This window comes from Streptomyces sp. NPDC007346 (assembly GCF_040703535.1).
Classification (GTDB): domain Bacteria; phylum Actinomycetota; class Actinomycetes; order Streptomycetales; family Streptomycetaceae; genus Streptomyces.
In genome coordinates this window covers 1-55646 of record NZ_JBEYKR010000006.1, presented here as the reverse complement: position 1 = coordinate 55646, position 55646 = coordinate 1, and the positions used below count along the sequence as shown (strand labels likewise).

Below are 55646 nucleotides of genomic sequence, written 5' to 3'. Positions count from 1 at the left end.
CGGCAAGGGAGACCAGCCACCGGTACTGCACCCGCTCGTCCAGGACTTCCTCGACACCCTCACCAGCGGCCAGCGCGAACGCTTCACCGGCCGCTGCCCCGAAGCCATACTGCTCTCCCGGCAACTCACCGCCGCCGAGAGCGGCCGCTCCAAACGCGCCCAGCGAAAACCCCTGACCAACGGGGAGGCCCGCCGCGCGCTCAAACACTCCCGGCTCACCGCCCGCCGCATCCGCGAGGACGGCGACCCGCTCCACGGCAGCTACGCACCACCGTGCCGATCCTGCTCGGCGCTCCTCGCCCACTTCGGCGTACGCCCCGTCGACCTCACCACCACCGGCGCCGCGACCACCGCCGAGAAGGGCTGACCGCCCACCCATGCACGACCAGCTCCCGCACCTTCCGCAGCAGCACAACTCCACCCGCTTCCCCGTCGCCGTCGACGCCGCCCTCCGCGAAGCGGGGTGGCAACCCGGGCGCTGGGACATCCGGCAGGCCGAGGAATGGGCCGACGCCCTGCGCGCCCACACCTCGCCCGCCGGACACCGGCACGCGGTCTTCCCGGCCGCGGTCGAGGCCTGGGCGGAGTTCGGGACCCTCGACATCGCCGCGACCGCGCCGGGCCGGCACATCGCACCCGCCGCCGTCCGCATCGACCCGCTGCACGGCCTCCACCTCGCCCGGACCCTGGGCGACCTGGGACGGGCCCTGGAGACGGAGGTGGCCCCGCTGGGGGCGGAAGGCGAGGAGCAGGCGGTCCTCGCCATCGACACCGAGGGCCGCGTCTACAGCATCGACCACACCGGCGACTGGTTCCTCGGCCAGAACATCGACGAGGCCCTGGCAACCCTGCTCACGGGCACGCAACCGACACGCCTGACGGGGGCCTGAGCCCCGGCCCGGCCGCCTCCCTGTCCGGGCCGCCTTCCCGGCCCGGCCTGGCCCGGCCGCCTTCCCGTCCCTACCCGGCCGCCTTCCCGTCCCGGCCCGGCCGCCTTTCAGCCCGGTCCGGCGCTTGGCGACGGAAGCCCGGCCCACTTCAGCCCGTCCGGCGTTCGAGGACGGAACCCTGGCTGTGGGGAGCGGCGCCCCTCCGTGTCCGGGGACGTGATGGTGCCCGTTCGTCCCGAGCAACGGTTCCGTCCTCAAACGCCGGACGGGCTGGAATGGCCGGCCCCCGCCTCAAACGCCGGACGGACGGAGGTGGCCGGCCCCCGCCTCAAACGCCGGACGGGCTGGGGTGCTCGGCCCCCGCCTCAAACGCCGGACGGGCTAGGGTGCCTGGTCCGGGTCAGCCGGACGGGATGGAGGGGCCCGCCCCGTCCGGCAGCACCGCCGACACCCGGAACCCACCCGCGTCCGTAGGACCGGACACGAACACACCCCCCAGCCCCAACACCCGCTCCCGCATCCCCACCAGCCCGTTCCCCCCGCTCGGCAGCCCCGCATCCGCCACCGCCGCGTCCGAAGGACCGTTCTCCACCTGCATCGCGACCTCGGCCCCCCGGTGCGCCAGCCGCACCCACGTCTTCGCCCCCGCCGCATGCTTGTGCACGTTCGTCAACGCCTCCTGCACCACCCGGAACGCCGTCTGCTCGACCTCGGGCGCGTACGGACGCAACTCGCCGTCCACCGACAGCTCCACCACCATCCCCGCCTGCCGCGACTGCGCCACCAGCGCCTCCAGCTCACTCAGCCGGGGCCCGTCCTCCGACGCCGCCGCAGCGGCCGCCGCAGCCGCCTGCCCCACCGAAGCCAACGGAACCGCGCCCGCGGCAACCGGCGCGATCAACGCGTCCCCACTCCGCAGCACCCCCAGCATCTCCCGCAACTCCGTCAGCGCCTGCCGCCCCATGTCCCCCACCAGCGCCGCGTTCCGCACCGCCTTCGCCGGGTCCTTCGGCGCCACCGCCTGAAGCGCCGCCGCATGCACCACCATCAGACTCACCCGGTGGGCCACCACGTCGTGCATCTCCCGCGCGATCCGGGTCCGCTCCTCCGTACGTGCCCACTCGGCCCGCTCCTCCGCCCGGTCCGCCAGCAGCGACAACTCCCGCTCCAGCGAGTCCGCCCGCTCCCGCAGGCTCTCCATCAGGCGGCGCCGCGCCCCTATGTAGAGGCCGAACAACACGGAGGGAGCCGTCAGCCCCACCGACATGAAGATGGACACCACGGGCACATACCAGTCCCCCGGCCCGAAATCGGCCTGTTCCGCGACGCTCTGCCGCAGCCGCACGTAGGTGACGATGAACGTCCCCACCAACGACATCCCCGCCAGTACGACGGTGATCCGGCGCGGCACCTCGGACGCCGCCAGCGTGTACAGGCCCACCAGGGCCATCAGGAAGCCCATCTCGGCGGGCGTCGTCGCGATCGACACCAGCACCACCGCGATCGGCCACCGCCGCCGCACCAGCAGCACCGAGCCCGCGAGCAACCCGAACACCACGCCCACCGGCGCCGGCAATCCGGCGTCCCCGGCGAAATCGACCCCCTCCAGGCCGCACTCCAGCGCCGACACCAGCGCCAGCCCCACATCCAGGGCGACACTGCGCCGCCGCTCCCACCACCAGTAGCCGCGGGTGGTCGATCCCGCCGCCTCCCGGTCTGCCCCCGTTGCGGTCATGGCATCCAGCCTACGGGCGGTCGCATCTCATTTTCCGGGGACCGGCAACAGCACGTTCCGCGTTCGAACGTGCACGAAACACACGTCGATCGCCTGAAATAGCGAATCGACCGCGTTTTCGATCCGGGCGTCCGCATAGCGGACGACGCTTTTCCCATGACGGAGACCACGAGCAAGTACGCCGACTTCGAGGGCCTGCGCGCCCAGGCGGTGGCGCTGCGCCGGGAGGGGCTCAGCCGCCGCCAGATCCGCGACCGCCTCCACGTCGACAACAACGACATCCTCAACCGCCTCCTCCAGGGCGAGCCCGCTCCGGAGTGGACGAAACGGCCGAACGCCAAGGACGACGTACGGGCGAAGGCCAGGGAGTTGCGCCTCCAGGGCATGACGTACGACCAGATCCAGGTGGAGCTGGGGTGCTCCAAGGGGTCCATCTCCCTCTGGGTACGGGACCTGCCGAAGCCGGAGCGCAGCCGTAGCGCCATCGAACAGGCGCGCCTCGCGGGGCGCATGCGCTGGGACCACGAACTGGCGGTGCGCGACGCAGAGCGGCAGCGGACCAAGGCGGCCGCCCGGGATGAGACCGTGGCCATGTCGGACCAGGAGCTCTTCTACACCGGCGTCGCCCTGTACTGGGCGGAGGGGGGCAAGGACAAGGTCTACGACCGGCGGGAGAACGTCACCTTCATCAACAGCGACCCGGGTGTCATAGCGGTCTACCTGGCGTGGCTGGATCTGCTGGAGGTGGGGCGGGACCGCCTCTCCTACCGGGTGATGATCCACGAGACCGCCGACGTCCCGGCCGCCGAGCGCTACTGGGCCGACCTGGTCGGCATCGACGTCTCCGACCTCCGGAAGACGACCCTCAAAAAGCACAATCCGAGGACGATCCGGAAGAATGTGGGCGAGGCGTACCGGGGGTGTCTGGTCATCCGCGTCGCCAAGGGCGCCACCCTCTACCGCCGCATCGAAGGGTGGTGGTCGGGGATCGCCGAGGCGGCCACCTCCCGGCTCAAGGACGGTGATCGAACCGGTAGGGTTGAGGCGTGATCCGCCGTGGGGTAGCGGCATCCCGCAGGCCTTTGGAGCCTTGAGACGCTGGTTCGAATCCAGCCGGCGGAGCTCACGCATCGGGCCCCGACCACACCGGTCGGGGCCCGCCCCCGTATCCCGCCGAAACACCCCCGGTATCCTGCGGATGACCACCACCCGAAGCCGAAGGGCACATCCGTGAGCACAACCAGCCCGGCAGCCGTCGTCGTCCTCGCAGCGGGTGAGGGCACCCGCATGAAGTCGAAGACTCCCAAGGTCCTGCACGAGATCTCCGGGCGCTCGCTCGTCGGACATGTCGTCGCCGCCGCCCGTGAGCTGGACCCCCAGCACCTCGTCGTGGTCGTCGGTCACGCCAGTGAGCAGGTCACCGCGCACCTGAACGCCGGCGACGCCCCCGTGCGCACCGCCTTCCAGGCCGAGCAGAACGGGACCGGGCACGCCGTCCGCATGGGGCTCGAAGAGCTCGGCGGGTCCGTCGACGGCACCGTGATCGTCGTCTGCGGCGACACCCCGCTGCTCTCCGGCGAGACGCTCGGCGCGCTCGCCGCCACCCACGCCGCCGACGCCAACGCGGTCACCGTCCTGAGTGCCGAGGTCCCGGACTCCACCGGTTACGGGCGCATCGTGCGCGCCCCCGCCACCGGTGCGGTCACCGAGATCGTCGAGCACAAGGACGCCACCGAGGCGCAGCGGGCGATCTCGGAGATCAACTCCGGGGTGTTCGCGTTCGACGGGTCGCTGCTGGCCGACGCGCTGGGCAAGGTGCGTACGGACAACAGCCAGGGCGAGGAGTACCTCACCGATGTGCTCTCCATCCTGCGTGAGGCGGGGCACCGGGTCGGGGCGTCCGTGGCGGGCGACCACCGGGAGATCCTCGGCATCAACAACCGGCTCCAGCTCGCCGAGGCGCGCCGGCTGCTGAACGAGCGGCTGCTGGAGCGGGCGATGCTCGCGGGCGTGACCGTCGTGGACCCGGCGTCCACGCTGATCGACGCGACGGTGACGTACGAGCGGGATGCCGTCGTGCATCCCGGGACGCAGTTGCTCGGCAGCACCCACCTCGCGGAGGACTCCGAGGTCGGGCCCAACTCGCGCCTCAAGGACACCGTCGTGCACGCCGGGGCCCGCGTCGACAACTCCGTGACGGACTCGGCCGAGGTGGGGCCGGGGGCGTCGGTGGGGCCGTACGCGTATCTGCGGCCGGGGACGCGGCTGGGGACGAAGTCCAAGGCCGGTACGTACGTGGAGATGAAGAACGCCACGATCGGGGAAGGGACGAAGGTCCCGCACCTCAGCTACGTCGGCGACGCGACCATCGGCGATCACACCAACATCGGTGCCGCCAGCGTCTTCGTGAACTACGACGGGGTGGCCAAGCACCACACGACGATCGGCTCTCACTGCCGTACCGGTTCGGACAATATGTTTGTGGCACCGGTCACGGTCGGGGACGGGGTCTACACCGCCGCCGGGTCGGTCATCACGAAGGATGTCCCGTCCGGTTCGCTCGCCGTGGCGCGGGGCCAGCAGCGGAATATCGAGGGGTGGGTGGCCCGGAAGCGTCCGGGCAGCGCCGCCGCTCAGGCTGCTCAGGCGTCGCCGCAGGGCACTGACGGCGAAAGCTGACCGGAAACAGGCGCGCCGGTGACGGCGTACCGTGATAGATGCTCACCCATTTCGGCTGGCTCGTTGCACATCGGGACCTATGCGTGCAGCGCCAGATACACGTCTGAGGAGACTGTGCTGTGACCGGGATCAAGACGACCGGCGAGAAGAAACTGATGCTCTTCTCCGGCCGCGCCCACCCCGAGCTGGCCGAGGAGGTCGCACATCAACTGGGTGTCGGTCTCGTGCCGACGAAGGCTTTCGATTTCGCCAACGGTGAGATCTACGTGCGCTTCCAGGAGTCGGCACGTGGCGCGGACTGCTTCCTGATCCAGAGCCACACGGCTCCGATCAACAAGTGGATCATGGAGCAGCTGATCATGCTGGACGCGCTGAAGCGCGCGTCGGCCCGTTCGATCACGGTGATCGTGCCGTTCTACGGGTACGCCCGTCAGGACAAGAAGCACCGTGGCCGTGAGCCGATCTCGGCGCGCATGGTGGCGGACCTGATGGCGACGGCGGGTGCGGACCGGATTCTCACGGTGGATCTGCACACGGACCAGATCCAGGGCTTCTTCGACGGTCCGGTGGACCACCTGTTCGCGCTGCCGATCCTGGCGGACTACGTGGGCGCGAAGGTGGACCGTTCGAAGCTGACGGTCGTGTCTCCGGACGCGGGCCGGGTGCGGGTCGCGGACCGCTGGTGCGACCGGCTGGACGCGCCGCTGGCGATCGTGCACAAGCGCCGTGACAAGGACGTGCCGAACCAGGTCTCCGTCCACGAGGTCGTGGGTAACGTCGAGGGCCGGGTCTGTGTACTGGTCGACGACATGATCGACACGGGTGGCACGATCTGTGCGGCCGCGGACGCGCTGTTCGCGCACGGTGCGGAGGACGTCATCGTGACGGCGACGCACGGTGTGCTGTCGGGTCCGGCGGCGGACCGGCTGAAGAACTCGAAGGTGAGCGAGTTCGTGTTCACGGACACGCTGCCGACCCCGGGTGAGCTGGAGCTGGACAAGATCACGGTGCTGTCGATCGCGCCGACGATCGCGCGTGCGGTGCGTGAGGTGTTCGAGGACGGTTCGGTGACGAGCCTCTTCGAGGAGCAGGGCTGACAGCGGGGCCTGTGGCCCGCTGTTGATCCACTTTGGGGTGCGGCCTCCCCGCCGGGTAGACTCAGCGAGTTGCTCGGCGAGGGAGGCCGTACCTGTGTGTACGGCGGTCCGTTATCGACGCGCTCTTCGTAGCAGGCCTGTCGTGGGCCGGGTGACCGTTCGAGTTCCGTCACCCGACGGCTCTCCCCCCTGACGAGGAGTGCAACATGGCTGAGGTCAAGCTCGCCACCGAGGTCCGTACCGAGTTCGGCAAGGGCGCCGCCCGCCGTATCCGCCGTGCCAACCAGGTTCCCGGTGTCGTCTACGGCCACGGCGCCGAGCCGGTCCACGTCACGCTGCCGGGTCACGACCTGCTGCTCGCGCTGCGTACGGCCAACGTGCTGATCGGTCTGGAGATCGACGGCAAGGACGCACTGGTCATCCCGAAGGCCGTGCAGCGTCACCCCCTCAAGGGCACCATCGAGCACGTCGACCTGCTGACCGTGAAGCGCGGCGAGAAGGTCAACGTCGAGATCGCGGTGCACGCCGAGGGCGACCTGGCGCCGGGTGCCAACCTGCTCGAGTTCGTGATGAACACGCTGCTCGTCGAGGCCGAGGCCACCCACATCCCCGAGTCCGTGACGGTCTCCGTCGCGGGCCTGGACGCCGGTGCCTCGATCCTCGCGAAGGACATCCCGCTGCCGGAGGGCTCCGTGCTCGCCGATGACGCGGACGCCGTCGTGATCCAGGTCGTCGCCGCGCAGGCCGAGGAGCCGTCCGCGGACGGCGAGGGCGAGGGCGTCGAGGCCTGAGCCTCGCCGCTCCCGTTCCACCTGCTCGACTGACGGGGTGGCGGTTCCCTTCCGGGGGTGCCGCCGCCCCGTTTTGCCTGTGGCCTGTGCGCCCCGCGTGCGATCTGTGACCCGTACCCCTGTCCCGTACGGCCCGTGCCCCGTACGGTCCCTGTCCCGTACGGCCCGTGCCCCGTACGATTCCTGGCCCGTACGATCCCTGCCCTCCCCCGCCCCGCCCCGCCCCGCATACGAGGAGACCGAGCGCTGATGTCCGACGCCACCGACCCCTGGCTCATCGTGGGCCTGGGCAATCCCGGCCCCGAGTACGCGGCGAACCGGCACAACGTCGGGTTCATGGTGGCCGATCTGCTGGCCGAGCGGATCGGCGGGAAGTTCAAGCGGGCGCAGAAGGCGCAGGCGCAGGTGGTGGAGGGGCGGATCGGTCCGCCGGGTCCGGGGAGCCGGCGGGTGGTGCTGGCGAAGCCGATGTCGTACATGAATCTGTCGGGTGGTCCGGTGACGGCGTTGCGGGACTTCTACAAGGTGCCGCTGGATCATGTCGTGGCGGTCCATGACGAGCTGGACATCGACTACGGGATGCTGCGGCTGAAGCTGGGTGGCGGGGACAACGGGCACAACGGGCTGAAGTCGATGACGAAGTCGATGGGTCCGGACTATCACCGGGTGCGGTTCGGGATCGGGCGGCCGCCGGGGCGGATGCAGGTCGCGGACTTCGTGCTGAAGGATTTCGGGTCGGTGGAGCGCAAGGAGCTGGCGTTCCTGGTGGACCGGGCGGCGGATGCGGTGGAGTGTCTGCTGGCGGAGGGGCTGGAGCGGGCGCAGAGCGCGTACAACTCGTGATATTCCTGTCCCTCGTGGGGCGTTTTTCGGCCACGGGTTGACCGGGGGCTGTGCTCTGGCCAAGGATCTGCCCCCATGAAACGGAGCTCTTCCCGGCGTGCGGCGCTCGTGGGCCGGCGGACGGCCATGGGGCTGGTGGCCGTGGTGCTGCTGGTCGCGGGGGCGTGGTCGTCGTGGGGTACCGCGCACCACGTGGTCCTGGCCAAGGGGCGTGAGCACGGCACGCTGACGGTGACGGAGTGCGGTGCGGAGGAGTGCACCGGCCGGTACGAGCCGGATGCGATGTCGTCGGCGCGGGCGCGGGTGACGGTTGCGAGGTCGGTCGCGGCGGCGGAGGGCGACCGGTTCCCGGTGGTGGTGAAGCCCGGTACCGATGCGGTGGTCCGCGCGGGGGTGCCGGGCTTTCTGCATGCCTGGATGCCGTTGGGCGGGGCGCTGGTGCTGGCCGGGTTGGTGATCGGTGGCGGGTTGCGGATGCCGCGTACGGCGTGGGGGGCCGGAACGGCGGGGGCGGCCCTGCTGGTGGCGACGTTCGTCGCGCTGTAGCAGGGCCGCCCCGGTCGGCCTTCGGTGTCCGTGCCGTGCGTCAGCCGGTGTTGCGCAGGCCTGCCGCGACTCCGTTGACGGTGAGCAGCAGGGCGCGGGCGAGGAGCGGGTCGGGCTCGTCGCCGCGTGCGGCGGCCTGGCGCTGGCGGGCGAGCAGGGAGACCTGGAGGTAGGAGATCGGGTCCAGGTAGGCGTCGCGGATGGCGAAGGTCTGCTGGAGCGCCGGGCTGGTGCCGAGCAGTTGGGTGGAGCCGGTGACCTTGAGGACCTCCTGGACGGTCAGCGCGTGCTCGGCCTCGATGGCGTCGAAGACGTGCTTCAGCTCGTCGGGGACGAGCGTGTCGACGTAGTGCCGGGCGATGCGCAGGTCGGTCTTGGCGAGCGTCATCTCCACGTTGGAGAGGAAGTTCCGGAAGAAGTGCCAGTGCTCGTGCATCTCGTCGAGGACGGTGCCGAGTCCGGCTTCGCGCAGGGCCTTGAGGCCGGAGCCGACGCCGTACCAGCCGGGGACGATCTGGCGGGACTGGGTCCAGCCGAAGACCCACGGGATGGCGCGGAGCCCGTCGAGCGAGACGCCCGAGCCGGGGCGGCGGGAGGGCCGCGAGCCCAGGTGCAGGTCGGCGAGCTGGTCCACGGGGGTGGAGGCGAGGAAGTAGGCCGGGAGGTCGGGGTCCTGGACGAGCTTGCGGTAGGCGCTGTGGGCGGCGTCGGAGACGGTGTCCATGGCCGCGTCCCAGCGGGCGAGGGCCTCGTCGGACTGGCGGGGCGCGGTGTGCAGGGCGGAGGCCTGGAGGGTGGCCGCGACGGTCAGTTCCAGGTTCTCGCGGGCGAGGGCGGGGATGAGGTACTTGTCGGAGATGACCTCGCCCTGCTCGGTGACCTTGATCTCGCCTTCGAGGGTGCCCCAGGGCTGGGCGAGGATCGCGTCGTGGGAGGGGCCGCCGCCGCGGCCGACGGTGCCGCCGCGGCCGTGGAAGAGGCGCAGGCGTACGCCGTAGCGGTGGGCGACGTCGCGCAGGCGGCGCTGGGCGCGGTGGATCTCCCACTGGGAGGTGGTGATGCCGCCGAACTTGGAGGAGTCGCTGTAGCCGAGCATGACCTCCTGGACGTCGCCGCGCAGGGAGACGAGGCGGCGGTAGGAGGGGTCGGCGAGCATCGCGTCGAGGATGACGTCGGCGGCCTTGAGCTCGTCGGTGGTCTCCAGGAGCGGGACGATGCCGATCTTGGCCCAGCCGGCGTGGAGGTCGAGCAGTCCGGCCTCGCGGGCGAGGACGGCGGCGGCGAAGACGTCGTCGGCGCCCTGGCACATCGAGATGATGTAGGACTCGATGACTTCGGGGCCGAAGCGTTCGAAGGCTTCCTTGATGGTGTGGAAGACACCGAGGGTCTTCTCGCCGTCCGCGTCGAGCGGGGCGGGGGTGGGGGCGAGGGGGCGGCGGGAGCGGAGTTCCTTGGCGAGGAGCTTCTGCCGGTAGTCGCGGGGCATGTCGGCGTAGCGCCAGGATTCTTCGCCGAGGCGGTCGAAGAGCTGGCCGAGCGCGTGGTGGTGGGCGTCGGCGTGTTCGCGTACGTCCATGGTGGCGAGCTGGAGGCCGAAGGCGGCCAGGGTGCGGATGGTGCGGTCCATGCGGCCGTCGGCGAAGAGGCCGCCGCGGTGCTGGCGCAGGGAGGTCTGGATGAGGGCGAGGTCGGCGATGAGTTCGGAGGTGCCGAGGTAGTCGCAGCCGGGGCGGTGGGGGGTGCCCTTGGCGAGGCGCTCGCGGGTGTTGACGAGCTTCTGCCGGATGCAGGTGGCCTTGAGGCGGTAGGGCTCCTCGGCGTTCAGCCGCTTGTAGCGGGGGCTGATGTCGGGGAGGCGTTCCAGGTCGGCCTGGAGGGAGGTGAGGAGCTCGTCGGTGGCTCCGGTGTAGCGGATGGAGTTGGAGAGCAGGCCGCGCAGGTAGTCGATGAGTTCGAGTGCGTCGGTGATGCCGTGTTCGTGCTGGAGGATCAGGACGTCCCAGGTGACGGCGGGTGTCACGTTGGGGTTGCCGTCGCGGTCGCCGCCGATCCAGGTGCCGAAGGTGAGGGGGCGGGTGTCGGCGGGGAGTTCGACGCCGACGCGTTCCAGTTCGGCGGCGAGGTCTTCGAGGACGTCGCCGACGGCGTTGGCGTGGAGCTCGTCCAGGTAGTAGATGGCGTTGCGGGCCTCGTCGGCGGGCTCCGGGCGGACGACGCGCAGTTCGTCGGTCTGCCAGATGAGGTCGATGTTCTCGGCGAGCCGGAGGTCGTGGCGGCGGCGGTCGGCCTCGATGACCGGGGTCTCCAGGAGCTCGGCGATGCGGCGGAGCTTGTTGAGGACCGAGCGGCGGGCGGCCTCGGTGGGGTGGGCGGTGAAGACGGGCCGGACGTTGAGGTTCTTGACGGTGGCGCGCAGGTGCTCGGGGTCGGCGTCCTTGAGCCGGTCGGCGGTGCGGGCCAGGAGTCCGCCCTCGGCGGCGCGGCGGTCGCGCATCTCGTGGGCGCGGTGGACCTGCTCGGTGACGTTGGCGAGGTGGAAGTAGGTGGAGAAGGCGCGCACGAGCTGTGCGGCGGTCTCCAGGTCCGTGTCGCCGAGGAGGGTGGCCGCCGCTTCGCCGTCGGTGCGGGTCAGGGCGCGTACTCGCTCGACGAGGTCGAGGAGTTCCTGGCCTTCCTGGCGTACGAGGGTCTCGCCGAGGAGGTCGCCGAGGCGGCGGATGTCGGCGCGCAGCTCGGGGCTGGCGGCGGGGGTCTGGTCGGCACTGCTCACAGTGTGCGGCTCCTTGCAGTGAATGAGGAGGTGCGTCGCTTCGGCGTCTCCCGGTGACGTTCGGGGTGGGAGGCGCGTGGCGGGGTACGGGGCCCTGAGGCATGCAGCGGTGCTGTTGCCACGCCCCGACGAGCGGGTGCGGACCGCGCTGTCCGACCCTTCCAAGGATAGGTGTCGTCGCCTTCGGTGTGTCCGCTGCCCTGGCGGGGGCAGGAGAACACCGTCAGCATCCGGGCCCCTACCCCTCGGGCGGGCGGAGTACCGCGTACGACGGGCTGGACCGGCCTCTCGTGTTGTGGGCCCCGTCACTGCCATACTTACCAAGCCGTAGGTTACGGAACCGTAGCCACGGCCGTCCGCGTACCGCTTCCTCACCCTCCGGGGGATCCCCTGTGCCGTCCACGCGCCATGTGACCGACGAGACCGACCCATCCAGCCCCGCGTCCGCCGTCCCGGCCGACGCCTCTGCTCTTGCGCCCGCCACGCTCGGTGGGGACACGAAGAGGTCGATCGAGCAGTTCGCGCTGCTGGCGTTCATCGTGGTGCCGTTCGTGGCCCTGGTGGCGGCGGTGCCGCTGGCGTGGGGGTGGGGGGTGAGCTGGCTCGACATCGGGTTGATGGTGGCGATGTACTTCATCGGCTGCCATGGGATCACGATCGGTTTCCACCGGTACTTCACGCACGGTTCGTTCAAGGCGAGGCGTCCGTTGCGGATCGCGCTGGCCGTGATGGGTTCGCTGGCGGTGGAGGGGCCCCTGGTGCGGTGGGTGGCCGATCACCGCAAGCACCACCGGTTCTCGGACGCGGAGGGTGACCCGCATTCGCCGTGGCGGTTCGGGGAGAGTCTGCCGGCTCTGATGAAGGGGCTGTGGTGGGCGCACATCGCGTGGATGTTCGACGAGGAGCAGACTCCGCAGCAGAAGTACGCCCCCGATCTGATCAAGGACCCGGCCATCCGGGGGATCTCGCGCCACTTCCTCTCCTTCACGGTGCTCTCGCTGGCGATCCCGCCGCTGGTGGGCGGTCTGGTGACGATGTCGTGGTGGGGTGCGGCGACGGCCTTCTTCTGGGGTTCGCTGGTACGGGTCGCGCTGCTGCACCACGTGACGTGGTCGATCAACTCGATCTGCCACGCGGTCGGCAAGCGCCCCTTCAAGTCGCGTGACCGTTCGGGGAACGTGTGGTGGCTGGCGGTGCTGTCGTGCGGCGAGTCGTGGCACAACCTGCACCACGCGGACCCGACGAGCGCGCGGCACGGGGTGATGCGGGGCCAGATCGACTCCAGCGCCCGGCTGATCCGCTGGTTCGAGAAGCTGGGCTGGGCGTACGACGTGCGGTGGCCGGATGCCGCGCGTATCGATGCCCGGCGCACGCCCGTACCGGCCGACCCGGCATGATTGACGACGTGGCGACCGACTCCAGCAGCGAGAAGAGCAGACCTTCCCCGTCCCGGCGGGCCCGGCGGGTCCGGATGACCGGCAAGGAGCGCCGCGAGCAGTTGCTGGACATCGGCCGGGCCCTCTTCGCCGACAAGGGGTTCGAGGGCACGTCGGTGGAGGAGATCGCGGCCCGTGCGGGGGTCTCCAAGCCGGTGGTGTACGAGCACTTCGGCGGCAAGGAGGGCCTGTACGCGGTGGTGGTCGACCGCGAGATGCGCCAGCTGCTGGACATGGTGACGGGGGCGCTCACGGCGGGTCATCCGCGGGAGCTGCTGGAGCAGGCGGCGTTCGCGCTGCTGGACTACATCGAGTCGTACACGGACGGTTTCCGGATCCTGGTGCGGGACTCCCCGGTGGCGCAGTCGACGGGGACGTTCGCGTCGCTGATCAGCGATATCGCCACGCAGGTGGAGGACATCCTGGGCCTGGAGTTCAAGGCCCGCGGCTTCGACCCGAAGCTGGCCCCGCTGTACGCGCAGGCGCTGGTGGGGATGGTGGCGCTGACGGGCCAGTGGTGGCTGGACGTCCGCAAGCCGAAGAAGGCGGAGGTGGCGGCCCACCTGGTGAATCTGTGCTGGCACGGGCTGGAGAACCTGGAGTCGAAGCCCCGGCTGATAGGGCACCGGAAGAGCTGATCGCGGCTGATCACGTAAACCCTTCCGCAGTTCGTCACCCGTTGTGATGACGCGTGCGGATTTCCCGCCGTAGTGTGGTCGGGAGGGCAGAGGATTCGTCCATGGGAGGAACCATGACCGCCGAGCCGACCACCGCGCACAGCTCCCGCTGGCCGGTGCCCCCGCAGGACGGATACACCGTGGACGATCTGTTCACGCTGCCCGATCTCCCGCCGCACACAGAGCTGATCGACGGGAGCCTGGTTTTCGTGAGTCCGCAGCGACGCTTTCACCAAAAGACGATCGACCTGCTGGTGAATGGTCTGCGCAGCACCGTTCCGACGGACTTGAAGGTGGAACGGGAAATGACAGTGGTTCTGGACCGACGTAACGGCCCAGAACCCGACGTGTCCGTTGTCCGGGCGTCAGCCACCACCGGCCTTGAGCAGACGCATTTCAAGGCCGCCGATGTCCTCCTCGCCGTGGAAGTCGTCTCCCCCGACTCCGAGGCCCGTGACCGTGAGGCCAAGCCGCACAAGTACGCGACCGCCGGCATCCCGCACTTCTGGCTGGTGGAGATGGTCGGCACCGACCAGCACCCCGTCGTGCGGGTCTACGAGCTGGACCCGGTGACGAAGGCGTACGCCCTGACGGGCATCCATCACGACCGGCTGAAGACGGGTGTGCCGTTCCCCGTGGACATCGACACCTCGGCGGACGCGCTCAAGGAGCTGTAGGCGTCACGCCCCGGCAGGCTCCGGCTCCAGGAACTCCAGTCGGTTGCCCGCCGGGTCGTGGGCGTAGAAGCGGCGGTGGCCGGGGAGGTTGTCGTCCCATTCGGTGGTGACGCCGTGGGCCTCCAGGCGGGCCGCGTACTCCACGATCCCGGTGACGCGCAGGCCCGGGTGGGCCTTCTTCGCGGGGCGGAAGTCCTCCTCGATGCCCAGGTGGAGCTGGACGGGTCCGGCGGCGAACCAGCAGCCGCCGCGGGCGGCGAGCACCGGGGGCTTGGGGATCTCGGTCATGCCCAGGGCTCCGGCGTAGAAGGCGCGCAGGGCGTCCTCGGAGCCGGGCGGGGCGGCGAGCTGTACGTGGTCGACGGCGGCGAGACCGGCGGATACGGGCATCACTTCTCCTTGCGGGCGACGGCGAAGATACGGCGGAACGGGAAGACCGTGCCGTGCGGGCCCGGCGGGTAGGCCTCGCGCAGCAGGTCGCGGTATTCGGTGAGGAACGCGTCGCGGGCCTCGGGGTCGTCGGCGAGCGCGGTGAGGACGGGGCGCAGGGCGGTGCCCTTGACCCAGTCGAGGACCGCGTCGTCGCCGTGGAGGGTCTGGAGGTAGGTGGTCTCCCAGACGTCGGCGGTGCAGCCCAGGTCGCGCAGGCGGGTGAGGTAGTCGGTGGGGTCCAGGACGGCGGCGGTGCGGTCGCCGGTGCCGTGGAGGCGGGGGCGCCAGCGGTCGGACGCGCGGAGCTGGGCCAGGAGGGTGTGGCTGGGGGCGGTGAAGTTGCCGGGGACCTGGAAGGCGAGGGTGCCGCCGGGGGCGAGGGCGTCGAGCCAGCGGGGGAAGTGGTCTGCGTGGCCGGGGATCCACTGGAGCGCGGCGGTGGAGACGATCAGGCCGTACGTCTCGGTGGGCGCCCAGGTGGCGGCGTCGGCCTCGGCGAATTCGAGCAGGGGCGGGCGGGCGTGGGCGGCGGCTTCGGCGAGCATCTGCGGGGAGGTGTCGTAGCCGGTGATGCGCGCCTGCGGCCAGCGGTCGGCGAGGAGGGCGGTGACGTTGCCGGCGCCGCAGCCGAGGTCGGCGATGCGGGGTGCGGGGTGGCCGGGGAGGTCGCCGATGCGGGCCAGGAGGTCGTGGAAGGGGCGGGTGCGGTGGTCCGCGTGGCGCAGATACTGCTGCGGATCCCAGGTAGGTGTGGTCATGGGCGTCATGGAGAACAGGATCACGCCCGAAGTCTCTTGATGTCAAGACACTTGAATTCAAGAGACTTCACGTCGACAGACCCTCTACACTGATCCACATGGAGGACGAGGTCGACCGACTGGTCGCAGCATGGCGCCGAGAGCGCCCCGACCTCGACGTGGAACCACTCGAGGTGCTCAGCCGCGTCTCCCGCCTGGCACGCCACCTCGACCGGGCCCGCCGCATAGCGTTCGCCGAGCACAACCTGGAGCCGTGGGAGTTCGACGTACTCACCTCGCTGCGCCGGGCCGGCGCCCCGTACCAGCTCTCCCCCGGGCAGCTGCTGACCCAGACCCTGGTCACCTCGGGCACGATGACCAACCGTATCGACCGGCTCACCAAGAAGAACCTCGTCGAGCGGCTGCCGGACCCCAGCGACCGGCGCGGCGTCCTGGTCCGGCTGACCGCCGAGGGGCGCGACAAGGCCGACCAGTCACTGGCCGGGCTGCTCGACCAGGAGCGGGCCATCCTCGGTGAGCTGTCCCGCCGCCAGCGCGGCGAACTGGCCGGGCTGCTACGCCAGTTGACCGCCCCGTTCGACAACATCCCCGGCTAGCCGGGCCGTTACGGGCTCCGCCGGGCCGACCCCGGCCCGCCGGGCGAGCGCCACCGCCGCCAGCGTCGAGTGCACCCCGAGCTTGCCCAGCACGTTCTGCATGTGCGTACGGACCGTGTGCGGGGAGAGGAACAGCCGCTCCGCGACGGCCTTGCGGCCCAGCCCCGCCACCATGCAGCGCAGCACCTCGCGTTCGCGGGGCGTCAGGGACTCCACCAGTTGCTCGCTCTCGGTGCGGTGCTTGCGGGTGGCGGTCAGCTCCCGCAGGACCCCGGTCAGCAGGGCGGGCGGCAGATGCGTCTCGTCGCGCAGCACGCCCCGGACCACCGTGAGCAGCCGTTGCAGCGAGCAGTCCTTGGCCACCCAGCCCGAGGCTCCCGCCTGGAGCGCGCGGGCGGCGCAGTGCGGGTCGTCCTTCTCCGCGAGCACCACCGAGCGGACGGCGGGCCGGGCCGCGCGCACCCCGGCGACCAGCGCGATGCCGTCGACGGCCTCCGGGTCCTGCGGGCGGGGCGCGGGCAGCGCCGGGGCGCCGCCGGTGGCCAGGGCGCCGAGCTCGGCGTCGACCAGCATCACGTCGTACGGGCGCGCCTCGGCCGCCGCGCGCTCCAGTGCGCGCAGCGCGGCCGGGCCGCTGCCCGCCGCCGCCACGTCCACGTCCGGTTCGGCCGCGAGGGCCGCCGCGAGCGATTCGGCGAAGATGCGGTGGTCGTCGACCACCAGAACCCGGATCCGAGCCACAGAGAGACCCCCATCGGCGGGGGCGGACAGCTGCGGGTACGGCGCCTGGAACTTCCGGGTGGCCCGTGGCCAGCCTTCCGGGTGGCCCGTGGTGCTCCGACCGCCGTCGTATGCACCGCCTGCCACCCCGCTCCGGGCGCCGTACCCGACTCTCTCGCCCCCTGATTCGGCACCGGCCCCCACCGGTGCTGGGATCAGCGTACGGGTGGGGGCCGGAGGGGGAAGGCGAATCGCCGAACTGATGGCCCTGGGTGTTTAGGGTGTGGTTCATGTTCCGTCTTGAGACAGAAGTAGACAAAGAACGTCGCACTCTGCTGAGCGGGCGTCTGCGCGACGACAACACGGCGGCATCACCCGCCCTGCGCGCGCTGCTCTCCACCTCCGCCGAGCACGAAGTCCCGCTGGAGGTCTGGGCGTTGGACGAGCAGGGCGCGGTCGCCGGCGGGCTGACCGGGCGGACCTGGGCGTACTGGCTCCATGTCGACCTGCTCTGGGTCGACGCCCGCCACCGCGGCCGCGGCCTCGGTTCGCGGCTGCTCGCCGAGGCCGAGCGGGTGGCCCGCGCGGAGCGGGCCTGTACTCGCTCCCGGCTGGAGACCTGGGACTTCCAGGCCCCGGACTTCTACCGGAAGCAGGGGTACGAGGAGATCGGCCGGGTCGAGGACTACCCGCCCGGCGTCACCGAGTTCATCCTGGTCAAGCGGCTTTGAACCACTGGTGCGGGCACGCGAGTTCGACATCTCGCCGCTTTGAACCACCGCCCCGGGAAGAGCGCGTCCGACATCGAGCGGCCCTGAACAGGCGGCGCACGGCTGGCGGGTTCGGCGCCGGAGACTCGTAACAGTGCTCCTGGGACGGCGAGTTCAGCTCAGCCGGCGGGCCCCAGCCGAGGGGACGGCGAGTTCAGCTCAGTCAGCGAGCCCCCGCCGAGGGGTCGGCGGGTTCAGCTCAGCCGGCGCGCCCCCGCCGAGGGGACGGCGGGGAAGATCCCCGGGGCCGCGTGTCCCGCCCCGGCGAACGCCTTCGTGACGGCCTCGGCCACCGCGTCGGCCGCCGCCGCCTCCACCAGGACGATCGCGGAGCCGCCGAAGCCGCCGCCGGTCATCCGTGCTCCGAGCGCCCCGGCCTCCCGCGCCGCGGCGGCCGCCAGGTCCAACTCGGGGCAGGAGACCCGCAGATCGTCGCGGAGCGAGCGGTGGCCCTCGTCCAGGACCGGGCCCGCGGCGCGTACGTCACCCGCGTCGAGCAGGGCGATGACCTGCTCGACGCGGCGGTTGTCGCCGACGACATGGCGTACGTAGCGGATGACGGACTCGTCCGCCCCGGCGTCGGCGAGGGTGGTCAGCGCCGCGTCGAGGCCGTCGTAGGGGAGGTCGCGCAGGGTGGGTATGCCCAGCAGCCGGGCGCCCTCCTCGCAGCCGGCGCGCCGCTGCGCGTACGCCCCGTCGCCGAGCGCGTGCTTGACCCGGGTGTCGACGACCAGGAGCGTGAGGCCCTGGGCGGCCAGGTCGAAGGGGACCTGGCGCACGGTGAGGTCGCGGGTGTCCAGGTGCAGGGCGTGGCCCTCGGTGCAGCAGGCCGAGGCCATCTGGTCCATGATCCCGCAGGGCACGCCGACGAAGTCGTTCTCGGCGCGGCGGCCGATGACGGCCAGTTCGGGTCCGCTCAGGCCGAGGCGGAACAGGTCGTTGAGGGCGAGGGCGGTGACGGTCTCCAGGGCGGCGGAGGAGGAGAGCCCGGCGCCGGTGGGCACGGTGGAGGTCAGCGCGATGTCGGCGCCGGTCACCGGGTGGCCGGCCGCGCGCAGCGCCCAGACGACTCCGGCCGGGTAGGCGGCCCAGCCGTGGCCGGAGTGCGGGGCGAGCTCGTCGACGCGCAGGGAGACGACTCCGCCGGGCACGTCGGAGGAGTGCAGGCGCAGGACGCCGTCGGTGCGGGGCGAGACGGCGGCGCGGGCGGTGTGCGGCAGGGCGAGTGGCATGACGAAGCCGTCGTTGAAGTCGGTGTACTCGCCGATGAGGTTCACCCGTCCGGGTGCCGCCCAGACGCCGTGGGGTTCGCCCCCGTACAACGTGGTGAAGGTGGCGGCGGGGTCGGTACCGGTCGGTTCGACGGTTGCGGTCATGGGGTGGTGGACTCCTGTCGGCGGGCGAACTCCCAGGCGTCGGCGACGATTCCGGCCAGGTCGGCGCGGGAGGGCTGCCAGCCGAGGCGTTCGATGGCGGTGGCGGCGGAGGCGACGAGGACGGCCGGGTCGCCGCCGCGGCGCGGGGCGGGGGTCTCGGGGACCGGGTGGCCGGTGACCTTGCGGACGGTCTCGATGACCTCGCGTACCGAGAAGCCGTTGCCGTTGCCGAGGTTGCAGATGAGGTGCTCGCCGAGGGTGGCCGCGTCCAGGGCCAGCAGGTGGGCCTCGGCGAGGTCGGCGACGTGGATGTAGTCGCGGACGCAGGTGCCGTCGGGGGTGGGGTAGTCGTCGCCGTAGACGGAGATCGACTCCCGCCTGCCCAGGGCCACTTGGAGGACGAGCGGGATGAGGTGGGACTCGGGGGCGTGGCGTTCGCCACAACTGCCGTACGCCCCGGCCACGTTGAAGTAGCGCAGCGAGACGGCGGCCAGGCCGTGGGCGGTGGCCTCGCCGCTGATCATGTGGTCGACGGCGAGTTTGGTGGCCCCGTACGGGCTGGTGGGGGCGGTGGGGTCGGTCTCGGTGATGGGGCTGGAGACCGGTTCGCCGTAGGTGGCGGCGGTGGAGGAGAAGACGAGGGTGCGGACCCCGTGCTCGCGCATGGCGGCGAGGAGGGCGGTGGTGCCGCCGACGTTGTTGACCCAGTATTTCTCCGGGTCCACGACCGATTCGCCGACCTGGGAGTACGCGGCGAAGTGGAGGACGCCGTCGTAGGAGGGGTCCAGGTGGCGGGCGGCGTCCTGGATGCGGCCCTCGACGAAGGCGGCGCCGGCCGGGACGCCCGCGCGGAAGCCGGTGGAGAGGTCGTCCAGGACGGTCACCGTGTGCCCGGCCTCCAGCAGGTGCTGGGCGACGACGCTGCCGACGTATCCGGCACCGCCGGTGACCAGGTACTTCTTCCGGGGCTCGCTCACGGTCCGGGGCTCGCTCACGCTCTGGGAGTCGCTCACGCTCTGGGGGTCACTCACGTTCTGGCGGTCGCTCACTGGCTCGCTACCTCTCGCAGTCGCTGGGCCGCGGCCTCCGGCGGCACGTCGTTGATGAAGACACTCATGCCGGATTCGGATCCCGCGAGGAACTTCAGCTTGCCGGAGGTCCGGCGAATGGTGAAAAGCTCCAGGTGCAGGGCGAAGTCCTCCCGTCCGGGAACCCCGAACGGTGCCTGGTGCCAGGCGGAGATGTACGGGGTCGGCGGCTCGCCGGGTCCGAAGATCCGGTCGAAGCGCCTCAAGAGTTCCAGATAGACCTGTGGGAACTCTGTCCGCGCCCCCTCGTCGAGTGCGGGCAGGTCGGGGACGCGGCGGCGGGGGTGGAGGTGGACCTCGTAGGGCCAGTGGGCCGCGTACGGGACGTAGGCGATCCAGTGGTCGGTGGCGAGGACGACCCGGGTGCCGTCCTTCTCCTCGCGGGCGACCACGTCGTCGAAGAGGTTGCCCCCGGTCTCCTTGCGGTGGCGGGCGGCGGAGCGGAGCATCAGCTCGGTGCGCGGGGTGACGAAGGGGTAGCCGTAGATCTGGCCGTGCGGGTGGCCGAGGGTGACGCCGATCTCGGCGCCGCGGTTCTCGAAGCAGAAGACCTGGGTGACCTGGTCGAGCGCGGAGAGTTCGGCGGTGCGGTCGGTCCAGGCGGCGAGGACGAGGGCGGCCTGTTCCTCGGTGAGGGAGGCGAAGGACGCGTCGTGGTCGGAGGTGAAGCAGACGACCTCGCAGCGGCCCGAGTCCCCGGCGAGGGAGGGGAAGCGGTTCTCGAAGACGGCGACGTCGTAGTGGCTGTCGGGGATCTCGCTGAGGCGCCCGTCCCGGGTGGGGCAGAGCGGGCAGGCGTCGGCCGGCGGGTGGTAGGTGCGGGCCTGGCGGTGCGAGGCGACGGCCACCGCGTCGCCGAGCAGCGGATCGCGGCGGATCTCCGACGAGGTCGACACGGCATCCAGCGGGCGCCGGTCGACGGCGTCGCGGACGGTGTCGTCCGCGGAGTCGTAGTAGATCAGCTCACGGCCGTCGGCCAGGCGCGTAACCGTCTTCTTCACCAGGGTCCTCCACCCACTCCCCCAACCAACATAAACGCACATAACAAAGCACAAGCAAACACCCGAGTCAATGGTCGAGCCTCTCCCCGCACCCTCACCTGAGCCCCCATCCGAGCCCCCCACAGGATCCTCACTGCGCCATACCCGGACATTTCCCCGCACTCGATCACGATCGAACAAAGAACCCCAACGAGACTGTTCATTTAACGAACACAGAGGCGTAAGTTCCCTCGGGTTCAGTTCACGCAACGAAGCGGGTACCCCCCATGCAGACACTGGCCGAAGGGCTCCGTCTCCCCACGAACGGGCTCGACTACGCCATCCTGGCGATCTACTTCGTCGTCGTACTCGGCATCGGCTTCGCGGCCCGTGCGAGTGTGAAGACCAGCCTCGACTTCTTCCTCTCCGGACGGTCCCTGCCCGCCTGGGTGACCGGTCTCGCCTTCGTCGCGGCGAATCTCGGCGCCACCGAGATCCTCGGCATGGCGGCGACCGGCGCGCAGTACGGCGTGGCGGTGGTCCACTGGTACTGGATCGGCGCCATCCCGGCCATGGTCTTCCTCGGCCTGGTGATGATGCCGTTCTACTACCGGTCCAAGGTGCGCTCCGTACCGGAGTTCCTGCTCCAGCGGTTCGACAAATCCGCACATCTGCTCAGCTCGATACTCTTCGCCTTCGCGGCGATCCTTATCGCGGGCGTCAACCTCTACGCGCTGTCGATCGTCGTGGAGGCGCTGCTGGGCTGGCCGCAGTGGGTCGCGATCGTCGTCGCGGGCCTCTTCGTGCTGGCCTACATCACCATCGGCGGCCTCTCCTCGGCGATCTACAACGAGGTGCTCCAGTTCTTCGTCATCCTCGCCGCGCTGATCCCGATCACCGTGCTCGGCCTCAAGCGCGTCGGCGGCTGGGACGCCATGAGCGAGTCGCTGACCAAGCAGCACGGCGGCGACTTCATGACGGCGTGGGGCGGAACCGGCATCGGGGACGCCAACCCGCTGGGCGCCAACTGGCTGACGATCATCCTCGGCCTCGGCTTCGTGCTCTCCTTCGGCTACTGGACGACGAACTTCGCCGAGGTGCAGCGCGCCCTGTCCGCGAAGAACCTCTCCGCCGCCAAGCGCACCCCGCTGATCGCCGCCTTCCCGAAGATCTTCATCGTCTTCGCGGTGATGATCCCGGGTCTGGTCGCCGCCGTGATCGTGCCGCAGATCGGCACCCCGGACTCGGACCTCACGTACAACGACGCGATCCCCCTGCTGATGCAGGAGCTGCTGCCCAACGGGGTCCTCGGCATCGCGGTGACCGGTCTGCTCGCCGCGTTCATGGCGGGCATGGCGGCCAACGTGTCGTCGTTCAACACGGTGTTCACCACCGACATCTGGCAGCGGTACGTGGTGAAGGACAGGCCGGACACGTACTACCTGAAGTTCGGCCGCCTCATCACGGCGATCGGTGTGCTGGCCTCGATCGGCACGGCGTTCATCGCCGCGAGCTTCTCGAACATCATGAGCTACTTGCAGACGCTGTTCTCGTTCTTCAACGTGCCCATGTTCGTCGTCTTCATCATCGGCATGTTCTGGAAGCGGGCCTCCATGAAGTCCGGTGTCTGGGGGCTCGTCGCGGGCACCGGCGCCGCGATGGTCAACTACTTCTGGATCTACAAGGGCGGGGTCATCGACATCCCGACCGACCAGGGCGCCAACTTCGTCTCCGCGATCGTCGGCTTCGTCGCCGGTGCCGTCGTCATGGTCGTCGTCACGCTCTTCACCGCGCCGAAGCCCGACGCGGAGTTGGCAGGTCTGGTGTACGGGACCGAGTCCCCGGCCCCCGACGAGGCGCTGGAGGAGGCCGACCGGGCCTGGTACCGCAAGCCCGCGCTGCTCGGCTGGGGTGCGATCGTGCTCGCCGCCCTGTGCTACGTCCCCTACTCGTTCTGATCGGAGGAACCCACCATGTCCGACCTGCACAAGGAAGTCTCCGAGCTGGAGCGCAAGTCCGCGACCGCGGCCCGTCTCTTCGACATCCGGCGGATCATCGGCGGCCTGTTCGTGGTCTACGGGGTGATCGTCACCATCGCCGGGATCAGCCCGTCCGACGCCGACCTGAAGAAGGCCGAGGGCGTCCACATCAACCTGTGGACCGGCCTCGCGATGCTGGCGCTCGGCCTGTTCTTCCTGGTCTGGATGAAGCTCCGCCCGACGGAGACGCCGACCGCCCCCGAGCCGGGGCCGGGGCCGGGGCCGGGGTCCGGCGCGGGCTGACCCGCGGCCGGGCGTGTACGCCGCAGGGGTCGTACGTCATCCGCTGTGCCCGGGGACGTACGGCCCCTGCGGCGTACTGCCGTTGCTGCCGCCGCCGATGGCGCCGACGTGGCCCGCCGCCCGGTCCAGCAGCCCCGTACGGGCCGCGAGGGCGGCCGCCTCCAGCCGGGAGCCGACGCCCAGCTTCATCAGGACCCGCTGGACGTGCGTACGGGCGGTGCTCGGCGCGATCCGCATCCCGGCCGCGATCAGCCGGGTGTCCTCGCCCTCGGCGACCCGGACCAGCACCTCGGCCTCGCGCGGGGTCAGCATCCGGAGCAGGCGGCGGCCCTCGTCGTCGGGCTGGGCCGCCGGGTTGAGCAGCTCGGCGAAGGCGGCGCGCAGGAGCTGCGGGGCGATGGCGCTCTCCCCCGCCCGCGCCTTCAGCATGGCCCGCTCCACGCCCTCGATGCGCTCGTCGTGCCGGACGTACCCCGCCGCCCCGGCCGCGAAGGCGGCGGCGATCCCGCGCGGGCTCGGCACCGGCCCGAGGACCACCACCGCCACCTGCGGGCGCTCCCGGCCGATGCGCACGATCGGGTCGAAGACCCCCGGCGCGGCGGGCGACGCCGTACCGAAGAGGCAGACCTCCGGGGCCCTGCTGACCACCAGCTCCGCCGACCCGGACGTCGGGGCGGCCGCCGCGAGCACCCGGTGCCCGCGCAGCTTCAGCGCCGAGGCCAGTGCCTCGGCGAGCAGGCGGTGGTCGTCGACCACCATGAGCCGCACGCTCATCGATCAAGCTCCAAGTGCCCCTGTGCGCCCTGGATACCGGCCCCCGGGCTCCTGACCCGGCAAGCTACACGCTCGTTCGACCCCGTGTGTCCCTTACCGGGGAGAAGCCCCCCAGAATGCCGAATTCTGCTTCATTCAGGGGCACTTGAGGGCCACACGAGGGGCGAAAAACGATCAGCCCTGCCAGTGGGCGATCACGTGATCGACTGGCAGGGCTGTCGGGTCGGGTGGGCGATCAGTCGGTGCGGAAGCCCACCGCGAGGAAGAGCTTGTCGTCCCTCTCGCTGTCGAGGCGCTTGCTGATCAGCTGCCTCGAAAGGAAGAAGCGGCCCTCGCCGTAGAGGAGTTCGGAGTGGTCGGTGGTGAACCGGGTCTCCGCGTCCCGTACGGACCTGTCGCCCGGGTTCTCCATCAGCAGCGTCTGCTTGAAGGTCTCGCCGTCGATGGAGACGATCTGGCCGCCCTTGTCGAACGGGGGGTACTTGTACGCGATGACGTTGGTGCCGTCCATCCGGAGCGGGACCAGGGTGTAGCGCTCACCCGCGTCCGCCCGGCCGCCGAGCAGCTTGCCGGTGGCCAGGTCGAAGGCGACGACCTCGTTGGTCTTGCCGTAGTCGCTCGTGCCCTCGTGCTCCTCGGTCGGCAGGTAGAGCCGGTTGTTGCCGACGATCGCCGCCCGGCAGCTCTCGACGTCGGTGGAGGCGCAGCGCGCCGCGTACTTGTCGGCGTCGGCGGAGATCCGCACGATCAGCTTGCCGGTCGCCGCGTCGATCGAGAAGAAGTCGGAGATGCCGCTGCCGTCGTTGGCGGTGTCACCGACGTTGGCCGCGACCACCAGCGGCTTGGTGGAGACGATGGAGGCGTACTCGACACCGGCGGGCATCTGGAACGAGGAGAGCGGTGCGCCGGTCTCCGGGTTCAGCGCCTGGATGGTGAGCTGCGGGCTGTCGTACGAACCGCACTTGCGCACCACGGCGAGGGCCTCGCCACCGCCGTACCCCGTGTCGTAGCAGCGGTTGCCGTCGACCTTCGGCTTCCACAGCTCGGCGCCGTTCTCCAGCTTGAAGGCCGCGCCGCCCGAGGTGCCGCCCGCGGCGACGGTGGTCCCGCTGAGCGTGACCTCGTCGAACTGGACCGGCCGGTCGCCGCCGGTGGCGGAGGTGACGGACTTGCTCCACAGGAGCTTCCCGGCGGCCAGGTCGACCACGCCGACCTGGTTGCACGCGGGGTACTTCTTCTCCGCGTTCGGCTTGCCCTCCTTGAAGAGGATCGCCGTCCTGTGGTCCTTGGTCATGTGGCGGGAGGCGCCGCAGACCTCGCCGGCGAGCGGCACGGACCAGAGCTTGGTGCCCTTGTCCAGGTCGTGGGCGACGACCTCGCTGACGCCGGACTTCACGTACGCCTTGTCGGTGAGCCAGGAGCCCTTGACCGTGGTGACCTCGGTGACCTCGGGCTGCGGGAGCTGGAAGGCGACCTTGGAGCTGGTGTTGCCGGGCGCCTTCTCGCTGCCGCCGGCCAGGCCGCCGCCCTCGCCGCCCTTGCCTTCGCCGCCCTCGCCGCCTTCGCCGCCCTTGTCCTCGCCGCCGCCGGTGGATCCGGACGAGGAGGCCTGGTCGCCCTTGTCGTCGTCGCCCTTGGTGGAGGCGTAGACGACGGCCGCGCCGATGATCAGCACCACGGCGACGGCCGCGGCGACGATGATCTGCATCTGGGTGCTGAACTTCTTGCCGCCGCCGGCCGGGGCGCCGGGCTGCGGGGCTCCGGCCCCGTACATCGGCTGGGTCGGGTAGCCGTACCCCTGCTGCTGCGTGCCGGACTGGCCCGGGTAGCCGGGCTGAGCGGGCTGCCCCGGCTGGCCGGGGGCCGCCTGCGGGTAGCCGTAGCCGGGCTGCGGGCCCTGCGGGTAGCCGTACCCGTTGGGCTGCGGGGCCGGCGGGGTCGGGTAGCCGCCCTGCGGCGGGGGCGGCGGGGTGCCGTAACCGCCGGTGGGCGGACCTGCGGGCGCGGTGCCGTAGCCGCCGGTGGCCGGATCCGCGGGCGGGGTGCCGTAACCGCCGGTGGCCGGGCCCGCGGGCGGGGGCTGCTTGGCGAACGGGTCCGCGGGCGGCGGGGTCGGCTCGCCGAATCCGCCGGGCGGCGGGTCCTGCGGGGCACCGAATCCGCCGGAGGGCGGGCCCGAGGGCGGACCGGCGGGAGGGCCTGCCGGGGGCCCGGCGGGAGGGCCGGCCGGGGGCTGGTTCGGCGGCTGGTCGGCGGGCTGGTTCGGGGGCTCGTTGGGGGGCTGCTGCGGCGGCTGGGTCATCGCGTACGTACCTCGGGAGATGTGTGGGGGCAAAGTCGCGTCCGGCCGGGAGCCGGCTGCCTTCGGGTGCCGTCGTGAGCGGTCACTTGCTGAACACCAGCGCCGTCGCCTGCTCCATCTCGCCGTCGTCGCGGCCGCTGATGCGCTTGGGGAGGAGGTAGGAGCGGCCGTCCTGGTACACGGCGTTCCGGCTGCCGAAGAGGCTGTTCTCGATCCGGGTGGTCCCCTCCGGGTGCTGGAGCAGGACACTGGTGGTGCCGCCCGTCGGCGGGAGCGTGAGGACGGCGCCGGGCTTGTCGTACCGCGGCTCGGCGTAGAGCAGCACCTTGCCGCCCTCCATCCCGATCGGGCTCACGGTGCGCTCGGCCGGTGCGGGCGCCGTCCACTTGGGCTTGCCGGTGTTCAGGTCGAAGGCGACGACCTTGTTCGTCCGCTCGGAGCCGGTGGAGTCGGCCTTGGTGGCCATGTAGAAGGTGTTGGCGTCGGCCGCGACCCCGGAGCACCCTTCGAGCTTCTGGGCCAGGATGGCGAGCGTGCTGCCGCAGTTGGCGACGACCGTGTCGCCCTTGGCGGGGCTCATCTGGGAACGGAGCTTGCCGTTCTCGGTGAACGCCGCGATCGACCACTGCTTCTTCTGCCTGTTCTCGAGCGAGACCACGAGCGGGGTCGCCGAGTAGACCTTCTTGATCTCCCAGCCGCGCGGCGGCTGGTAGGTCCACTTGGCCTTGCCGGTGACCGGGTCCAGCTCCTGCAACTGGTGCTGCGGGTTGTCGAAGTCGTCGCTGCGGCAGTTGGCGGCGGCGAGCAGCTTCGGGCCGCCGGCGAAGGCGAAGGTCTTGCACTTGTCCGTCGGGGTGCCGAACAGCTCCTTGCCGTCGCTGACCCGGTAGGCGCTGGAGTAGCTGTTCCGCCCGGCGGTGACCGTGTTCCCGCTGATCGCGAGGCCGATGTCGGACATCAGGTCCCAGGCGCCGTTCTTCTTGACCTCCGACTTCCAGCCGGCCTTGCCGGTGTTGAGGTCGACCATCTGCATCACGGAGCAGGTGGACCGGTCCGTCGTACCGTTCTGGATGCCGATGACGATCTTGCCGTCGGGGCTGAGCGAGTTGGGGGTGGCGCAGATGTCGGTGGGGAACGCGACGGACCACTTCTTCTTGCCGTCGGCGACCGAGTAGCCGGAGAGCCCGCGGTACATGGCCGTGACCATCGTGTCGCCGACGAACCAGGGGCCGTATATCTCGGCGCCGTTGCGCGGCAGGTCGACGTCGTTCTTCTGGAGCCAGGCGACCTTGGCCTCGCCCGGCTTGCGCCCGGCGTTGAGGTCGTCGGTCCCCGCCTCGCGGCCGCCGCCGGTGCCGTCGCCCTCGTCGACCGTGGGGGACGCGTCGGGCGTCTCGGGTGCCTCGGGCGCCTTGGCGTCCTCACTCGGGCCCGCGATCGGCTTCTTGGGGTCGTCGCCGCTGTCGCTCACCACGTACCAGGCGCCCGCGCCGACGAGCAGGACGACGGAGACGGCCGCCGCGGCGAGGATGCCGGTCTTGCCCTTGAAGGGCCCGGAGCCTCCGGGTCCGCCGGGGGCGGGGGCGGGGGCTCCGGGGTACTGCTGCTGCGGGTAGCCGTAGCCGGGCTGGGCGGGCTGCCCGTAAGGACCGGGGGCCGGCTGGCCGTAGGGGCCGGGCTGCTGACCGTACGGGCCGGGGGGCTGCTGACCGTACGCGCCGGGGGCCTGTCCGGGGGCCTGTCCCGGTGCCTGTCCGGGGGCCGCCTGGCCCGGTGCCTGGCCCGGTGCCTGGGGGTAGCCGTAGCCCGGCTGGGCCGGGGGCGCCTGCGGGTAGCCGTACGCCGGGTCTCCCGGGGGCGGCGTCTGCGGCGGGCCGGCCGGGGGCTGCGGCGGCTGGGCGGGCGGGGCCTGCGGCGGGACCGGTGGCTGCTGAGGAGTCCCCTGCGGCGGCTCCTGCGGAGCCCCGAAGCCCCCCTGCGGCGGTTGCTGGCTGGGCGGCTGGCTCATCAGCGCGTCCCCCTTCGTGCGGGCCGGTGCCCGATCCGGTCTCCCCCGCGATTCCGAGAGGGGTTCAATTCCCCTCGGAAAGGAGCGAATCGGGCATGGCTTCCGCGGTGTTACGACAGTCGGGCGGGGCTTCTTTGTACCACCCGCCCGCCATCGGGCACCGGATCGGTCCGCCCCCTGTTCCCAAGGGAGAACCGCGCCGTGATGCCCCCGTTACGACCAGCGGGACATGACGGTCAGTCACCGGGTGCGGGCGTCGCCACGGCCGCCTTCTCCCGCTCGTCATCACCCCCGCCGACGGACGACCGCACGAGCACCGTGTGTCCGCCCCGGAGCAGGCGGTCCGCGCGGCGGTGACGTACCCCCGGGCAGGGCCTCAGGCGTCCTCGGCCAGCTCCAGCCAGCGCATCTCCAGCTCGTCGCGCTCGGTGACGAGTTCGCGGAGCTCGGCGTCGAGCTTGGCCACCTTCTCGAAGTCGGTGGCGTTGTCCGCGATCTGCTTGTGGAGCGCGGTCTCCCGGGTCGAGATCTTGTCGAGCTGCCGCTCGACCTTCTGGAGCTCCTTCTTCGCGGCGCGGGCCTCCTGCGCGGAGACGGCCGGGGCCGCCGGGGCGGCGGAGGTGCCGCGCGCGGGGGCGGGGGCGGCGGAGGGGGTGGCCTCCTCCTCCATCCGCTGCCTGCGCTCCAGGTACTCGTCGATGCCGCGCGGCAGCATCCGCAGCGCGCGGTCGCCGAGGAGGGCCATCACGCGGTCGGTGGTGCGCTCGATGAAGAACCGGTCGTGGGAGATGACGATCATCGATCCGGGCCAGCTGTCGAGGAGGTCCTCCAGCTGGGTGAGGGTCTCGATGTCCAGGTCGTTGGTGGGCTCGTCGAGGAAGAGGACGTTGGGCTCGTCCATCAGCAGCCGCAGGATCTGGAGCCGGCGGCGCTCACCGCCGGAGAGGTCGCCGACGGGCGTCCACTGCTTCTCCTTGGTGAAGCCGAACTGCTCGCAGAGCTGGCCGGCCGTCATCTCGCGGCCCTTGCCGAGGTCGACCCGGTCGCGCACCTGCTGGACGGCCTCCAGGACCCGGAGGTTCGGGTTGAGCTCGGAGACCTCCTGGGAGAGGTAGGCGAGCTTGACGGTCTTGCCGACGACGATCTTCCCGGCGGCGGGCTGGGTGTCGCCCTGCGTACGGGCGGCCTCGGCCAGGGCGCGCAGCAGCGAGGTCTTGCCCGCGCCGTTGACGCCGACCAGGCCGACGCGGTCGCCGGGGCCGAGCTGCCAGGTGAGGTGGGTGAGCAGGGTCTTGGGCCCGGCCTGGACGGTCACGTCCTCCAGGTCGAAGACGGTCTTGCCGAGGCGGGCGTTGGCGAACTTCATCAGCTCGCTGGTGTCGCGCGGGGGCGGCACGTCGGCGATGAGCTCGTTGGCGGCCTCGATGCGGTAGCGCGGCTTGGAGGTGCGGGCGGGGGCGCCGCGGCGCAGCCAGGCCAGCTCCTTGCGCATGAGGTTCTGCCGCTTGGACTCCTCGGTGGCGGCGATCCGCTCGCGCTCGGCACGGGCGAAGACGTAGTCGCTGTAGCCGCCCTCGTACTCGTGGACGGTGCCGCGCTGGACGTCCCACATGCGGGTGCAGACCTGGTCCAGGAACCACCGGTCGTGGGTGACGCAGACGAGCGCCGAGCGCCGGGTACGCAGGTGGCCCGCGAGCCAGGAGATGCCTTCGACGTCCAGGTGGTTGGTGGGCTCGTCGAGGACGATCAGGTCCTGCTCGTCGATGAGGAGCTTCGCCAGGGCGATCCGGCGGCGCTCGCCGCCGGAGAGCGGGGCGATGACGGTGTCGAGCCCGTGCTCGAAGCCGGGGAGGGCGAGGCTGCCGAAGAGGCCGGTGAGCACGTCCCGGATCTTGGCGCTGCCCGCCCACTCGTGGTCGGCGAGATCGCCGATGACCTCCTGGCGGATGGTCGCCTTCGGGTCCAGGGAGTCGTGCTGGGTGAGGACGCCGAGACGCAGCCCGCCGTTGTGGGTGACGCGGCCGGTGTCCGCCTCCTCCAGCTTGGCGAGCATCCGGATGAGGGTCGTCTTGCCGTCGCCGTTGCGGCCCACGACACCGATCCGGTCGCCCTCGGACACCCCGAGGGATACACCGTCGAGCAGGGCACGGGTGCCGTACACCTTGCTGACCTGCTCGACATTGACCAGATTGACGGCCATTTCACTCCTGCCTAGGGGGTTGATCGACCTTTCCAGGGTACGGCGCGGTGGAGGGCGGTCGGTGGCACGGACCCTGAGCGCGGTCGTGGACGACCGCGAGGAGGTCGTGGTCACGCGCGCCGGACACGAGCCCGTGGTCATCGTGGCGCTCGATGAGTACGAGTCCCTCAAGGAGACCGCGTACCTGCTCAGGAGCCCGGAGAACGCCCGCCGGCTGCCGGCTTCGATCGAACGCCTGGAGGGCGGCGGGGGCGCGGAGCAGCTCGACCGCGCCGGGCGAGGCGACGCGCAGGGGATCGACGTAGCGGTCCCGGGTGCCGGGGGTGGCCTCGGCGAGTACGCGAACTGGTGATCCCCTGCCCGTACGTTCCCGGCGGGCGGGGGTGCGGGGGGGAACGCATGGGCAGGGGTACTCGATTCGGCGCCTGAGTACGCGAGATGACGCCGGTACGCCGGTAAAGGGGGCGGAGGTCCGGGCGGCCCTTCCGCGTATCGCGGGGGAGATCCGGGCAGACCTTCTTCGTACCGTGGAGCAGATCTGGACAGGACCTGTCTTGCCGCGTGAACAACGACAAAAGCCACCCGTAGCCCTGCCGGGCCGTTCCCGAGAGACCGGAGTACCAGCATCGTGCGGACCCCTCGCCGCCTCGCCCCCTTCGCCCTCGTCGGGGTGCTCGCCCTGGCCGGATGCTCGGGTGGCACACCGACCGACGACAACACCCGGGCGACCGCGCCCGCCACCGTCGAGACAGCCACGGCCACCCCCACCGCTTCGGCCGCCCCCACAGATGCCCCGGCCCTCACCCCTCCCCCGACCCCCACGCCCGATCCGGTCGTGCCCGATCCGGTCGCGCCCGACCCGGTCATGCCCGCCCTGCACAGCAGGACCTATGAGCAGGCGCAGGCGGAGTTCACCCGCCTGGGTCTCTCCCCCGCACGCCTGACGGCCGCCGCCCAGCACAAGGACGTCGCCCTCTCCCGGGACCACGACGGCTGGTACGTCTGCGACACCAGCCCCCGGCCCGGCGCCCCGCTCACGGCCGCCACCACGGTCACCGTCAGGCTGGCGGAGGACTTCAGCGACTGCACGACCAGCTTCCACGGCTACCTGCACCAGGAGAACGACCCGGCCTTCACGCCCTGAGCGGCCGACCCGAGCCGTTTGCCGGAACGGCAAGTTCTCGTGCGGATCATGGCGGGCCTGACAACACTGGGCGGGCACCCCGACGGCGCGTGTACGCGTAGACGCGACAGCGCGCATCCCGGCAGAAGGAGCCCGCCCGATGAACACCTCCGACGCGACCGACGCCCGCGACACCTCCGACGCGACCGACGCCCGCGCCTCCTGGGACGGCGTCTACGCCGCCCGGCCCGTGGCCACCGACCCACAGCCGAACGTCCGGCTCACCGAGGTGGTCACGGACCTGCCGCCCGGCGACGCGCTGGAGCTCGGCTGCGGCGAGGGCGGCGACACGTTGTGGCTCGCGCGCCGGGGATGGCGCGTCACCGCCGTCGACGTCTCGGCCGTGGCGGTCGAGAGGCTCACCGTCCTGGCCCGCTCACTGGGCCTGGGCGACCGCGTCACCGCCGAGCGGCACGACCTGGGCGCGTCCTTCCCGGAGGGCCCCGAGCGCGGGTTCGGCCTGGTCACCGCCCACTACCTGCACACCCCGTACGGCCTGGACCGGGCGGCCGTCCTGCGCCGGGCCGCGCACGCGCTGCGGCCGGGCGGGCGGCTGCTGGTCGTCGACCACGGTTCGACCGCGCCCTGGTCGTGGAACCAGGACCCCGACGTACGCCACCCGAGCCCGCGGGAGGTCGCCGACGGCATCGCGCTCGACCCGGCGGCCTGGACGGTGGAGCGGGCCGACGCGCCCCGCCGGACCGCGACCGGCCCGGACGGCACCACCGCCGAGGTCACCGACCACGTCCTCGTCATCCGCCGCACCGCCGCCTGACCGGTGCCGGGCCACGTACGTCCCGCGAACGCGAAGGAGACCCGCCATGGCACCCCGTGACCACCGACGTGACACCCCGCCGCCCCGGACCGGCACCGGCGAGGCCGAAACCCTGCGCGGCTTCCTCGACTACCTGCGGACCTCGGTCGCCGCGAAGGTCGACGGCGCCCCGGAACCGGAGGTACGGACGGCCGCCGTGCGCTCCGGTACGAACCTGCTCGGCCTGCTCAACCACCTGACGTACGTCGAGCGCGCGATCTTCCTCGGGGACCAGGTCACCGACTGGCAGGCCACGTTCTCGGCCGCGCCGACGGACAGCGTGGCCGAGGTCGTCGCCCGCTACCGTACGGCGGTCGGGCGCGCGAACACCGTCCTCGACGGGTGCACCGACCTGGCCGCACCGGTCCCCCGGCCACGGCCGGGAAAGCCCGCGCCCAGCGTGCGGTGGGCGCTCACCCACATGATCGAGGAGACCGGCCGGCACGCCGGGCACGCGGACATCCTGCGCGAACTGATCGACGGTTCGACGGGCCGCTGAACCGCTCGCTCCCTCAGCGGCTCACGCCGTCACCACGTGCGCGCCCCTCGCGGGCGCCGGCGCCACCCGCGCGTTGCGGCAGGTCCCCGACGCCAGCAGCGCGTCGGCGACCTTGAGGGCCATCGCCTCGTCCTCCACCAGGAACGCCGTCGTCGGCCCGGACCCGGAGACCAGGGCGGCCAGCGCCCCCGCCTCCGTGCCGGCGGCCAGGGTGTCGGCGAGGGAGGGGCGCAGGGAGAGCGCGGCGGGCTGGAGGTCGTTGCTCAGAGCGCCCGCGAGTGCGCCGGAGTCGCCGGAGCGCAGGGCGGCCAGCAGCGCGGGCGAGGCGGTCGGTTCGGGGACGTCCGCCTCGGCCGTGAGCCGGTCGAACTCCCCGTACACCGCGGGCGTGGACAGTCCTCCGTCCGCCACCGCGAAGACCCAGTGGAAGGCCCCGCCGACCTCGATCGGGGTGAGCTTCTCGCCGCGTCCGGTGCCCAGTGCGGCCCCGCCGACCAGACCGAACGGCACATCGCTGCCCAACTCGGCGCAGATGGCCAGCAGTTCGTCACGGCTCGCGCCGGTCCCCCACAGGGCGTCACAGGCGACCAGGGCGGCCGCCCCGTCGGCGCTGCCGCCCGCCATGCCGCCCGCCACCGGGATGTCCTTGGCGATGTGGAGGTGGACGGCGGGCTCGACCCCGTACCGCTCGGCCAGCGCGAGGGCGGCACGAGCCGCGAGATTCGTGACGTCCAGCGGCACCTGGTCCGCGTCCGGGCCCGAGCAGGTGATGCGCAGCTCGTCGGCGGGGGTGGCGGTGACCTCGTCGTACAGGCCGACGGCGAGGAAGACGTTGGCCAGGTCGTGGAAGCCGTCGGGGCGGGCGGCGCCCACGGCGAGCTGGACGTTGACCTTGGCGGGGACGCGGACGGTGACAGCCGTACGCACAGGGACGCCTCCGGTTCGCGCGTGACTCATGCGGACACCTCCGGCTTGTTCTCCGCGATGGCCGCGAACTCCTCCACCGTCAGCGCCTCCCCGCGCGCCTGCGGCGAGACCCCGGCGGCGACCAGGGCGGCCTCGGCGGCGGGCGCGGAGCCGGCCCAGCCGGAGAGGGCCGCGCGCAGCGTCTTGCGGCGCTGGGCGAAGGCCGCGTCCACGACGGCGAAGACCTCGGCGCGGCTCGCGGTGGTGGCGATGGGCTCGGCGCGCCGGACGAGCGAGACGAGCCCGGAGTCGACGTTCGGGGCGGGCCAGAAGACGGTGCGGCCGATGGATCCGGCGCGCTTGACCTCCGCGTACCAGTTGGCCTTCACCGACGGCACACCGTAGACCTTGTTGCCCGGCCGGGCGGCGAGCCGGTCGGCGACCTCGGCCTGGACCATGACGAGGGTCCGCTCGATGCTGGGGAAGCGCTCCAGCATGGTCAGCAGGACGGGCACGGCCACGTTGTACGGGAGGTTCGCGACGAGCGCGGTGGGTGCGGGGCCCGGCAGTTCGGTGACCAGCATCGCGTCGGAGTGGACCAGGGCGAAGCGGTCGGCGCGCTCGGGCATCCGGGCCTGGACCGTGGCGGGCAGGGCGGCCGCGAGCACGTCGTCGATCTCGACCGCGATCACCCGGTCGGCCGCCTCCAGCAGCGCCAGGGTCAGCGAGCCGAGCCCCGGGCCGACCTCGACGACGACGTCGTCCGGGCGGACCTCCGCGGTGCGCACGATGCGGCGGACCGTGTTGGCGTCGATGACGAAGTTCTGACCGCGCTGCTTGGTCGGGCGCACGCCCAGCTTCGCGGCCAGGTCGCGGATGTCTGCGGGGCCCAGGAGGGCGTCGGGCTCTGTGCTGCTCACCCGGTAAGCCTACGGCCGCGGCGCGTCCACGGACTCGCCCCCCGCTGTGCGCGGGGCTTCTTCGCCCGGCACGCCTGCGCGGCGGCGGGCTCCGGTGACGCGCCGAAGCGTCGTGGCCGCACAGGGTTGCGCCGGGTTGCGGAGGGTTGCACGGGGTCCCGCCGGGTTGCACGGGGTCCCGCCGGATTGCACGAGGTCGCGGAGGCTCGCACGGGTCGCGGAGGGGTCGCACGGGTCGCGGAGGGGGCGCGCAAGAGGAAGGGTGCCCGTCCCCGGCGGTCCGGGAGCGGCGGTCAGAAGTCGAAGGCGCGTGCCGTGTTGTCGTAGACCGCGGCGGCCAGCGTGTCCTCGTCCACCCCCTTCACCTCGGCCATCGCGCGGAGCGTGACCGGGATGAGGTAGGGGGCGTTGGGCCGGCCTCGGTACGGGGCGGGGGTGAGGAAGGGCGCGTCCGTCTCGACGAGGACCAGCTCCGTGGGGGCGACGGCGAGCGCGTCGCGCAGCGGCTGGGCGTTCTTGAAGGTCACGTTGCCGGCGAACGACATGAAGTACCCGGCCCGCGCGCAGATCCTGGCCATGTCGGCGTCGCCGGAGTAGCAGTGGAACACGGTCCGCTCGGGCGCGCCCGCGTCGGCCAGGACCCGCAGGACGTCCGCGTGCGCGTCCCGGTCGTGGATGACCAGGGCCTTGCCGTGCCGCTTGGCGATCTCGATGTGGGCCCGGAACGACTCCTCCTGGGCGGCGACGCCCTCGGGGCCCGTACGGAAGAAGTCCAGACCCGTCTCCCCGACCCCGCGTACGTGGCCGAGGGCGGCCAGCGCGTCGATCTCCGCCAGCGCCTCGTCCAGCGCGGCCTTGCCGCCGGGCTCCCGCGCCCGCTGCCGCGCGGTGCCGTCGGTGCCCTCGACGTATCCGTGGACGATGCGCGGGGCCTCGTTGGGGTGCAGGGCCACCGAGGCGTGGACGGCCGGGTGGGCGGCGGCGGTCTCGGCGGCCCAGCGGGAGCCGGCCACGTCACAGCCCACCTGGACCACCGTCGTGACGTTCACGGCGGCGGCCCGAGCGAGGGCCTCCTCGACGGTGGCGTCCTGCATGTCCAGGTGGGTGTGGGAGTCGGCGACCGGGACCCGGAGGGGTTCGGGCAGCGGCGGGGCTTCGGTACGGCTCATGCGGACGACTCTACGAGGACCCGGTGCACCGGCGTACGAGGGCGGGGCACCGGCCCGCACTCGCGGGCGGGCTCCGCACCCTCGCGCGGGGAGGCACCACCGGTGACGCCGGGCCCGGCTCCCCCACCCCGCCGGCCGGGCCGGAGGGGCGCGTGCGAGTCATCCGACGCCGGGCTGCCGCGTCACCTGCGGTGGAACGGGTGCAGCAGGTCCGAGAACCGCCAGTGGCGCTCCGGGCTCGCGGCGGTGGCGGCGACCGCCCCGACGGGCTCGGCGGGCTTCGCCGCCCGGGTGGAGCCCCGCTGGGGCCTCAGCAGCTGCTGGGCATCGGCCACCCGCCCGGCCCCCATGATGCGCACCACGTGTCCGCCGCAGTTGGCGCAGGTGAGCGTGGAGAGCGGGGACGGCACACGCTCGCCGTCGGCCGTGTAGACGACGAACTCCTGACCGTGGACGTCCACGTGGTGCTCTATCTCGTAGGACTGCTCCCAGCCGTACCCGCACCGCATGCAGGCGAACGCGTAGGCCTCGTGGACGGTGGTCGCTGCGATCTCGCTCATACCCGCTCCTCTTGTCCGCCGGTCAGGCACTCCGGGGACGGCCTCCCCGCCCGAGGGGTTCGAACAGGCGGCCCGTCCCTTCCAGTGGACACCCGCGCACGGGCGGACGCACCAGATCAGAGCCGATATTGGTGCGTTCTTGGCCTCCTTTTGCCGCCCTTTGCCGCCGCATGGCCCGCGACAGGGCAGCCCATGACCGGCACACAGGGCACCCCGTGACCGGTGCCACGGACACCCCGTGGCCGGCAGACAACGCAGCCGTGCACGGGTGAGCGGACAGCCGGTGACCGGCAGACATCGCAGCGGCTCACGGGTGAGCGGACAGCCGATGACCGAGGGAGCGGGCAGCCGGTGGCCGAGGACCGCCGAGCGCCCCCGAACGCGCCCGCCCGACGGGTGAATGCGCCCGCGCACCACACCCGCACCGCCGCCCTGGACCGCCCCCGCGCCGGCCCCCGCGCCACCCCCTGACCGCCCCGAATCACCGCCCCTTTCATCACTCGCCTGGCCTATGAATTCGCCATTCAATTGAATGCACAATTTCCCCTTCTGCCGCGCCCCGATTTGCGGGCCCCGCATTTCTCCCTTTCACTCGGAACGTACGTCAACCCGAATTGCACGTACACCAACCCGATTTCCCACAGGATGGGGAGCACCCATGTACAAGACCGACACCACCGCTACCGACATCGAGTTCGACCTCGACGCGGCCCTCAACCCGGGCGAAGCCGAAGGCATCTACCGCGACTCCCGCGAGTGCGCCTTCCTCGCGCTCATCGCAGGCGGCGGCGCACTGCTGCTCTCGCCTCCGACCCCGCGCCCGAAGAAGGGCTAGTCGTCGGAACATGGACCAGACACATGCTTCGTCCCCCCTCGCGGGTGCCGTGCATGACCTGGCAACAGAGGTGGTCCTCGCTCTTCGGAGCGGGGACCACCTCGCCACGGTGTGCGGCGCGGCAGGAATCGACGAGGAGAACCGGACCGGAATCGCGGCCGTGCGCGTCATCGGCGCCGACCTTCTGCTGCCGAGTGTGCTTCACGGGCGTCATCCGCATCCGGGAGACGTCGCCGTGCTCGACCGGGCGGTACGGGAGTTCCCGCCCAAGCCCGACGCCCCGGCCGCCACGGCCTGGAGCCACTGGCACATGATCTCCACCCTCCACCGGATGGCGCCCCCGGCCCAGGGCGCCCCCGGGGTGTCCGCGGAGCCCGACGCCGACTGGCTGGAGGCCGCGCCCTGGCAGTCCTTCACGCACCAGCTCTCGGTCCTGGCCCCGCTCGCCGTACCGGCCACCCCCTCGGCCGTGCAGCGGGCCGCGGCGACGCGGGCGGTCGACCTCGCGCGCGGCTTCGTCCGTGCGGTGCGGCGGCGCGACTGGCTCCAGGCGGCGGGCGCGGGCCGCTGGCTCGCGGCCATCGGCGGCGCACCGGCCACCCTGGGCCTGGAGCGCGGCCTGGACTTCGTCGAGCTGATGGGCGGCCAGGACCCCCGGGTCACCCTCCACGTGCGGGCGGCCCGGCTGATGGCCGAGGCGAGGGCGCGATGACGGCGACCGCGACCCAGGGCCCGCAGGGCCGCCGCCCGGCCCCCCAGGGGCACCCGGGCGGCCGGACGTACCCGGACCGGGCCCCCCTGGAGCACACCCACACGTCCCCCGGCGCCGCGCTCGACGTCCTCCCGCACGTCCTGCGCGGGGCCCTGGCCTGGACCGACGCGCACCGGGCGGCCTTCGAGCTCCCGGACGACGTCCTGGAGGCCCACACCCAGGTCAACGCCACCCTCAAGCCCCTGGGCGAGCTGGCCCAGCTCTGCTCCACGGTCCGCCTCACCACCGCCCCCGGCACCCCGGAACACGAGGTGGCCGGGGATCTCGTCACGTACGCCTGGCAGCAGGTGGAGTCGGGCGGACTGCTCCTGGAGCTGCTGCGCACCGAGCCGTTCGCCGCCTACCCGTACGAGATCTACGCCGCCTTCGCCGGGTACGGGCTGCGCCACGAGGGGTTCGAGCGCCTCGCCCGTCCGCTCACCGCGACCCGCTCCTGGGCCCACACCGAGCAGCACGCCAACCGTCAGCTCGGGCTGGTCAACTCCGAGCGGCGGGTGGGGGTGGTGCCCCACACGGACGCGGGCGGGGTCCTGTCCCGGACCTGGCTGGGCGGGCTGCCGGAGCCGTGGACGTTCGAGGGCCCGTCCGGTTACTCGCTGACCCACACCGTCTTCCACCTCACCGACTGGGGCCGGATGCCCGACCGGGTGCCGGAGAAGACCGACGCGTACCTGCGGACCTGGCTGCCGGCGTGGGCCGACGGCTGTCTGGAGAGCGGCCAGTGGGACCTGACGGGCGAACTGCTCGCGGTCGCCGCCTCGCTGCCGGGCCCGGCGCCCCGGGAGCTGCTCGACGCGGTGTGGCCGGTGCTCGCCGACGTACAGCACGCGAGCGGCTGCGTGCCGGAGACCGGCGTACCGGTGCAGGACCCCACGCCCGGGGATCCGTACCCCTTCATCGACTGCTACCACTCCACGCTCGTGACGGCCTTCGCCGCGGCCCTGTCCCTGCGGTCGCTGCGCGGGGCGGACGGGGCCGTGGCCGTACCCGGCCGGGAAAGGCGGACCGCATGAGCAGCGGTATCCAGCAGATCCACGACGTCGGGGCGAAGTCCCTGGGCTGGCTGTACGAGCACCGGGAGGGGTTCCGGCTGGAGGCCGACCCGCCGCCGGAGGCGGGCTACCTGGACCGGTTCAAGCCGCTGGGCGAGCTGGCGCTGATCGGGAAGGTGATCTTCCGCGAGGGTGTGGCGGGCTCCCAGCAGTCCGCGCTCGCCCACAAGCTCCTGGACCACGCCTGGCACGACCTGCTGGGCTCGGGGGCGCGGCTGCTGGAGGGCCAGCGGCGCGAGCCGCTCTCGCCGGTGCCGCTGGAGGTCTACGTACCGTTCCGGGAGCTGGGCTACCGGCAGGCGGACCTGGAGACCGCGATCCGGCTCAACCACCGCCTCGCCAGCTGGACGGCGCTGGAGGTGCTGCCGGTGCGGCGGCTGGGGCTGAGCGCGATCGAGCGGCGGTTCGGGGTGGAGCCGAGCGTCCCCGAGACGGCGGCGCTCGCCCACACCTGGCTGGCGCGGCGGCCCGAGCCGTGGACGGTGGAGGGCCACATCGGCTACGACATCACGCACACGGTCTTCCACCTCACCGACTGGGGCGAGAGGCCGGCCGGGCTGCCCGCCGACATCGCGGAGTACCTGACGACGTGGCTGCCGGTCTGGCTGGACGACTGGCTCGACCTGAAGCGCTGGGACCTGCTGGGCGAGCTGCTGGTGGTGGACGCCTGCCTGCCCGAACCGACGCTGGACCCGGCGGCCTGGCAGGGGTTCGCGCAGGCGCAGCAGCCGGACGGGGCGATGCCGGTGGTGGGCGGGATGCCGGAGGGGGACGAGGAGGCGGTGTTCGACCTCGTCTACCACCCGACGCTGGTCGCCGCGTTCGCCTCCGCGCTGGCGATGTCCCGCGCCCTGTCCGACCTCAGCGCCCCGGCCACGGCCCCGGCATGACGGACGTGACGGACGCGGGGGGTGTGGGGGGCGTGACGAGCGCAGCGGGCACGGGGGACGCGGCAGATGCGGTGGGCGCGACCGCGTCGCCTCCGGGCGCCCCCGGCGCCCCCGGCGCCCCGGCCACCGCTCGCCTCCTCGCGGAGGCGGCCGGGCGGATCGACGCCCCGGACGTGGTGATCGCGGTCAGCCGGGGCGGAGTCCGTACGGTCCACACGGGCGGCACCGGGGAGCCGGGCCCGGTCCCCCGGGAGCGGCTGCACTACGAACTGGGCTCGGCGTCCAAGCCGTTCGCGGGGCTGCTGCTGGCCCGGCTGGTGGCGCAGGGGCGGGTGCGGTACGAGGACCGGGCGGCGGACCTGCTGGCCCCGGGCCTCCCGGTGCACCCGTCGGTGCGGCGGATCACGCTGCGCCATCTGCTCACCCACACCTCGGGGCTGCCGGGCCTGCCCGCCGACTTCTACCCGCAGGCGGTGCCGCGCTGGACGACGGACCCGTACGGCTGCTACCCGGCGGACCGGGTGGTCCGGGCCTTCCTCCGGGCCCGCCCGCGCCACCGCCCCGGCACCCGCTGGCACTACTCGAACTTCGCGGTCTCCGTCCTCGGCCACACCCTCGCGGCCGCCACCGGAACCCCGTGGGAGGTGCTGCTGCACCAGCAGGTACTGGCCCCGCTGGGCCTGGAGGCCACACTCCTGCGCCCGGCCCCCGACGGCACCGACGCGACCGGCCACCGCCGCGACGGAACCCCGCTGCCCGCGCTGGACACGGGGGGCTTCACGGCGGCGGGGGCGGTCCGCTCGACGCCGCTGGACCTGCTGACGTTCCTGGAGGCGCACGTGGGGGGCGCCGCAGCCTCGGACTCCCGGGCGGCCCCGGACGCGGCCCCCGCCGCCCCGACGGACCCGACGCTGGCGGCCGCGCTGGCGGAGGTGCGGCGGCCGTTGCTGCGGCGCGGCTGGCGGCACGCGCACACCCACACGCTGACGTGGTTCCGGCACCTGACCCCGTACGGCCCGGCCGTCTTCCACGCCGGAGCCACCCTCGGCCAGCAGGCGTTCCTCGGCTTCCGCCCGGATACGGGCCTGGCGGTGGTGGCGACGGCGACGCGGCGGGTGCACCGGAGGGACACGTTCGTGGCGACGGCGTACGAACTGCTGACGGAGACGCCGTAGTACGGGTACGGGTACGGGTGCAGGCGCGGATACGCGTACGAGTACGGGCGCAGGCGCGGCACAGGTGCAGGCGCGGGCGCCGATACGCGTACGAGCGCGGGTACGCCTACGGCTTGGGCGACGCCTTCCCGGCCTCCTTCCCGGCCTCCTTCTCCGCGTTCTTGGCCGCCACCACCGCGTCGAACACCTCGCGCTTGGGCAGCCCGGCGGCGGCGGCGACGGCGGCGATGGCCTCCTTGCGCCGCTCCCCCGCCTCCTCGCGCACGCGCACGCGCCGCACGAGCTCCTCGGCGTCCAGCCCTTCATCGCCGGAGTCGGTGGCACCCTCCACGACGACGGTGATCTCCCCACGCACCCCATCGGCGGCCCACACGGCCAGCTCACCGAGCGGACCGCGCTTGACCTCCTCGTACGTCTTGGTCAGCTCCCGGCACACGGCGGCGCGCCGCTCGGCGCCGAAGACCTCGGCCATGGCGGCGAGGGTGTCGTCGAGCCGGTGCGGGGCCTCGAAGAAGACCATGGTGCGCCGCTCTTCGGCGTTCTCGCGGAGCTTGGAGAGCCGCTCACCGGCCTTGCGCGGCAGGAACCCCTCGAAGCAGAAGCGGTCGACGGGCAGGCCCGAGAGGGCGAGGGCGGTGAGTACGGCGCTGGGCCCCGGCACGGCGGTGACGCGGATGTCCTTCTCCACGGCGGCGGCGACGAGCCGGTAGCCCGGGTCGGACACGGACGGCATCCCCGCGTCCGTGACCAGCAGGACCCGGGCTCCCCCGGTCAGGGCCTCGACGAGCTCCGGCGTACGGGCGGACTCGTTGCCCTCGAAGTAGGAGACGACACGCCCCGAGGTGTGGATGCCGAGCGCCTGGGTGAGCCGGCGCAGCCGCCGGGTGTCCTCGGCGGCGACGACGTCGGCCCGCTCCAGTTCGGCGGCCAGACGTGGCGGGGCGTCCGCCACGTCGCCGATGGGGGTCCCTGCGAGCACGAGCGTTCCAGTCGTTCCAGTCACATGAGCCATCCTCGCAGCACGGGCAGCGCCCTTCGGACAGATGCGTTCCCTACGATGGCGCGGTGACGAGTACCGCACCCGAGACCCAGCGGGGCCAAGACGCCGGGGAGCCGCTCGGCGAACAGCCGACCTCCTGGCAACGGCGGCTGCGCCGCTTCGGCCATGTCCCCCGCCCGGAGACCTCCCTCCGCGACCGCCTGGATCCGCCGTACACCCGGCCGGGGCGGCAGGTGTGGTCGGTGCTCGCGATCCCGCCGCACGTCGCCGAGAGGCTGGTGCGGTGGTCCGGCTGGGGCGGCCCGCTGCTGGTGACCCTGGTCGCGGGGCTGCTGCGCTTCTGGCGGCTGGACCAGCCGAACGCGGTGATATTCGACGAGACGTACTACGCGAAGGACGCGTGGGCGCTGGTCAACCAGGGGTACGAGGGTTCGTGGCCCAAGGACGTCGACAAGCTGATCCTGAAGGACCCCTCCTCGGTCCCGATCCCGACCGACCCGGGCTATGTGGTGCACCCGCCGGTCGGCAAGTGGATCATCGGGTTCGGTGAGCAGTTGTTCGGTTTCACGCCGTTCGGCTGGCGGTTCATGGTGGCGGTGCTGGGCACCGTCTCCGTGCTCCTTCTCTGCCGCATCGGCCGGCGGCTGTTCCGCTCGACGTTCCTGGGGTGCCTGGCGGGGCTGCTGCTCGCGGTGGACGGGCTGCACTTCGTGATGAGCCGGACCGCGCTGCTGGACCTGATCGTGATGTTCTTCGTGCTGGCGGCGTTCGGGTGCCTGGTGGTGGACCGGGACCGGTCCCGCCGCCGACTGGCCGACGCCCTGCCGGTGGACGCGGAGGGGGTGCTGCGCCCGGACGCCCGGATCGCGGAGACGCTGCGCCTGGGGTGGCGGCCGTGGCGCGTCGCGGCGGGCGTGATGCTGGGCCTGGCGTTCGCGACGAAGTGGAACGGCCTCTACGTACTGGCCGCGTTCGGCCTGATGACGGTGTTGTGGGACGTGGGCGCGCGGCGGACGGCGGGCGCGGCGAAGCCGTACCTGGCGGTGCTGCGCCGGGACCTGGTCCCCGCGTTCTTCGCCACGGTGCCGGTGGCGATCGTCACGTACGTCGTCTCGTGGACCGGCTGGATCGTCACGGACAAGGGCTACTACCGCAACTGGGCGGCCACCGAGGGCAAGGACTCCTCCTGGAACTGGCTCCCGGACTGGCTGCGGAGCCTGTGGCACTACGAGAACCAGGTGTACGACTTCCACGTCGGCCTGACCTCGGGCCACACGTACGAGTCGAACCCCTGGAGCTGGCTGGTGCTGGGCCGGCCCGTCTCGTACTTCTACGAGGAGCAGACGGGCTGCAAGGAGTCGGCCACGGGCAAGTGCGCCGCCGAGGTCCTGGCCATCGGCACCCCGCTGCTGTGGTGGGCGGCGTGCATCGCCCTCGCGTACGTGGTGTGGCGCTGGCTCTTCCGCCGCGACTGGCGGGCCGGCGCCATCGCGTGCGGGGTGGCGGCGGGGTGGGTGCCCTGGTTCTTCTACCAGGAGCGCACGATCTTCCTCTTCTACGCGGTGGTGTTCGTCCCGTTCCTGTGCCTGGCCGTCACGATGATGCTGGGCGCGATCGTGGGCCCGGCGGCGGGCACGGGCGCCCGAGCGGACCTGGGCCTGACGAGGCACGACCCGACCGGCGAACGCCGCCGCACCCTGGGCGCGATCGCGGCGGGCGTGCTGGTGCTCCTGATCATCTGGAACTTCATCTACTTCTGGCCCCTGTACACGGGGACGTCGATCCCGGAGGACTTGTGGCGGGACCGGATGTGGCTGGATACGTGGGTGTAGGGGCGGGCGGGTGAGGGGCCCCGTGAAGGTGACCGGGCTACGTGAGTTCCTTCCGCATCAACGTGCACATCGTCCTGTAGCGGCGCAGCGACCCATCAGGGGCTTGCTCGTCCCACGAGTCCGGCTGACGGCCGTACGCGACATAACCCAGCCTCTCGTACAGCGCACGTGCCCGGGGGTTGCTTTCCTCCACACCGAGCTCGGCCTGCCGCAGACCACGACTCCTGATCCGGAGTTCTGCGGCTTCAACAAGGAACGTGCCGATCCCGCACGACTGCAACGCGGGGTGGACCGCCAGCTGCCACAAAGTGCCGACCCCCTCCTTGGCCTGGTAGTCGACGCCGCCTTTCGCCACAGGGATGTCCGTTGCAGGGCAGACCGCAAGGTAGTCGACCTCGCCGGTCCGGACACGTTCCAACTGCTGGGCGACGCCGGCCAGGTGGCGGTCGGACCCTGCCCACCCGCACGACGCCAGGTCCGCATGCACCAGATCACGGGCTGACAGCTTCAACACAACGTCGATCATCTTCGGTACCTCCGCGAGCCAGCATCCATGCCGACCACCCAGGGCGCCAAGGCGTTTCCTCTGCCCACCCTCCTGGCTCACGGGCGGCGAGCGTGCCCCGTCGGCGCCGCAGAGGCGAAGACCTCCCCGGCCAGAGCGGGCGCCGCCATGAGCGGCATCGCCCCGCCTCCACAACGTCGCTCTCACCGGATGGACGAGCGAGCAGGACGACGATCGCCCTCCCCCGTACCCAACCGAAGATCAGTTGCAGGACAAGCCTTGGCCCGGGAACGTCGGGTGCGGGGGAGGCGAGGTGTGACAGGAGGGCCCGGCGGATGCGCCGGGCCCTCCGTGGTGTCGAGGCCTCAACCGCTGTCGGCGCTCGGGCGGTTGCGGCGGCGCAGCAGCGCCCTCACCCACAGCACCAGGCCGACGAGGGAGAAGATGATGGCTCCTCCGACGACCACGGGGATGGCTCCCATGACGAGGAACGCGAGCAGCAGCTCTCCCCACGTCGGCTCCTCACCCATCGTGCTTCCGCTTTGCTCCATGGACGCCACGACGCATGCGGGCAACGTTCAGTTCCGGATGGGCGGGCGGACAGATCCCGATGAGTGCGAAACGACATGCGGGTGGGCCGCGACGATAATGCGTCGCGGCCCACCCGCATGTGCAGGAGTCTGTTCAACCCACAGATTTCCTGACCCGGAAGAACCGGGAGACCCAAAGGCCGGAAGTCCGGAAGTCCGGAAGGCTCGAAGGCTGGAAGTCCGGTCAGGTCGGGAACTCTAGAAATAATGCTTGCGCCCACCGACCGCGCGCCCGCTGGCACCGAGAACCCACAGGACAGCGCCCACCACGATGAGGATGCCGCCGACCGTCGTCAGCAGCGACATGTTGACAAGCAAACCGATAATGAGCAGAAGAAGTCCAAGGAGGATCATGTCAGTTCCTATCGTCAAGTCTGGATAGGCGCTTTCACGCCTACTCTTCGCAACGGCCTCGCTGCACCCCACCGATACGTCCCGGCGACCATGGCCGCCAGGACCTCGTTGCGTTCGTTCTAGTGCCCGGCAATATCGGGTCCACTCATCGAACAGCTATCGAATGTGAGGAGAGTTCGAAGGCCCGCCCGGCCCCTTCCGATCGGCAGGCCCCGGCCGCCTGCCCACAGGACCACGGCGCTGCGCCCGCAGCCCCGCCCGCGCACTCGGTAGGCGCCCCGCGCACGCGGTACGCGTACGGACGCCCCTGGTACGGCGGCGATCGGGGGCGCCTCCGGCGGCCTCGCTCCGTGCGGCAGTTCCAGCGCGCCCATGCGCCCGGTCCCTGCTTATCCGCCACCCGGAGAGCGCTTTCCAGCCAAGCATTCCGGTCCGGTAACAACGCCGTCGGTGGCCGCGTCAACCCCTTAGGCTTCCTCACCGTTGCCCCTTGAACGCGTTCAAGGGGCACTCCTGGGGAGGGGGACTGCACAGATGCGCAGTGGAGCGAAGGTCGCCGTGATCGGCGGAGTGTTCATCCTGGCGGCCGGCGGGGTCGGCTACGGGGCGTACGACATGCTCGGGAGCGACGGGGGCGGAGACGGCGGCAGCGTCGCCTCCCAGAACGCGACGCCCGAGGTGAAGACGGGGCCGCCGAGCGCGGAGGAGATAGCCGAGACGTCGAAGGGGTTCTTCGACGCCTGGGCGGCGGGGGACGCGGCGAGCGCGGCCCTGCTCACCAACAACGAGGCCGGCGCGGAGCCCGTACTCGCCTCGTACGGCGAGAGCGCCCACATCGGCAAGGTGAGGATCACCCCCGGTCCGCCGGTCGGCACGAAGGTGCCGTACACCGTGAACGCCACCGTGTCCTACGGGGGGAAGTCCAAGCCCCTGTCCTACGCCTCCGAGCTCACCGTGGTGCGCGGGCTGACGACCGGGAAGGCGTTGGTCGACTGGGAACCCACCGTCGTACACCCGCGGTTGACCGAGGGCGCGACGCTGAAGACGGGTGAGTCGTCGACGGCGGCCATCGAGGCCGTCGACCGCAACGGGGTTGTGCTCACGAAGGAGCAGTACCCCTCGCTGGGGACGATCCTGGACACCCTGCGCCAGAAGTACGGGGCGTCCGCGGGCGGTTCGCCCGGCATCGAGACCTGGATCGATCCCGCCGGGGACGAGCAGGCCGACATCAACCTGCTGACCCTCGCCAAGGGCGAGCCCGGCAAGGTGCAGACGACGCTCGACGCCAACGTCCAGGCCGCGGCCGAGCAGGCGGTGAAGCGGTACGGCGAGTCCTCGGTGGTGGCGCTCCAGCCGACCACGGGCGCGATCCGGGCCATCGCCAACAACCGCGCCGACGGCTACAACGCGGCCATGAGCGGCCAGTTGGCCCCCGGTTCCACGATGAAGATCGTGACCGCGGCGATGATCATCCGGAACGGCCTCGGGAACATCAACTCGGCGGTGGAGTGCCCGTCCACGGTTCCGTGGGAAGGGGTGACCTTCCACAACCTCAAGGACTTCTCCATCAGCAACGGCACGCTGCGCGAGGCGTTCGCGCAGTCCTGCAACACCACCTTCATCAAGCCGGTCAAACCGCTCGGGGACCGGGCCGGATCGGCTCTGGGCCAGGAGGCCCGCACCTACTTCGGCCTCGGCCAGGACAACTGGCAGACCGGCGTGCCCTCCTTCGACGGCAGCATCCCGGAATCCTCGGGGGCCGAGACGGCGGCCTCGTACATCGGGCAGGGCAAGGTGCTGATGAGCCCCCTGAACATGGCGTCGGTGTCCGCCACGGTGAAGAACGGCGCCTTCAAGCAGCCGTACCTGGTCGCCCGTGAGCTGGACAACCGCACGTTCGCCACCGCGAGCCCGCTGCCGGCCGACGTGGCGGAGCAGCTGCGGCAGATGATGCGCTACACCGCAACCAGCCCCACCGGCACCGGCACCAAGTCCATGGCGAGCGTCGGCGGCGACAAGGGCGCCAAGACGGGCTCGGCGGAGGTCGACGGGCAGACGTCGAACAGTTGGTTCACCGGCTTCAACAACGACCTCGCCGCGGCGGCGGTCGTCCAGGAAGGCGGCCACGGCGGCGACGCGGCGGGACCGGTGGTGGCGGAGGTGCTGCGCGCGGGGGGCTGAGTGCGGGGGGCTGAGTGCGGGTGGATGAGCCCGGAAGGGGTCCCGGAAGGGGTGTTGGTGGGCGAGGCGATCCCGGCGGACGCCCCGTGGACCTCCGAGCCCACCGCCCCGCCGCACCACCGCCCTGCCGCGCCACCGCTCCGCCGCGCCACCGCTCCGCCGCGCCACCGCCCCACGCGACCGACCCACGCGACCGACCGCGTCCAGGCGCACGCCGCTGGGGCGAGGGTAGATACGCCCCCGCCCCAGGTCACCCGAGTGAAAGCCCGGTGCGGCTAGGGCGCGAGCCTGATCGAGTTGATCGGGGTCAGGTTCACGTCCCAGTAGGTCCAGGTGGGCATCTTCGCGCCGCAGCCGACCCCGTCGTACCCCGTGCACAGCTGCACGGTCGCCCCGCCGGTCTGGTTGTTGAACACCCGGTGGGTGCCGGTCTGGTTGTTGAGGTTGTAGACGCCGTACCGGTAGTACGTCGCCTCCGGCCGGTTGCCGTTCCAGGACGCGCCCGGGTAGATGCAGACGTACCCGGAGCGGCACCCCGCGTAGGTGTCCTGGGCGTCCTGGGTGTCGGACGCGCCGGCCTGCGCCCCCGCTCCCGTCGCCAGCACGGCCCCCGCCGTGAACATGAGCGTCATTGCCGCTCGTACGAAGTTGCGCATGTCGTTCCTCCCTGCCCCGGGCCTGGGCCCCTGGGCTCCCCTGTGGGACGGATGATTCCGGTTGTCCGGGTGGCCGCCCTGCGTCGTTCCCTCCCGCAGGGCGGCCACCCGGATGGCAGAAGCGTGGCAGTGCACCGGCCGCGCGCGCCGCACCCTTTCAGCAGGACGAAAGCGTCGCGTTCGGGAGGGTGAGACTGTCGGGTTCAGGAGGGTGAGGCTGCGCGTTCAGGGTGAGGCTGTCGCGTTCAGGAGGGTGGGACCGTCGTGGGCCGCGGCCTCGGGAGCAGCCGGTCCGACGCGCCGTCCCCGGTCGTCTCCAGTAGTTGCCGCCCGAGCGGCGTGGCGTGGTGGAGCACGCAGCGGCCCTCCTTACGGCAGTCGGCGAGGCCCGCCTCGCGCAGGATCACCAGCTGCTGGCAGGTGTTGGGGAGCGAGCAGCCGACCGCGAGGGCCAGTTCGGATGTCGTGGCGCAGCCGCGCGCCGCCACCTCGTACAGGAGCGCGGCGCGCGTCGGCCCCAGCAGCCGGGCGAGCGAGGCGCCGGGGGTCGCCGCGGGCAGCAGGAGCGGCTTCTCCACCGGGTAGACCAGCACCGGCAGCAGCGCCCCGTCGAACAGCGTGATCGGCTTGCGCCAGCAGAAGTACGACGGCACCAGGAGCAGGCCGCGCCCCGCCAGGTGGAGGTCCCGCTCGACCGGGTACGTCACCTCCAGGACGGGTGGGCTCCAGCGGGCCATCGGGCGGAACGTCTCCAGCAGCGCCCGGGTGCCGCCCGCCGCGAGTTCGCGGGAGCGCCAGGCGACGTCGGAGGCCACCGCCGCGTCGATCCACGGCCGGTACGGGGCCACGAACGCCGCCTCGTACGCCGTGAGCAGCCCCCCGAGCGCCCGCAGCGCCCCCGCGTCGCCCCGCGCGAGCTGCTCCGCCGCGAAGGGCCGCACCCCCGCCCGCACTCCAGCCCGCACCCCCGACCCCGGCCCCGCGTACGGCCGCCGCGCCCGCGCCTGCGACTCCGCGAGCAGCGTGAACTCCCGGCGCAGGCGGCTCCGGGGCGTCGACAGCACCCGGTCCACGCCCTGCCGCAGGTCGGCGTTGCCGCCGTCCACGGCGGGGGTCAGGAAGTCGGGGATGTACGGGCCGCACGGCATCAGGCTGCGCAGCGCAAGCGCGACAGCCCGGTCCACCCCGCCGCCACCTCCGCCCTCGCCGCCACCTCCGCCTCCGTCCCCGCCCGCGCCACCGCGGCCACCACCACCACCACCACCGCCTCCGCCCCGCAGCAGAGGCACCACCGCCCGCCGCCACGGCCCGAACGCGATCCGGCCCTCATCGGTCTGGAGCCGGCAGACGCTGCACACGATCTCCCAGAGCGGGTCGGGGCTCCGGGCGATACGGACGTACGCCAGATCCTGAGCGGTGAAATGGATGCGCAACACTATTTCCCCCTTGTCGCACTTTCCTGCACATATCGCCCTATCACTGTGGCGCGTGGGAGCGGAGTCGCGATCCGCACCCACCACTTCCGGCCAGGCACCGGTCAGGGATTGGCCGGATGACCTGGCGAAAGGGCGCGGGGGCGCACGGACAGGGTCGCGGGACCACCACGCGGAACTCCCTCGCATGCACCATGCACGGACCGCTAGCGTGCTGCCATGAGCACTCCCGACCCCGCTGCGACCCCCTCGGCCTCCCAGCCCCCTCAGGCTTCCCGGACCTCCCAGGCATCCCAGACCTCCCGGACCGCCCAGGCCTCCCAGGCCACCCAGGCATCCCAGGCCACCCCGGCCTCCCGGACCCCCGAGACCTCCCCCGCCGCCCCCCTCTCACACGCCCACCCCCGGTTCGCCGAGGCGCTGGCCGAGCTGGGCCTCCAGGTCGAGGTGCGCCGCTTCCCGGACGCGACCCGTACGGCGGCGGAGGCCGCGGCGGCGATCGGCTGCGCGCTGAGCGAGATCGTCAAGTCGCTGGTCTTCACGGCGGACGGCGTCCCGGTGCTGGTCCTGATGGACGGCTCCTCGCGGGTGGACGTCGAGCTGGTACGGCGTGAGCTGGGCGCGCAGAAGGTCAAGCGGGCCGACGCGGACCTGGTCCGGGAGACGACCGGGTACGCCATCGGGGGCGTACCGCCCTTCGGCCACGCGACCCGGACCCGGGTACTGGCCGACCGGCGGCTCCTGGACCACCCCGTGGTCTGGGCGGCGGCGGGCACCCCGCACGCGGTCTTCCCGCTCGACCCCAAGACGCTGATCGCCCACGCGGGCGCGACGATCACGGATGTGCGCGAGCCCGCCAAGTGACTCCGCTGGTCGCCCTCGCGGTCCTCATAGCCGCGATAACGCACGCCAGTTGGAACGCCATCGCGCACGCCATCAAGGATCAGCTCCTCTCCTTCACGCTGATCTCCGGCGGCGGCCTGCTCATCGGTGCCGCGCTGGCCCTCTTCGCCCCGTTCCCGGCGGCCGGGGCATGGCCGTACCTCCTCGTCTCGGCCGCGCTGCACGTGGCGTACATGATGCTGCTGATGCGGTCGTTCACCCTCGGCGACTTCGGCCAGATGTACCCGATCGCCCGAGGTACGGCCCCGCTGGTGGTGACCGTCCTGGCGGCGGTCTTCGTCGGCGAGCGCCCGGACGCCTGGGCGACGGCGGGCGTGGCGGTCGCCTCGGCCGGACTGGTCGGCCTGGCCCTCTGGGGCATCCGGGGCTCCGGCACCCGCCCGCACTGGCCCGCGATCGTGGCGGCCCTCGGTACCGGCCTGGCCATCGCCGGGTACACGACGGTCGACGGCGTCGGGGTCCGCGCGTCGGGCACACCGCTCGGTTACGTGGCGTGGCTGATGGTCCTGGAGGGCCTGGCGATCCCGGCGTACGCGTACTACCGCCGCCGCGCCCAACTGGCCGCCCAGCTCAAGCCGTTCGCGGTACGGGGACTGTTCGGCGCGGCCCTGTCGGTGGTCGCGTACGGGCTGGTCCTCTGGGCCCAGACACGGGCGCCGCTCGCCCCGATCGCGGCGCTGCGCGAATCGTCGATCATCGTGGGCGCGGCGATCGGGACGCTGTTCTTCAAGGAGCGCTTCGGGGCGCCGAGGATCGCGGCGGCGGGGCTGATGGTGGTGGGGATCGGGCTGATGCTGCACACGACAGGGTGATGCCCCCGCCCCTGCGGACAGGCAGGGACGAGGGCAGCGGGACGAGGCAACGGGACGTGTCCGGCTCAGACGGTCACCTTCGTGGACTTGCCGCCCGCGTCTCCGTCACCCCCGCCGGTGCCGTCGCCCCCGCCGGTTCCGTCAGCCCCGCCGGTGCCGTCACTCTCGCCGGTTCCGCCGGTTCCGCCGGCCTTCCGGACCCGTACGTACTCCAGGAAGTTGTTGAGCTCGCGCTTGACGACCGGGGCCAGCAGGTAGAGGCCGACGATGTTGATGACGGCCAGGGTGAAGAGCACCGCGTCGGCCAGGTCGATGAGGGTCTGAAGGGTGAGCAGGGACCCGGCGACGGCGAAGAGCGTGTAGACGCTCTTGTAGATGGTCTCGCTGGTGCGGCTGCGGCCGAAGAGGTACGTCCAGGACTTGAGGCCGTAGTAGCCCCAGGTGAGCACCGTGGAGATCGCGAAGAGCATGACCGCGATGGTGAGGATGTACGGGAACCAGGGCAGCACGGTGGCGAAGGCGTCCGAGGTGATCGTCACGCCGCCGATGGACTCGCCGTCGCGGGCCTCGCCCCAGCTCGCCGGGTTGGCGATGACGATGGTCAGCGCGGTCATGGTGCAGATGATGACGGTGTCGATGAACGGCTCCAGCAGCGCGACCAGGCCCTCGCTGGCGGGGTGCTTGGTCTTGACCGCCGAGTGGGCGATCGGCGCGGAGCCGATGCCGGCCTCGTTGGAGAACGCGGCGCGCTTGAAACCGATGATCAGCGCACCGAGCACACCACCCGCGACACCCTCGGGGTTGAACGCGCCCTCGATGATCGTGCCGATGGCGGCAGGCACGGCGGTGACGTTGACGAGGATGACGATGAGGCAGGCGACGATGTAGATGCCGGCCATCGCGGGCACGAGCCGGCTGGTGACCGAGGCGATGGAGCGGATACCGCCCAGCAGGACGATGCCGACGAGAGCGGCGACGAGGATGCCGAAGAAGAGCGCCCCGCCGGAGGAGCCCATCACCCCGCTCTCGCCGCCGGTGACGGAGACGAGCTGGGCGTAGGACTGGTTGACCTGGAAGAGGTTGCCGCCGAAGAGCCCGAAGAACAGGATCATGATCGAGGCGAGGACGGCGAGGACCTTGCCGAGGCTCTTGCCGTTCTTCCCGAAGCGTTCGGCCAGCCCCTTGGGCAGGTAGTGCATCGGTCCGCCGGAGACGGTGCCGTCGGCGTGGACCTCGCGGTACTTCACGCCGAGGGTGACCTCGACGAACTTGGTCGCCATGCCGAGGAGCCCGCAGAGGATCATCCAGAACGTGGCACCGGCGCCACCGATGGAGACGGCGACGGCCACACCGGCGATGTTCCCGAGGCCGACCGTGCCGGAGACTGCGGCGGTCAGGGCCTGGAAGTGGCTGACCTCGCCGGCGGAGTCCTTGTCGTCGTACTTGCCGCGCACGATATCGACGGCGAGACGGAACTTCCGTACCTGGACGAAGCCGAACCACCCGGTGAAGACGAGGCCGGCCACCCCCAGCCAGGTGACGATGAGCGGCACGTCCGCCCCGGCGATGGTGACGGAATAGAAGACGATGTCACCCAGCCAGTTGGCTATGGGCTCGAAGAACCCGCTGACGGACTCGTCGATGTTCTGCGTGATGGAGTCGACTGACACGTTGGCTACCTCGATGACGCGGGAGCGGCGGGCTGAGTGGGGGTCCTTCACCGGTCGATGTGCGGTGGGGGATGTCGAGCGAGCGTCGTTCTCCGGTTGGCGATCCGGCGTGTCTCATGGGGCGGACTACGACGACATCGCTCCGATCTGCTGCCGGTAGGAGCCCGGACCTCCGCGTCGGCAGTGGTTCTGCCTGCGAAGTTGGGCATTTGTACCACGGGGTTTACCGATTTTTTAGTGATGCGCTTCACATTAAAAGATAAATGGCGTGAAGATGCTGAGCAGGTCGCGTCATCGTTATGCGGACCGCGAAATACGTTTAACGGACACCTATCCCGACAGCAGAACGCCCCGGTCCGGCGACGGCCGAGGACCGGGGCGTGGTACGTGTGTATCCGTACGGGGGGGGCGGGGTCGGCGCCCGGCTCTGTGTACGGGGCAGGGGGCAGCGCCCGGCTGCGTACGGGCGGGGGGGGGGCAGCGCCCGGCTCTGCGTACGGGGCCGGGTCAGCGCCCGGCTGCGTACGAGACGAAGCCCGCCCATGCGGCGGGGGCGAGGGCGAGGCGGGGGCCCTGGAGGTTCTTGGAGTCACGGACGTGGACGGCGCCGGGGGCGGTCGCGACCTCCACACAGTCGTTGCCGTCGCCGCTGCTGCTGTAGCTGCTCTTGAACCACCGCAGCTCAGACGCAGAAGCGTCCTCGGCAGACAGCTTGCGGATCATGTCACTCCTGCAGAGGTCAGCGCGCTGCGGCGTACGTGATGAAACCTGCCCACGCGGCGGGCGCGACGGCGAGACGGGGCCCCTGGGCGTTCTTGGAGTCGCGGATGCGGATACCGTCCGGGGCGGCCGCGACCTCGACGCACTCGCTGCCGCTGCCGCTGTCGCTGTGACTGCTCCTGACCCACTCCAGCTCGGAAGCGTCCCCGGCAGGCGGCTTGCGGATCATGTCTCTCCCAGCACTTGCTCGATGAAGGCCCTCGACTCCCAAGGGTTGAGAGCCTGGGCCCGGACCATGCTAGTCCGACATTCGAGGATCCGGATCTGCTGCGGATCCGATACGGGGCGCCCGCCGAATGCGCCGTCGGAGCGTCCGACCGCCGTGCCGTCCTTGAACTTCAGCAGCTGGATCCCCCCGTCGATTCCCGCGTGTTCCTCGCGATCCATCGGCATCACCTGAACCGTCACGTTTCGCAACCCCCCTACCACCAGCAGGTGTTCGAGTTGGCCGCGCAGCACCATCTTGCCTCCGAGAGGGCGCCGCAGCACCAGCTCCTCCAGAACGAATCCGAGCGTCGGAGCGGGCGATCGCTCGAAAATGGCTTGGCGGGCCATACGCGCGGCCACCGCCCGTTCGATCTCTTCCTGCGGGTAAGCGGGTTGGCGCATCGCGAACAGCGCTCGCGCGTACTCGGGCGTCTGCAGCAGGCCTTCGATGCTGCTGTTGCTGTAGGTCAGCAACTCCACCGCCGCGGCCTCCAGCTTGGCCAGCTCCCGGATCTTCTTCGGGTACCGCACCTCCGCGATGTCCGCCTTCATCGCCGCGAGCTTGCCCTCCGCCCCCAGTGCCACGTCAGCGCCATCCATGAACTCCGGCCGGGGGATGCGATGACCACCCTCCACCTTGTAGATGAGGTCCTCCCCGTACCCCATCAACGCCCCCAGCTCCCCCGCCCGCATCCCCGCCGCCTCGCGCCAGGCCTTGATCTGACGGCCCACGGTGGCGACCACCGCCGCGCCCGACTCGTCGTCCGGGTCGACCTCCCAGCCGGGCTCGTCCGCCCCGACGTCCCCGCGCTCCGTACCGTCGCCAACCACGCTCATGCGAGCCTCACTTCCGACGTGCGTGCCGTTCCCACCTCAACGGTGCCCGTTGCCTGTACGTCACCCCGGACGGCCCGGACAACCCCGGACAAGCCTCGGACAGTCACCGTACGCAAGGGCTCCGTCACTTTTCACCGTACGCGGAGGCGGCCACGCTGAGTGACATGAACCAAGAAATCGTCCGCACCCAACGCCCCTCAACCGACCGGGCATTCACCGTGCTGCTCTCGCCCACCCGCCGGGGAGCCCGGCTCGCCCGGCTGCTCACCGTGGCCCATCTCGGCGCCTGGGGGATCCCGTCGGAGTCAGCGGCACACATCGTTGCCGAGCTGGCGGCGAACGCATCGGTCCACGGCCGCGTGAAGGGCCGGGACTTCATGCTGAGCCTCGCCATCAGCGGGCGAACGCTGCGGATCGAGGTCACCGACACCCGGGGCGACAGCGTTCCGCCCGGTCCGGGTGCCGTCAAAGCGCCCGAGGACGACTACGCGGAGAACGGGCGCGGCCTGCTCATCGTGGAGGCGCTGGCGAACCACTGGGGCATCACCGCCGGACCCGTACCGCGCAAGACCGTATGGGTCGAAATCGACCTCGTACGGTGATGGTGTCCACCGGGTCGTGCGGCAGCGCGATCCGGTACCCCGCGAAAACCCCCGACCGGGTCGTGCTCGACCGCGACGTGGC

Annotated in this window: 55 protein-coding genes and 1 tRNA gene (1 of these 56 running past the window's edge); 30 read left to right on the top strand and 26 right to left on the bottom strand. The window is 71.7% G+C overall.

Annotation, left to right across the window (positions count from 1 at the left end):
• A protein-coding gene (locus AB0917_RS03590; RefSeq protein ID WP_366817791.1) for a YwqJ-related putative deaminase crosses the window boundary here: on the top strand, positions 1–367 show its 3' portion. Its footprint begins 158 nt before the window's first position; the window shows 367 of its 525 coding nt (coding positions 159–525); its start codon lies off the left edge, out of view; the stop codon is at positions 365–367.
• 10 nt (positions 368–377) lie between these two features.
• Entirely contained in the window at positions 378–890 is a 513-nt protein-coding gene (locus AB0917_RS03585) for an SUKH-3 domain-containing protein (RefSeq protein WP_366817790.1), read from the top strand.
• A 400-nt stretch (positions 891–1290) separates the two neighbouring features.
• Here the strand turns inward: AB0917_RS03585 and AB0917_RS03580 are convergent, their stop codons facing one another.
• Positions 1291–2625: a histidine kinase gene (locus tag AB0917_RS03580; RefSeq protein ID WP_366817789.1), complete on the bottom strand. Its 1335-nt coding sequence runs from the start codon at positions 2623–2625 to the stop codon at positions 1291–1293.
• Between the two features lie 156 nt (positions 2626–2781).
• Between AB0917_RS03580 and AB0917_RS03575 the strand changes: the two genes are divergently transcribed.
• From AB0917_RS03575 to AB0917_RS03545, 7 genes are all read left to right on the top strand, one after another.
• Positions 2782–3675: a hypothetical protein gene (locus AB0917_RS03575; RefSeq protein ID WP_366817788.1), complete on the top strand. Its 894-nt coding sequence runs from the start codon at positions 2782–2784 to the stop codon at positions 3673–3675.
• Positions 3676–3747, top strand: a tRNA-Gln gene (locus AB0917_RS03570). It abuts the gene before it with no gap.
• Between the two features lie 108 nt (positions 3748–3855).
• Positions 3856–5304 (top strand): bifunctional UDP-N-acetylglucosamine diphosphorylase/glucosamine-1-phosphate N-acetyltransferase GlmU, encoded by a 1449-nt coding sequence (gene glmU / locus AB0917_RS03565; RefSeq protein WP_366817787.1) that lies wholly within the window; start codon positions 3856–3858, stop codon positions 5302–5304.
• A gap of 119 nt (positions 5305–5423) precedes the next feature.
• Positions 5424–6401: a ribose-phosphate diphosphokinase gene (locus AB0917_RS03560; protein ID WP_366817786.1), complete on the top strand. Its 978-nt coding sequence runs from the start codon at positions 5424–5426 to the stop codon at positions 6399–6401.
• Between the two features lie 206 nt (positions 6402–6607).
• Positions 6608–7192: a 50S ribosomal protein L25/general stress protein Ctc gene (locus AB0917_RS03555; protein ID WP_366817785.1), complete on the top strand. Its 585-nt coding sequence runs from the start codon at positions 6608–6610 to the stop codon at positions 7190–7192.
• 249 nt (positions 7193–7441) lie between these two features.
• Positions 7442–8035, top strand: coding sequence for an aminoacyl-tRNA hydrolase (gene pth / locus AB0917_RS03550; RefSeq protein ID WP_366817784.1), 594 nt, complete (start codon positions 7442–7444; stop codon positions 8033–8035).
• Between the two features lie 75 nt (positions 8036–8110).
• Positions 8111–8581 (top strand): hypothetical protein, encoded by a 471-nt coding sequence (locus AB0917_RS03545; protein ID WP_366817783.1) that lies wholly within the window; start codon positions 8111–8113, stop codon positions 8579–8581.
• 40 nt (positions 8582–8621) lie between these two features.
• Here AB0917_RS03545 and ppc read toward each other — a convergent pair whose 3' ends face one another.
• A complete protein-coding gene (gene ppc / locus AB0917_RS03540) occupies positions 8622–11351 on the bottom strand; it encodes a phosphoenolpyruvate carboxylase (protein WP_366817782.1) in 2730 nt (909 codons plus the stop codon).
• Between the two features lie 392 nt (positions 11352–11743).
• On the opposite strand from ppc, the gene AB0917_RS03535 reads away from it, so the two are divergent.
• The 3 genes from AB0917_RS03535 to AB0917_RS03525 all read left to right on the top strand — a co-directional run bounded on the left by AB0917_RS03535 (position 11744) and on the right by AB0917_RS03525 (position 14141).
• Positions 11744–12748: a fatty acid desaturase gene (locus AB0917_RS03535; protein ID WP_366817781.1), complete on the top strand. Its 1005-nt coding sequence runs from the start codon at positions 11744–11746 to the stop codon at positions 12746–12748.
• Positions 12745–13425 (top strand): TetR/AcrR family transcriptional regulator, encoded by a 681-nt coding sequence (locus AB0917_RS03530; protein WP_176727325.1) that lies wholly within the window; start codon positions 12745–12747, stop codon positions 13423–13425. The genes AB0917_RS03535 and AB0917_RS03530 overlap by 4 nt, the downstream gene beginning before the upstream one ends.
• A gap of 113 nt (positions 13426–13538) precedes the next feature.
• The gene (locus AB0917_RS03525; protein WP_366817841.1) at positions 13539–14141 is read left to right on the top strand and encodes a Uma2 family endonuclease; all 603 of its coding nucleotides are present in this window, start codon (positions 13539–13541) and stop codon (positions 14139–14141) included.
• A 3-nt stretch (positions 14142–14144) separates the two neighbouring features.
• Here the strand turns inward: AB0917_RS03525 and AB0917_RS03520 are convergent, their stop codons facing one another.
• The gene (locus tag AB0917_RS03520; protein ID WP_366817780.1) at positions 14145–14531 is read right to left on the bottom strand and encodes a VOC family protein; all 387 of its coding nucleotides are present in this window, start codon (positions 14529–14531) and stop codon (positions 14145–14147) included.
• A complete protein-coding gene (locus AB0917_RS03515) occupies positions 14531–15331 on the bottom strand; it encodes a trans-aconitate 2-methyltransferase (RefSeq protein ID WP_366817779.1) in 801 nt (266 codons plus the stop codon). The genes AB0917_RS03520 and AB0917_RS03515 overlap by 1 nt, the downstream gene beginning before the upstream one ends.
• 98 nt (positions 15332–15429) lie before the next feature.
• Here AB0917_RS03515 and AB0917_RS03510 point away from each other — a divergent pair, with 98 nt between their 5' ends.
• Positions 15430–15927: a MarR family transcriptional regulator gene (locus AB0917_RS03510; RefSeq protein ID WP_093685794.1), complete on the top strand. Its 498-nt coding sequence runs from the start codon at positions 15430–15432 to the stop codon at positions 15925–15927.
• On the opposite strand, the gene AB0917_RS03505 is transcribed toward AB0917_RS03510, so the two are convergent.
• Positions 15886–16668, bottom strand: a complete 783-nt coding sequence (locus AB0917_RS03505) for a response regulator transcription factor (RefSeq protein ID WP_366817778.1) — start codon at positions 16666–16668, stop codon at positions 15886–15888. The two genes, AB0917_RS03510 and AB0917_RS03505, sit on opposite strands and share 42 nt — an antisense overlap.
• Positions 16669–16937: 269 nt before the next feature.
• Here AB0917_RS03505 and AB0917_RS03500 point away from each other — a divergent pair, with 269 nt between their 5' ends.
• Positions 16938–17378, top strand: a complete 441-nt coding sequence (locus AB0917_RS03500) for a GNAT family N-acetyltransferase (protein WP_366817777.1) — start codon at positions 16938–16940, stop codon at positions 17376–17378.
• Between the two features lie 233 nt (positions 17379–17611).
• On the opposite strand, the gene galK is transcribed toward AB0917_RS03500, so the two are convergent.
• From galK to galT, 3 genes are all read right to left on the bottom strand, one after another.
• Entirely contained in the window at positions 17612–18793 is a 1182-nt protein-coding gene (gene galK, locus AB0917_RS03495) for a galactokinase (RefSeq protein ID WP_366817776.1), read from the bottom strand.
• Positions 18790–19770 (bottom strand): UDP-glucose 4-epimerase GalE, encoded by a 981-nt coding sequence (gene galE, locus AB0917_RS03490; RefSeq protein WP_366817840.1) that lies wholly within the window; start codon positions 19768–19770, stop codon positions 18790–18792. Before galE ends, galK begins: the two co-directional genes overlap by 4 nt.
• 68 nt (positions 19771–19838) lie before the next feature.
• On the bottom strand, positions 19839–20882 hold the full coding sequence (gene galT, locus AB0917_RS03485; RefSeq protein ID WP_366817775.1) for a galactose-1-phosphate uridylyltransferase: 1044 nt from the start codon (positions 20880–20882) through the stop codon (positions 19839–19841).
• Between the two features lie 266 nt (positions 20883–21148).
• On the opposite strand from galT, the gene AB0917_RS03480 reads away from it, so the two are divergent.
• Both AB0917_RS03480 and AB0917_RS03475 read left to right on the top strand, forming a co-directional pair.
• The gene (locus AB0917_RS03480) at positions 21149–22819 is read left to right on the top strand and encodes a sodium:solute symporter family protein (protein ID WP_366817774.1); all 1671 of its coding nucleotides are present in this window, start codon (positions 21149–21151) and stop codon (positions 22817–22819) included.
• A 15-nt stretch (positions 22820–22834) separates the two neighbouring features.
• Positions 22835–23143: a hypothetical protein gene (locus AB0917_RS03475; protein ID WP_366817773.1), complete on the top strand. Its 309-nt coding sequence runs from the start codon at positions 22835–22837 to the stop codon at positions 23141–23143.
• A gap of 36 nt (positions 23144–23179) precedes the next feature.
• Here AB0917_RS03475 and AB0917_RS03470 read toward each other — a convergent pair whose 3' ends face one another.
• The 4 genes from AB0917_RS03470 to AB0917_RS03455 form a co-directional block, all read right to left on the bottom strand.
• Positions 23180–23917 carry a LuxR C-terminal-related transcriptional regulator gene (locus AB0917_RS03470; protein WP_366817772.1) on the bottom strand — a complete coding sequence of 246 codons (738 nt, stop codon included), beginning with the start codon at positions 23915–23917 and terminating at the stop codon, positions 23180–23182.
• Between the two features lie 235 nt (positions 23918–24152).
• The gene (locus AB0917_RS03465; protein WP_366817771.1) at positions 24153–26219 is read right to left on the bottom strand and encodes a PQQ-binding-like beta-propeller repeat protein; all 2067 of its coding nucleotides are present in this window, start codon (positions 26217–26219) and stop codon (positions 24153–24155) included.
• An 82-nt stretch (positions 26220–26301) separates the two neighbouring features.
• On the bottom strand, positions 26302–28227 hold the full coding sequence (locus AB0917_RS03460; protein ID WP_366817770.1) for a PQQ-binding-like beta-propeller repeat protein: 1926 nt from the start codon (positions 28225–28227) through the stop codon (positions 26302–26304).
• 376 nt (positions 28228–28603) lie between these two features.
• Entirely contained in the window at positions 28604–30427 is a 1824-nt protein-coding gene (locus AB0917_RS03455; protein ID WP_366817769.1) for an ABC-F family ATP-binding cassette domain-containing protein, read from the bottom strand.
• A gap of 22 nt (positions 30428–30449) precedes the next feature.
• On the opposite strand from AB0917_RS03455, the gene AB0917_RS03450 reads away from it, so the two are divergent.
• From AB0917_RS03450 to AB0917_RS03435, 4 genes are all read left to right on the top strand, one after another.
• Positions 30450–30779, top strand: coding sequence for a type II toxin-antitoxin system prevent-host-death family antitoxin (locus tag AB0917_RS03450; protein WP_366817839.1), 330 nt, complete (start codon positions 30450–30452; stop codon positions 30777–30779).
• 276 nt (positions 30780–31055) lie between these two features.
• Positions 31056–31571, top strand: a complete 516-nt coding sequence (locus tag AB0917_RS03445; RefSeq protein WP_366817768.1) for a PASTA domain-containing protein — start codon at positions 31056–31058, stop codon at positions 31569–31571.
• A 139-nt stretch (positions 31572–31710) separates the two neighbouring features.
• Positions 31711–32385, top strand: a complete 675-nt coding sequence (locus tag AB0917_RS03440; RefSeq protein ID WP_366817767.1) for a class I SAM-dependent methyltransferase — start codon at positions 31711–31713, stop codon at positions 32383–32385.
• A gap of 46 nt (positions 32386–32431) precedes the next feature.
• Entirely contained in the window at positions 32432–32923 is a 492-nt protein-coding gene (locus AB0917_RS03435) for a DinB family protein (protein WP_366817766.1), read from the top strand.
• A gap of 21 nt (positions 32924–32944) precedes the next feature.
• On the opposite strand, the gene AB0917_RS03430 is transcribed toward AB0917_RS03435, so the two are convergent.
• From AB0917_RS03430 to AB0917_RS03415, 4 genes are all read right to left on the bottom strand, one after another.
• A complete protein-coding gene (locus AB0917_RS03430) occupies positions 32945–33880 on the bottom strand; it encodes a 4-(cytidine 5'-diphospho)-2-C-methyl-D-erythritol kinase (protein WP_366817765.1) in 936 nt (311 codons plus the stop codon).
• Complete coding sequence (rsmA, locus tag AB0917_RS03425) at positions 33877–34749, bottom strand: 16S rRNA (adenine(1518)-N(6)/adenine(1519)-N(6))-dimethyltransferase RsmA (protein WP_366817764.1); 873 nt, start codon at positions 34747–34749, stop codon at positions 33877–33879. The genes AB0917_RS03430 and rsmA overlap by 4 nt, the downstream gene beginning before the upstream one ends.
• Before the next feature lie 293 nt (positions 34750–35042).
• Entirely contained in the window at positions 35043–35918 is an 876-nt protein-coding gene (locus tag AB0917_RS03420) for a TatD family hydrolase (RefSeq protein WP_366817763.1), read from the bottom strand.
• A 182-nt stretch (positions 35919–36100) separates the two neighbouring features.
• Positions 36101–36478, bottom strand: coding sequence for a hypothetical protein (locus tag AB0917_RS03415; RefSeq protein ID WP_366817762.1), 378 nt, complete (start codon positions 36476–36478; stop codon positions 36101–36103).
• A 658-nt stretch (positions 36479–37136) separates the two neighbouring features.
• Here AB0917_RS03415 and AB0917_RS03410 point away from each other — a divergent pair.
• The 5 genes from AB0917_RS03410 to AB0917_RS03390 all read left to right on the top strand — a co-directional run bounded on the left by AB0917_RS03410 (position 37137) and on the right by AB0917_RS03390 (position 41202).
• Positions 37137–37313, top strand: coding sequence for a hypothetical protein (locus AB0917_RS03410; protein WP_366817761.1), 177 nt, complete (start codon positions 37137–37139; stop codon positions 37311–37313).
• Between the two features lie 10 nt (positions 37314–37323).
• Positions 37324–38025 carry a hypothetical protein gene (locus tag AB0917_RS03405; RefSeq protein WP_366817760.1) on the top strand — a complete coding sequence of 234 codons (702 nt, stop codon included), beginning with the start codon at positions 37324–37326 and terminating at the stop codon, positions 38023–38025.
• A complete protein-coding gene (locus AB0917_RS03400) occupies positions 38022–39098 on the top strand; it encodes a hypothetical protein (RefSeq protein WP_366817759.1) in 1077 nt (358 codons plus the stop codon). Before AB0917_RS03405 ends, AB0917_RS03400 begins: the two co-directional genes overlap by 4 nt.
• Complete coding sequence (locus AB0917_RS03395; RefSeq protein ID WP_366817758.1) at positions 39095–40027, top strand: hypothetical protein; 933 nt, start codon at positions 39095–39097, stop codon at positions 40025–40027. Before AB0917_RS03400 ends, AB0917_RS03395 begins: the two co-directional genes overlap by 4 nt.
• A 71-nt stretch (positions 40028–40098) precedes the next feature.
• On the top strand, positions 40099–41202 hold the full coding sequence (locus tag AB0917_RS03390; protein ID WP_366817838.1) for a serine hydrolase domain-containing protein: 1104 nt from the start codon (positions 40099–40101) through the stop codon (positions 41200–41202).
• A 106-nt stretch (positions 41203–41308) separates the two neighbouring features.
• Here the strand turns inward: AB0917_RS03390 and rsmI are convergent, their stop codons facing one another.
• The gene (rsmI, locus tag AB0917_RS03385) at positions 41309–42214 is read right to left on the bottom strand and encodes a 16S rRNA (cytidine(1402)-2'-O)-methyltransferase (protein WP_366817757.1); all 906 of its coding nucleotides are present in this window, start codon (positions 42212–42214) and stop codon (positions 41309–41311) included.
• 53 nt (positions 42215–42267) lie between these two features.
• Here rsmI and AB0917_RS03380 point away from each other — a divergent pair, with 53 nt between their 5' ends.
• The gene (locus AB0917_RS03380) at positions 42268–44034 is read left to right on the top strand and encodes a phospholipid carrier-dependent glycosyltransferase (RefSeq protein WP_366817756.1); all 1767 of its coding nucleotides are present in this window, start codon (positions 42268–42270) and stop codon (positions 44032–44034) included.
• A 37-nt stretch (positions 44035–44071) separates the two neighbouring features.
• Here AB0917_RS03380 and AB0917_RS03375 read toward each other — a convergent pair whose 3' ends face one another.
• The 3 genes from AB0917_RS03375 to AB0917_RS03365 all read right to left on the bottom strand — a co-directional run bounded on the left by AB0917_RS03375 (position 44072) and on the right by AB0917_RS03365 (position 45483).
• Positions 44072–44560, bottom strand: coding sequence for an N-acetyltransferase (locus tag AB0917_RS03375; protein WP_366817755.1), 489 nt, complete (start codon positions 44558–44560; stop codon positions 44072–44074).
• Positions 44561–44904: 344 nt separating this feature from the next.
• Positions 44905–45090 carry a hypothetical protein gene (locus AB0917_RS03370; RefSeq protein ID WP_366817754.1) on the bottom strand — a complete coding sequence of 62 codons (186 nt, stop codon included), beginning with the start codon at positions 45088–45090 and terminating at the stop codon, positions 44905–44907.
• 237 nt (positions 45091–45327) lie between these two features.
• A complete protein-coding gene (locus AB0917_RS03365) occupies positions 45328–45483 on the bottom strand; it encodes a hypothetical protein (protein WP_366817753.1) in 156 nt (51 codons plus the stop codon).
• 534 nt (positions 45484–46017) lie between these two features.
• Between AB0917_RS03365 and AB0917_RS03360 the strand changes: the two genes are divergently transcribed.
• Positions 46018–47664, top strand: a complete 1647-nt coding sequence (locus tag AB0917_RS03360; protein WP_366817752.1) for a penicillin-binding transpeptidase domain-containing protein — start codon at positions 46018–46020, stop codon at positions 47662–47664.
• A gap of 275 nt (positions 47665–47939) precedes the next feature.
• Here the strand turns inward: AB0917_RS03360 and AB0917_RS03355 are convergent, their stop codons facing one another.
• Positions 47940–48320, bottom strand: coding sequence for a hypothetical protein (locus AB0917_RS03355; RefSeq protein ID WP_366817751.1), 381 nt, complete (start codon positions 48318–48320; stop codon positions 47940–47942).
• Positions 48321–48565: 245 nt separating this feature from the next.
• Entirely contained in the window at positions 48566–49756 is a 1191-nt protein-coding gene (locus tag AB0917_RS03350; protein WP_366817750.1) for an ArsR family transcriptional regulator, read from the bottom strand.
• Positions 49757–50173: 417 nt separating this feature from the next.
• Here AB0917_RS03350 and AB0917_RS03345 point away from each other — a divergent pair, with 417 nt between their 5' ends.
• Both AB0917_RS03345 and AB0917_RS03340 read left to right on the top strand, forming a co-directional pair.
• A complete protein-coding gene (locus tag AB0917_RS03345; protein WP_366817837.1) occupies positions 50174–50617 on the top strand; it encodes a YbaK/EbsC family protein in 444 nt (147 codons plus the stop codon).
• Positions 50614–51468, top strand: coding sequence for a DMT family transporter (locus AB0917_RS03340; protein ID WP_366817749.1), 855 nt, complete (start codon positions 50614–50616; stop codon positions 51466–51468). Before AB0917_RS03345 ends, AB0917_RS03340 begins: the two co-directional genes overlap by 4 nt.
• 65 nt (positions 51469–51533) lie before the next feature.
• On the opposite strand, the gene AB0917_RS03335 is transcribed toward AB0917_RS03340, so the two are convergent.
• The 4 genes from AB0917_RS03335 to AB0917_RS03320 form a co-directional block, all read right to left on the bottom strand.
• Complete coding sequence (locus tag AB0917_RS03335; protein WP_366817748.1) at positions 51534–53138, bottom strand: alanine/glycine:cation symporter family protein; 1605 nt, start codon at positions 53136–53138, stop codon at positions 51534–51536.
• A 507-nt stretch (positions 53139–53645) separates the two neighbouring features.
• Positions 53646–53861 (bottom strand): DUF397 domain-containing protein, encoded by a 216-nt coding sequence (locus AB0917_RS03330; RefSeq protein WP_366817747.1) that lies wholly within the window; start codon positions 53859–53861, stop codon positions 53646–53648.
• Positions 53862–53877: 16 nt separating this feature from the next.
• Positions 53878–54087, bottom strand: coding sequence for a DUF397 domain-containing protein (locus AB0917_RS03325; protein ID WP_366817746.1), 210 nt, complete (start codon positions 54085–54087; stop codon positions 53878–53880).
• Positions 54084–54962, bottom strand: coding sequence for a helix-turn-helix transcriptional regulator (locus tag AB0917_RS03320; protein WP_366817745.1), 879 nt, complete (start codon positions 54960–54962; stop codon positions 54084–54086). Before AB0917_RS03320 ends, AB0917_RS03325 begins: the two co-directional genes overlap by 4 nt.
• Positions 54963–55126: 164 nt before the next feature.
• Between AB0917_RS03320 and AB0917_RS03315 the strand changes: the two genes are divergently transcribed.
• Positions 55127–55564 carry an ATP-binding protein gene (locus AB0917_RS03315; protein ID WP_366817744.1) on the top strand — a complete coding sequence of 146 codons (438 nt, stop codon included), beginning with the start codon at positions 55127–55129 and terminating at the stop codon, positions 55562–55564.
• The last annotated feature ends 82 nt before the right edge of the window (positions 55565–55646 follow it).

What these genes read in the sequence shown, in the direction of transcription:
- AB0917_RS03410 (WP_366817761.1), top strand. Translation starts at nt 37,137, where the DNA reads ATGTACAAGACCGACACCACCGCTACCGACATCGAGTTCGACCTCGAC.
- AB0917_RS03325 (WP_366817746.1), bottom strand. Translation starts at nt 54,087, where the DNA reads ATGATCCGCAAGCCGCCTGCCGGGGACGCTTCCGAGCTGGAGTGGGTC.
- AB0917_RS03435 (WP_366817766.1), top strand. Translation starts at nt 32,432, where the DNA reads ATGGCACCCCGTGACCACCGACGTGACACCCCGCCGCCCCGGACCGGC.
- AB0917_RS03400 (WP_366817759.1), top strand. Translation starts at nt 38,022, where the DNA reads ATGACGGCGACCGCGACCCAGGGCCCGCAGGGCCGCCGCCCGGCCCCC.
- AB0917_RS03370 (WP_366817754.1), bottom strand. Translation starts at nt 45,090, where the DNA reads ATGGAGCAAAGCGGAAGCACGATGGGTGAGGAGCCGACGTGGGGAGAG.
- galK (WP_366817776.1), bottom strand. Translation starts at nt 18,793, where the DNA reads ATGACCGCAACCGTCGAACCGACCGGTACCGACCCCGCCGCCACCTTC.
- AB0917_RS03320 (WP_366817745.1), bottom strand. Translation starts at nt 54,962, where the DNA reads ATGAGCGTGGTTGGCGACGGTACGGAGCGCGGGGACGTCGGGGCGGAC.
- rsmI (WP_366817757.1), bottom strand. Translation starts at nt 42,214, where the DNA reads ATGGCTCATGTGACTGGAACGACTGGAACGCTCGTGCTCGCAGGGACC.
- AB0917_RS03315 (WP_366817744.1), top strand. Translation starts at nt 55,127, where the DNA reads ATGAACCAAGAAATCGTCCGCACCCAACGCCCCTCAACCGACCGGGCA.
- AB0917_RS03530 (WP_176727325.1), top strand. Translation starts at nt 12,745, where the DNA reads ATGATTGACGACGTGGCGACCGACTCCAGCAGCGAGAAGAGCAGACCT.
- AB0917_RS03515 (WP_366817779.1), bottom strand. Translation starts at nt 15,331, where the DNA reads ATGACCACACCTACCTGGGATCCGCAGCAGTATCTGCGCCACGCGGAC.
- AB0917_RS03355 (WP_366817751.1), bottom strand. Translation starts at nt 48,320, where the DNA reads ATGCGCAACTTCGTACGAGCGGCAATGACGCTCATGTTCACGGCGGGG.
- AB0917_RS03480 (WP_366817774.1), top strand. Translation starts at nt 21,149, where the DNA reads ATGCAGACACTGGCCGAAGGGCTCCGTCTCCCCACGAACGGGCTCGAC.
- AB0917_RS03395 (WP_366817758.1), top strand. Translation starts at nt 39,095, where the DNA reads ATGAGCAGCGGTATCCAGCAGATCCACGACGTCGGGGCGAAGTCCCTG.
- AB0917_RS03520 (WP_366817780.1), bottom strand. Translation starts at nt 14,531, where the DNA reads ATGCCCGTATCCGCCGGTCTCGCCGCCGTCGACCACGTACAGCTCGCC.
- AB0917_RS03500 (WP_366817777.1), top strand. Translation starts at nt 16,938, where the DNA reads ATGTTCCGTCTTGAGACAGAAGTAGACAAAGAACGTCGCACTCTGCTG.
- AB0917_RS03455 (WP_366817769.1), bottom strand. Translation starts at nt 30,427, where the DNA reads ATGGCCGTCAATCTGGTCAATGTCGAGCAGGTCAGCAAGGTGTACGGC.
- AB0917_RS03585 (WP_366817790.1), top strand. Translation starts at nt 378, where the DNA reads ATGCACGACCAGCTCCCGCACCTTCCGCAGCAGCACAACTCCACCCGC.
- AB0917_RS03475 (WP_366817773.1), top strand. Translation starts at nt 22,835, where the DNA reads ATGTCCGACCTGCACAAGGAAGTCTCCGAGCTGGAGCGCAAGTCCGCG.
- AB0917_RS03375 (WP_366817755.1), bottom strand. Translation starts at nt 44,560, where the DNA reads ATGATCGACGTTGTGTTGAAGCTGTCAGCCCGTGATCTGGTGCATGCG.
- AB0917_RS03555 (WP_366817785.1), top strand. Translation starts at nt 6,608, where the DNA reads ATGGCTGAGGTCAAGCTCGCCACCGAGGTCCGTACCGAGTTCGGCAAG.
- AB0917_RS03525 (WP_366817841.1), top strand. Translation starts at nt 13,539, where the DNA reads ATGACCGCCGAGCCGACCACCGCGCACAGCTCCCGCTGGCCGGTGCCC.
- AB0917_RS03360 (WP_366817752.1), top strand. Translation starts at nt 46,018, where the DNA reads ATGCGCAGTGGAGCGAAGGTCGCCGTGATCGGCGGAGTGTTCATCCTG.
- AB0917_RS03405 (WP_366817760.1), top strand. Translation starts at nt 37,324, where the DNA reads ATGGACCAGACACATGCTTCGTCCCCCCTCGCGGGTGCCGTGCATGAC.
- AB0917_RS03510 (WP_093685794.1), top strand. Translation starts at nt 15,430, where the DNA reads ATGGAGGACGAGGTCGACCGACTGGTCGCAGCATGGCGCCGAGAGCGC.
- AB0917_RS03420 (WP_366817763.1), bottom strand. Translation starts at nt 35,918, where the DNA reads ATGAGCCGTACCGAAGCCCCGCCGCTGCCCGAACCCCTCCGGGTCCCG.
- AB0917_RS03415 (WP_366817762.1), bottom strand. Translation starts at nt 36,478, where the DNA reads ATGAGCGAGATCGCAGCGACCACCGTCCACGAGGCCTACGCGTTCGCC.
- AB0917_RS03430 (WP_366817765.1), bottom strand. Translation starts at nt 33,880, where the DNA reads ATGAGTCACGCGCGAACCGGAGGCGTCCCTGTGCGTACGGCTGTCACC.
- AB0917_RS03580 (WP_366817789.1), bottom strand. Translation starts at nt 2,625, where the DNA reads ATGACCGCAACGGGGGCAGACCGGGAGGCGGCGGGATCGACCACCCGC.
- AB0917_RS03440 (WP_366817767.1), top strand. Translation starts at nt 31,711, where the DNA reads ATGAACACCTCCGACGCGACCGACGCCCGCGACACCTCCGACGCGACC.
- AB0917_RS03365 (WP_366817753.1), bottom strand. Translation starts at nt 45,483, where the DNA reads ATGATCCTCCTTGGACTTCTTCTGCTCATTATCGGTTTGCTTGTCAAC.
- AB0917_RS03470 (WP_366817772.1), bottom strand. Translation starts at nt 23,917, where the DNA reads ATGAGCGTGCGGCTCATGGTGGTCGACGACCACCGCCTGCTCGCCGAG.
- AB0917_RS03575 (WP_366817788.1), top strand. Translation starts at nt 2,782, where the DNA reads ATGACGGAGACCACGAGCAAGTACGCCGACTTCGAGGGCCTGCGCGCC.
- pth (WP_366817784.1), top strand. Translation starts at nt 7,442, where the DNA reads ATGTCCGACGCCACCGACCCCTGGCTCATCGTGGGCCTGGGCAATCCC.
- AB0917_RS03460 (WP_366817770.1), bottom strand. Translation starts at nt 28,227, where the DNA reads ATGAGCCAGCCGCCCAGCCAGCAACCGCCGCAGGGGGGCTTCGGGGCT.
- AB0917_RS03330 (WP_366817747.1), bottom strand. Translation starts at nt 53,861, where the DNA reads ATGATCCGCAAGCTGTCTGCCGAGGACGCTTCTGCGTCTGAGCTGCGG.
- AB0917_RS03465 (WP_366817771.1), bottom strand. Translation starts at nt 26,219, where the DNA reads ATGACCCAGCCGCCGCAGCAGCCCCCCAACGAGCCCCCGAACCAGCCC.
- AB0917_RS03545 (WP_366817783.1), top strand. Translation starts at nt 8,111, where the DNA reads ATGAAACGGAGCTCTTCCCGGCGTGCGGCGCTCGTGGGCCGGCGGACG.